50 protein-coding genes and 1 other RNA gene are annotated in these 57,671 nt (G+C 46.7%); 9 read left to right on the forward strand and 42 right to left on the reverse strand.

The genetic code is table 11. The features are described 5' to 3' along the window. Nucleotides 1–321: hypothetical protein (locus DWZ61_RS19895; RefSeq protein WP_207664168.1), on the forward strand; the 321-nt coding region annotated here is incomplete at its 5' end. Between the two features lie 504 nt (nt 322–825). On the opposite strand, the gene DWZ61_RS01950 is transcribed toward DWZ61_RS19895, so the two are convergent. The 4 genes from DWZ61_RS01950 to DWZ61_RS01965 all read right to left on the reverse strand — a co-directional run bounded on the left by DWZ61_RS01950 (nt 826) and on the right by DWZ61_RS01965 (nt 3,397). Continuing rightward, nucleotides 826–1,137 carry a hypothetical protein gene (locus DWZ61_RS01950; protein ID WP_118537255.1) on the reverse strand — a complete coding sequence of 104 codons (312 nt, stop codon included), beginning with the start codon at nt 1,135–1,137 and terminating at the stop codon, nt 826–828. 75 nt (nt 1,138–1,212) lie between these two features. Further along, the gene (locus DWZ61_RS01955) at nt 1,213–1,545 is read right to left on the reverse strand and encodes a type II toxin-antitoxin system RelE/ParE family toxin (protein WP_118537256.1); all 333 of its coding nucleotides are present in this window, start codon (nt 1,543–1,545) and stop codon (nt 1,213–1,215) included. Further along, nucleotides 1,542–1,805: a type II toxin-antitoxin system prevent-host-death family antitoxin gene (locus DWZ61_RS01960; protein ID WP_022313293.1), complete on the reverse strand. Its 264-nt coding sequence runs from the start codon at nt 1,803–1,805 to the stop codon at nt 1,542–1,544. Before DWZ61_RS01960 ends, DWZ61_RS01955 begins: the two co-directional genes overlap by 4 nt. Before the next feature lie 401 nt (nt 1,806–2,206). Further along, nucleotides 2,207–3,397 (reverse strand): SH3 domain-containing protein, encoded by a 1,191-nt coding sequence (locus DWZ61_RS01965; RefSeq protein WP_118537257.1) that lies wholly within the window; start codon nt 3,395–3,397, stop codon nt 2,207–2,209. A 231-nt stretch (nt 3,398–3,628) separates the two neighbouring features. Here DWZ61_RS01965 and DWZ61_RS01970 point away from each other — a divergent pair, with 231 nt between their 5' ends. Further along, on the forward strand, nt 3,629–3,832 hold the full coding sequence (locus tag DWZ61_RS01970) for a helix-turn-helix domain-containing protein (RefSeq protein ID WP_118537258.1): 204 nt from the start codon (nt 3,629–3,631) through the stop codon (nt 3,830–3,832). 49 nt (nt 3,833–3,881) lie between these two features. Here the strand turns inward: DWZ61_RS01970 and DWZ61_RS01975 are convergent, their stop codons facing one another. Next, nucleotides 3,882–4,772 (reverse strand): hypothetical protein, encoded by an 891-nt coding sequence (locus tag DWZ61_RS01975; protein WP_118537259.1) that lies wholly within the window; start codon nt 4,770–4,772, stop codon nt 3,882–3,884. A gap of 126 nt (nt 4,773–4,898) precedes the next feature. After that, complete coding sequence (locus DWZ61_RS01980; protein WP_147354662.1) at nt 4,899–5,375, reverse strand: DUF5688 family protein; 477 nt, start codon at nt 5,373–5,375, stop codon at nt 4,899–4,901. A 12-nt stretch (nt 5,376–5,387) separates the two neighbouring features. Here DWZ61_RS01980 and DWZ61_RS01985 point away from each other — a divergent pair, with 12 nt between their 5' ends. The 4 genes from DWZ61_RS01985 (at nt 5,388) to DWZ61_RS20350 (ending at nt 8,016) form a co-directional block, all read left to right on the forward strand. Further along, nucleotides 5,388–5,768 (forward strand): hypothetical protein, encoded by a 381-nt coding sequence (locus DWZ61_RS01985; protein WP_118537261.1) that lies wholly within the window; start codon nt 5,388–5,390, stop codon nt 5,766–5,768. Next, entirely contained in the window at nt 5,761–6,117 is a 357-nt protein-coding gene (tnpB, locus tag DWZ61_RS01990) for an IS66 family insertion sequence element accessory protein TnpB (protein ID WP_118537262.1), read from the forward strand. Before DWZ61_RS01985 ends, tnpB begins: the two co-directional genes overlap by 8 nt. Before the next feature lie 271 nt (nt 6,118–6,388). Further along, nucleotides 6,389–7,477: a transposase gene (locus DWZ61_RS01995; RefSeq protein ID WP_279220464.1), complete on the forward strand. Its 1,089-nt coding sequence runs from the start codon at nt 6,389–6,391 to the stop codon at nt 7,475–7,477. Between the two features lie 50 nt (nt 7,478–7,527). Next, a complete protein-coding gene (locus DWZ61_RS20350; RefSeq protein WP_279220467.1) occupies nt 7,528–8,016 on the forward strand; it encodes a transposase in 489 nt (162 codons plus the stop codon). A 208-nt stretch (nt 8,017–8,224) separates the two neighbouring features. Here the strand turns inward: DWZ61_RS20350 and DWZ61_RS02000 are convergent, their stop codons facing one another. Both DWZ61_RS02000 and DWZ61_RS02005 read right to left on the reverse strand, forming a co-directional pair. Further along, nucleotides 8,225–8,800, reverse strand: coding sequence for a hypothetical protein (locus DWZ61_RS02000; protein WP_118537263.1), 576 nt, complete (start codon nt 8,798–8,800; stop codon nt 8,225–8,227). A 14-nt stretch (nt 8,801–8,814) separates the two neighbouring features. After that, nucleotides 8,815–9,663, reverse strand: coding sequence for a DUF6731 family protein (locus DWZ61_RS02005; protein ID WP_118537264.1), 849 nt, complete (start codon nt 9,661–9,663; stop codon nt 8,815–8,817). A gap of 217 nt (nt 9,664–9,880) precedes the next feature. Here DWZ61_RS02005 and DWZ61_RS02010 point away from each other — a divergent pair, with 217 nt between their 5' ends. Further along, on the forward strand, nt 9,881–10,657 hold the full coding sequence (locus DWZ61_RS02010) for a DUF4393 domain-containing protein (protein WP_182426965.1): 777 nt from the start codon (nt 9,881–9,883) through the stop codon (nt 10,655–10,657). Nucleotides 10,658–10,869: 212 nt separating this feature from the next. Here the strand turns inward: DWZ61_RS02010 and DWZ61_RS02015 are convergent, their stop codons facing one another. The 13 genes from DWZ61_RS02015 to gpmI all read right to left on the reverse strand — a co-directional run bounded on the left by DWZ61_RS02015 (nt 10,870) and on the right by gpmI (nt 26,044). Beyond that, on the reverse strand, nt 10,870–11,172 hold the full coding sequence (locus DWZ61_RS02015) for a hypothetical protein (protein WP_118537266.1): 303 nt from the start codon (nt 11,170–11,172) through the stop codon (nt 10,870–10,872). A 723-nt stretch (nt 11,173–11,895) separates the two neighbouring features. Continuing rightward, nucleotides 11,896–12,236: a transfer-messenger RNA gene (ssrA, locus tag DWZ61_RS02020) on the reverse strand. A gap of 87 nt (nt 12,237–12,323) precedes the next feature. Then, nucleotides 12,324–12,794 carry an SsrA-binding protein SmpB gene (gene smpB / locus DWZ61_RS02025; RefSeq protein ID WP_022152980.1) on the reverse strand — a complete coding sequence of 157 codons (471 nt, stop codon included), beginning with the start codon at nt 12,792–12,794 and terminating at the stop codon, nt 12,324–12,326. 128 nt (nt 12,795–12,922) lie between these two features. Next, a complete protein-coding gene (gene rnr, locus DWZ61_RS02030; RefSeq protein ID WP_118537267.1) occupies nt 12,923–15,133 on the reverse strand; it encodes a ribonuclease R in 2,211 nt (736 codons plus the stop codon). Between the two features lie 129 nt (nt 15,134–15,262). Then, a complete protein-coding gene (secG, locus tag DWZ61_RS02035) occupies nt 15,263–15,502 on the reverse strand; it encodes a preprotein translocase subunit SecG (protein ID WP_118537268.1) in 240 nt (79 codons plus the stop codon). Between the two features lie 169 nt (nt 15,503–15,671). Beyond that, nucleotides 15,672–17,354, reverse strand: a complete 1,683-nt coding sequence (locus tag DWZ61_RS02040; protein WP_118537269.1) for a peptide ABC transporter substrate-binding protein — start codon at nt 17,352–17,354, stop codon at nt 15,672–15,674. Between the two features lie 94 nt (nt 17,355–17,448). Continuing rightward, a complete protein-coding gene (locus DWZ61_RS02045; protein ID WP_118537270.1) occupies nt 17,449–18,441 on the reverse strand; it encodes an ABC transporter ATP-binding protein in 993 nt (330 codons plus the stop codon). After that, nucleotides 18,434–19,438, reverse strand: coding sequence for an ABC transporter ATP-binding protein (locus tag DWZ61_RS02050; RefSeq protein ID WP_118505070.1), 1,005 nt, complete (start codon nt 19,436–19,438; stop codon nt 18,434–18,436). The genes DWZ61_RS02045 and DWZ61_RS02050 overlap by 8 nt, the downstream gene beginning before the upstream one ends. 17 nt (nt 19,439–19,455) lie before the next feature. After that, nucleotides 19,456–20,505 carry an ABC transporter permease gene (locus DWZ61_RS02055; RefSeq protein ID WP_117466945.1) on the reverse strand — a complete coding sequence of 350 codons (1,050 nt, stop codon included), beginning with the start codon at nt 20,503–20,505 and terminating at the stop codon, nt 19,456–19,458. Nucleotides 20,506–20,528: 23 nt separating this feature from the next. Further along, nucleotides 20,529–21,446 carry an ABC transporter permease gene (locus DWZ61_RS02060; RefSeq protein ID WP_117466943.1) on the reverse strand — a complete coding sequence of 306 codons (918 nt, stop codon included), beginning with the start codon at nt 21,444–21,446 and terminating at the stop codon, nt 20,529–20,531. Nucleotides 21,447–21,920: 474 nt separating this feature from the next. Next, nucleotides 21,921–23,240, reverse strand: a complete 1,320-nt coding sequence (gene eno / locus DWZ61_RS02065) for a phosphopyruvate hydratase (RefSeq protein ID WP_118537271.1) — start codon at nt 23,238–23,240, stop codon at nt 21,921–21,923. An 87-nt stretch (nt 23,241–23,327) separates the two neighbouring features. Next, the gene (locus DWZ61_RS02070) at nt 23,328–24,362 is read right to left on the reverse strand and encodes an aldo/keto reductase (RefSeq protein ID WP_118537356.1); all 1,035 of its coding nucleotides are present in this window, start codon (nt 24,360–24,362) and stop codon (nt 23,328–23,330) included. Nucleotides 24,363–24,502: 140 nt separating this feature from the next. Continuing rightward, a complete protein-coding gene (gpmI, locus tag DWZ61_RS02075) occupies nt 24,503–26,044 on the reverse strand; it encodes a 2,3-bisphosphoglycerate-independent phosphoglycerate mutase (protein ID WP_118537272.1) in 1,542 nt (513 codons plus the stop codon). 267 nt (nt 26,045–26,311) lie between these two features. Between gpmI and DWZ61_RS02080 the strand changes: the two genes are divergently transcribed. Continuing rightward, nucleotides 26,312–27,481, forward strand: a complete 1,170-nt coding sequence (locus tag DWZ61_RS02080; protein ID WP_022313411.1) for a cation diffusion facilitator family transporter — start codon at nt 26,312–26,314, stop codon at nt 27,479–27,481. 412 nt (nt 27,482–27,893) lie between these two features. Here the strand turns inward: DWZ61_RS02080 and leuD are convergent, their stop codons facing one another. The 5 genes from leuD to DWZ61_RS02110 form a co-directional block, all read right to left on the reverse strand. Further along, nucleotides 27,894–28,385, reverse strand: coding sequence for a 3-isopropylmalate dehydratase small subunit (leuD, locus tag DWZ61_RS02085; protein ID WP_118537273.1), 492 nt, complete (start codon nt 28,383–28,385; stop codon nt 27,894–27,896). Between the two features lie 134 nt (nt 28,386–28,519). After that, a complete protein-coding gene (leuC, locus tag DWZ61_RS02090; RefSeq protein WP_117466937.1) occupies nt 28,520–29,791 on the reverse strand; it encodes a 3-isopropylmalate dehydratase large subunit in 1,272 nt (423 codons plus the stop codon). A 210-nt stretch (nt 29,792–30,001) separates the two neighbouring features. Beyond that, on the reverse strand, nt 30,002–32,512 hold the full coding sequence (locus tag DWZ61_RS02095) for a HAMP domain-containing sensor histidine kinase (RefSeq protein WP_117466935.1): 2,511 nt from the start codon (nt 32,510–32,512) through the stop codon (nt 30,002–30,004). 62 nt (nt 32,513–32,574) lie between these two features. Next, nucleotides 32,575–33,291 (reverse strand): response regulator transcription factor, encoded by a 717-nt coding sequence (locus DWZ61_RS02100; protein WP_117466933.1) that lies wholly within the window; start codon nt 33,289–33,291, stop codon nt 32,575–32,577. 199 nt (nt 33,292–33,490) lie between these two features. Then, a complete protein-coding gene (locus DWZ61_RS02110; RefSeq protein WP_117466930.1) occupies nt 33,491–34,147 on the reverse strand; it encodes a thiamine diphosphokinase in 657 nt (218 codons plus the stop codon). A gap of 240 nt (nt 34,148–34,387) precedes the next feature. On the opposite strand from DWZ61_RS02110, the gene DWZ61_RS02115 reads away from it, so the two are divergent. After that, complete coding sequence (locus tag DWZ61_RS02115) at nt 34,388–34,819, forward strand: M48 family metallopeptidase (protein ID WP_118731340.1); 432 nt, start codon at nt 34,388–34,390, stop codon at nt 34,817–34,819. Between the two features lie 82 nt (nt 34,820–34,901). On the opposite strand, the gene DWZ61_RS02120 is transcribed toward DWZ61_RS02115, so the two are convergent. The 16 genes from DWZ61_RS02120 to DWZ61_RS02195 form a co-directional block, all read right to left on the reverse strand. Next, nucleotides 34,902–37,406: an extracellular solute-binding protein gene (locus tag DWZ61_RS02120; RefSeq protein ID WP_117466928.1), complete on the reverse strand. Its 2,505-nt coding sequence runs from the start codon at nt 37,404–37,406 to the stop codon at nt 34,902–34,904. 34 nt (nt 37,407–37,440) lie between these two features. After that, nucleotides 37,441–38,721, reverse strand: coding sequence for an ABC transporter permease (locus DWZ61_RS02125; RefSeq protein WP_117466926.1), 1,281 nt, complete (start codon nt 38,719–38,721; stop codon nt 37,441–37,443). Nucleotides 38,722–38,771: 50 nt separating this feature from the next. Then, complete coding sequence (locus DWZ61_RS02130; protein ID WP_117466924.1) at nt 38,772–40,490, reverse strand: HlyD family efflux transporter periplasmic adaptor subunit; 1,719 nt, start codon at nt 40,488–40,490, stop codon at nt 38,772–38,774. Between the two features lie 83 nt (nt 40,491–40,573). After that, on the reverse strand, nt 40,574–41,551 hold the full coding sequence (locus DWZ61_RS02135; RefSeq protein WP_117466922.1) for a carbohydrate ABC transporter permease: 978 nt from the start codon (nt 41,549–41,551) through the stop codon (nt 40,574–40,576). Continuing rightward, nucleotides 41,551–42,285, reverse strand: a complete 735-nt coding sequence (locus DWZ61_RS02140) for a sugar ABC transporter permease (RefSeq protein WP_243001503.1) — start codon at nt 42,283–42,285, stop codon at nt 41,551–41,553. Before DWZ61_RS02140 ends, DWZ61_RS02135 begins: the two co-directional genes overlap by 1 nt. A 196-nt stretch (nt 42,286–42,481) precedes the next feature. After that, a complete protein-coding gene (locus DWZ61_RS02145; RefSeq protein ID WP_117466920.1) occupies nt 42,482–44,782 on the reverse strand; it encodes an extracellular solute-binding protein in 2,301 nt (766 codons plus the stop codon). 374 nt (nt 44,783–45,156) lie between these two features. Beyond that, nucleotides 45,157–45,930, reverse strand: coding sequence for a CehA/McbA family metallohydrolase (locus DWZ61_RS02150; RefSeq protein WP_117466918.1), 774 nt, complete (start codon nt 45,928–45,930; stop codon nt 45,157–45,159). Nucleotides 45,931–46,161: 231 nt separating this feature from the next. Then, nucleotides 46,162–47,325, reverse strand: coding sequence for a phosphoglycerate dehydrogenase (locus tag DWZ61_RS02155; protein ID WP_117466916.1), 1,164 nt, complete (start codon nt 47,323–47,325; stop codon nt 46,162–46,164). A gap of 11 nt (nt 47,326–47,336) precedes the next feature. Continuing rightward, nucleotides 47,337–48,419: a 3-phosphoserine/phosphohydroxythreonine transaminase gene (gene serC, locus DWZ61_RS02160; protein ID WP_022153863.1), complete on the reverse strand. Its 1,083-nt coding sequence runs from the start codon at nt 48,417–48,419 to the stop codon at nt 47,337–47,339. Nucleotides 48,420–48,568: 149 nt separating this feature from the next. Continuing rightward, nucleotides 48,569–49,978: a L,D-transpeptidase family protein gene (locus DWZ61_RS02165; protein WP_117466914.1), complete on the reverse strand. Its 1,410-nt coding sequence runs from the start codon at nt 49,976–49,978 to the stop codon at nt 48,569–48,571. Next, nucleotides 49,978–51,657 (reverse strand): biosynthetic-type acetolactate synthase large subunit, encoded by a 1,680-nt coding sequence (ilvB, locus tag DWZ61_RS02170; RefSeq protein ID WP_022312208.1) that lies wholly within the window; start codon nt 51,655–51,657, stop codon nt 49,978–49,980. The genes DWZ61_RS02165 and ilvB overlap by 1 nt, the downstream gene beginning before the upstream one ends. 31 nt (nt 51,658–51,688) lie before the next feature. Further along, nucleotides 51,689–53,365, reverse strand: coding sequence for a dihydroxy-acid dehydratase (ilvD, locus tag DWZ61_RS02175; protein ID WP_117466912.1), 1,677 nt, complete (start codon nt 53,363–53,365; stop codon nt 51,689–51,691). Nucleotides 53,366–53,418: 53 nt separating this feature from the next. Further along, nucleotides 53,419–54,501, reverse strand: a complete 1,083-nt coding sequence (gene leuB, locus DWZ61_RS02180) for a 3-isopropylmalate dehydrogenase (protein ID WP_117466910.1) — start codon at nt 54,499–54,501, stop codon at nt 53,419–53,421. 208 nt (nt 54,502–54,709) lie between these two features. After that, a complete protein-coding gene (gene yajC, locus DWZ61_RS02185) occupies nt 54,710–55,033 on the reverse strand; it encodes a preprotein translocase subunit YajC (RefSeq protein WP_172594732.1) in 324 nt (107 codons plus the stop codon). Nucleotides 55,034–55,167: 134 nt separating this feature from the next. Next, a complete protein-coding gene (gene tgt, locus DWZ61_RS02190) occupies nt 55,168–56,301 on the reverse strand; it encodes a tRNA guanosine(34) transglycosylase Tgt (RefSeq protein WP_117466908.1) in 1,134 nt (377 codons plus the stop codon). Next, entirely contained in the window at nt 56,285–57,382 is a 1,098-nt protein-coding gene (locus DWZ61_RS02195; protein ID WP_117466906.1) for a M15 family metallopeptidase, read from the reverse strand. The genes tgt and DWZ61_RS02195 overlap by 17 nt, the downstream gene beginning before the upstream one ends. Between the last annotated feature and the right edge of the window lie 289 nt (nt 57,383–57,671).

The raw sequence follows: 57,671 nt of genomic DNA on the forward strand, positions 1-57,671 counted from the left end.
GGTGCTTTCTTTCTTTTTTCTATTAACTTTTCCTACAAAAACTTTACCCTACGTCCTACAACCACTCGTTGGTACAACTGTTTTTTATCGAGCATTTCTTCTCTGCTTATCTTTTTGGAAAATGATTTTATGAAAAATAAATCTTCCGTAAGGTGTAGCTTCTCTTATTTTTTAGGTCTCTTTTCAAAAGCATTTTTCATTTATTTACATCGCAGATGTGACAAGCTCTACTTATGCCCTTTTTGCTTTCCGGAGCCTTTAGCGGAGAAAGCAATGAGATTTCTGCGAAAACCCCGTAACTATGCGGGTTTGAGCCTGTAAACGAGCCGTCAGAATATTGGCACTTTTCTGTAAACATTGTTTACAACTGTAAACGAGAGTGCCAGAACGCCCGTAAAATGGGCATTTTTTAAGTGAACTTGTTTACAAGCCGTAAGGGTCTGTGACGACGTGTAAACGGGACGTTATTTGCAAAATTTGTAAACAATGTTTACAAGAAAGTTCTTTACGCAGACCTTAGACTGCACCGTAAGGTTCTGCGCAGCTTGCCCCAAAAAATAAGTTCCCTTACGGGAACCTTCTGAAAACATGTGACCGCTGCCGGTCGTTCTGTGCATCGTGCCATACCTTTTTCTTTCAAAAGTGAACCATTCCATGTACCGGTTTCCGCCCAGATGTGGGTCAATCTTGGGCGCATATTGGTACACAAATGTAGGGAATGCCTGTTCTTTCCTTTTTGGTACAATCCGTGGTTCATTCTGCTCCCAAAGATGGTACATTATCTGGCTAAAAAAATGGGCGGCCTTTCGGCTGCCCGTAGATTCTCTAGTTTATTCTGAAATTATATGCCTTTTGTCGTGAACGCTTTCTGAGTCTTGCCGTCATATATATGATCTGAAATTCTGCGTTCCACTTCTTGATATTTGTCGCCACAAAGACTGTCATCACAACGGTAAGGATTGTCATGCTAAGGCTTGTGCAGAACAGACACTCCACATACTTTGCTGTCAGTACTCCCGCAAGAACCATTCTGACCGGAACGGGTACTGCAAGAAGAATCTGTAATAACCTTCTCTCCACCAAACAGAACAGGACAATCCATAAGTCTCTGATACCTGAAACCACTCTCTTCCTCATATTTGCCACACTCCTTCCAAGTCTCCCACCGGCAGTCCGGCGGACTGCAAAAAGGAACCTGCAAAAGCAGGTTCCTTAAATGAGTGAAAATCCTTGTCGAAGAATGGTGTTCCAGTTGCTTTTTTGATAAAGAAAACGTACAATGATTACCACCTTCTTGTCTTCAGCTATGGTATAAAACGCAAGATAATTGTTTACCATAATAAATCGAATTCCCCAACCAGCCAAAACGGGATCATCCACCAGCTGTAGTTTCTCCGGCATCTGGGTCAGTTCACCGATTTTTTCCGTTGCAACATCTAGCAGATGGTCTGCTGCCTGTGGGTTCTTCAAGACAAATTCGATGTAATCTGCTGCTTTCGCAATGTCATGCTCCGCAGTTTTGGTGATGTGTACCTGATAATTCATCTTCTGCGGCGGCTCCGAATATCAGCCATGGCTTCTTGAAACGGTCTGGTATTGCCAGCGGCAATATCGTCCATTCCTTCCTTAATCTGGCTATATAGTTCAAAGCGGCTGGTTAATTCCTCGTATGCCTCAATGCTCATTACAGCAAGGTCACCTTTTCCATTCTTCGTAATAAAAACAGGTTCCGGGTAATTATGACAGTAGGTCGATATTTCATTATAATTGTTCCGCAAGTCAGCACTTGATTTAATGGTCGGCATAAAAGCACCTCCTTCTGTGATAGTAAAATTATACACAAATTTTGTTATGCGGTCAATGGAGTATGCTATTATTCTTTGCGGTATGCTTTTCCTTATTCCTCTGTCAGCAATCCTCCCTTGCACACACGGTCTCAATGTCAGCACTCAAAATATCGAAATGGCAGTCCTCACATTGCAGTAAGATATTTTCGGGGTTATCTTCCGCACCCTCGAACGTGATTTTCACATTATGCCCCATGCGCTTCTGTAGAGCATTCCATAAGTCCATATCTCGATCCATAATTCTTTACCATTCTGTCAAGCGACAGCCTTTCTTTTTCGTATTGCGCCCGGTCTGTACAGCAGACCTTCCGTAAAATAGGAAAAGCGGACGCATCAGCGTCCGCCTTATTACTTGCTATTTAATTTCCGAACGACACTTCCACATCAGGGTTCTGCTCCTGCCACTTCTTCAAGCCGTCTTCCTGCGTGGGTGGGGTCATTGACCAGCCTACGTTCGAGGATGACGTGTCAGTGTTCTCATCGGCAGTCTTAGGAGCTGCTGCTACGGAGTCGTCCTGTGCAGGAGTGTTGATGGTTACAGAGCTGTTTGCAGCAGTGTTGTTCAGGTCAAATACCTCGTATGCGATGTGGTACGGTTCTAACTGTATTCCACCGAGGGTGTTTGATATTAACCGAACAGCTACAGCACCGTATGTGTATTCAGCACGCATGTAGGTGTTGCGGTGTCCTTCGCTGTCGTGCCACTTCTGATGGATTGCAGCAGCGTCGCTACCGTCACCAGTTGTGTAGTTCTCGATGGTGCCTGCTCTTACACCTGCGTGAACATCGTCTTCATAACACCTCTGTACGGCAATGTTGTACATGTCTTCTGACCAGGTGAGTGCAGGGATGCCTGCGGCAGTTCTTTCTGCATTGACCAATGCGAAGATTTGCTCTGCAGCTGCACGGTCGAAGTAATCATTTGTGGTTGATGTGTTTCCTGTAGTTGTATTTCCAGTACCGCCGTTACCGTGAGTTTTCATGAAGTTCTCGATAACAGCATCAGAGATACCGAATTCATCAGTTCCTGTATTACTTGCATACTGGTTTCCAGCAGTATTGCTGCTGTTGTTTGCACTTGCAACGGTATTCACAGCAGGTTTTTCGGATACGATGTACTTGTCACTTACATAACCAATGGTGTTATTCCAGTCAAAGCGATACCAGCCTGTCTGGTCGCACTTACCCGTAACGACAATTTCCTGGCTGGCTTTCAGGCTGCCAATTTTCTTACCATCGGTGCTTGGCAGGTCTCTGACATTTACTGCGGACTTTGCATACATGGTCTGGTTTAATTCCGAATAAGTATACCCTGTGCTTACAGCAGTGGGTTCTACAGGTGCTGTTGTGGGTTCCACGGCAGGTGCGGGAGATTCTGCAGGGGTCTCGGCAGGAGCTGCTTCTGATTCCGTGGGAATCTCAGCAGGCTTTGCCGTGGGTTCTGCTACGGCTGCTTCTGTGGCTGTCATTTCAGTGGATTCTACAGAGGTGGTCTCTGTGCTGGCAGTTTCGTTACTGGTTGTCTCTTTGCTGCCACATGCGGTCAGCATCAGTGCTGCGCAAAGGATTGTTGCTACGGCTTTCGCAGCGAGCTTGTGTTCTGTGTTTCATAGTTGGTTTTCCTCACTTTCGTTGAGAGAATTTATTTCGAGAGATTAACTTTCGTTTTCATGTGATCGTTCTCTATCGTTCTTACATTATAGTCAATATATTAGGTATAGTCAAGAAATTAAGTATGATACTCTTTTTATAATATGTGATAGGAGGTTCAATCTAATAACATGATATCATACAAACCTTTTTTTGACACCCTACTTCGCAAAAATGTGACAGAATACGAACTGATTTTTAAGCACGGTGTTTCCGCCAATACCATCCACCGCATGAAAAAGGGAGAAGCAATCACTACAAAGACACTCGATGTGCTCTGCTACATCCTCGATTGTCCTGTTTCTGACATTATCGAACATGATAAGACAAAGTAAAATCGACAGGAGCTCTAACGCCCCTGCCGATTTTTTAATTTTATGAAAATCATTCAAAAACTACATCTTCATCTACAGAAATGCCATCTGCACCGATTTCATCAAATGTAACTGCCATGTCATGATTCATTCTCATCAAGAAATATTTTCCATCACTTACAAAGAACCCACTGTAGTGCGAGTCATAGACATCACCCGATTTAATATCATTTGTAGTGGAAATCTCTTTCCGCCCACTCCTTTCTAAAATCAATGCCTCCTTATCCACATTATTTCCGGATGCATCTGTATAAATAGAGAAACCGTAGCGAGGTTTCGCAATACCACCCTGCTCTGCCAATTTCGTATTTATTTCATTTATAATGTAATCCTTTGCAGCATTTACCTGATCCTGCACACTATTTAGGTAATCTGGGTCTAATTCCTCTCCACCTTCTGATGTAGTTCCACTAATTTCCCTATATGCATCATCAAGTGCTATCATTGCAATTGTATCACTATCTGTTGAATCGGATATGGAATTCTCTGCATCTTGTCTAAGTTCATCTTTATGTTGATGATAATACATCAAAACTTCATTTCTGTTGTTCCAATCCTCCTCTACCCATGAAGCGATCTCTTCATCGGTCATTTTCGATAACTCTGCAAATGTCTTGCTCTTTTTCCCCTCCATATTAAGATAAGTTCCATCTCCATACACCACATAAACGTCCGGTGTTGCTTCCTTATCAATCGCATCACATAAATACCAGACGCTTACTTCATTGTTTGTAAACAACTGGCTAAATGTGCCAACGTTTTCATTCTTTGTGTCAGCTTCTTTTTCTGTGTTTGTTCTTGCACTGCCATTACTGCTGCTTGTAGTATCTTTGCTGCCGCAGGCAAACAAACTCAGAGAGAGAATCGCCATCATACTTACCATCATTAGTTTTCTTTTCATTTTATTTCTCCTCTTAAATAAGATTTTTGTAGCTTCCTATATTATAGTCAATCTATTGAGTATAGCCAAGAAATTAAGTATATAAAACAACCACCTACAGCAATCAATTACTGTAGGTGGTCTTTATTACTCTGCTTCTACAAACGCATTCAGGGTGTTTTTCTCACGATTATAGTAATACACGTTGTCTGTCAGGAAATCATCCACACTTACTTCTGTACGATTGACATTACAAACCATCTGGTACAGTTCTTCTGCGCTTGTGTTACTGCTTTCGGGAACTATCAAAACTTCATGGACAGAACTGGGAAGGATGTAGAGGTTCGCATTTAATTTTTCTGCTACGATTTTCAACACATCCTGATAGAGCACATTTACCGCACCGTAGTAATTCTGCTTATTGGTCATTATATACATCTGCCAGTCTGGATCCTGTACAATCTCCATCATCAGCTCCTCTGTACTCGCTGCCCGCCGTCTTGCATCCCTGTCTTCTTTCGTCTCAAATAAGATTCTTTGCAAAGGTATCACGGTAACATGAAGCAGACTTTTCGTGTTATGTTTGGCATATCTGTTTAATTCCTCTTCATCTACACCCCACAAAGCCACAAGCTCATGGATCAATTAACTCACACTGTCCGCAGGTCGAACTGGATAAACATCATTCGACAGTGCCAGGACAGACCGGCAGGCACTACGGCAAAGCAGTGGCTTGCTGAAAACGATATTTCTGAAAAATCTTACTATTACTGGCTCCGAAAGATCCGCCGGGAAGTCTGTGAACAGGAGGGACTCCAGGAAGTCACCAACCCGTCTGCCCTCTCTTTTGTAGAAATCCCGGTAAAAACTGCTCTGGACACAACACCGGTGCCAACCGTCCCGGCAGCAATGACTCCGGTTGCAGTGATCGGATCAGGCCGCCTGACGCTGGAATTATCAAACGATATTTCAGAGTCCCTGCTTTGCAGGCTGTTGCAGGAGGTGCTTCATGCTTGAAGATGCTGCCGGTATCCGCAGAGTCGTGATTGCCTGCGGATATGTGGATCTGCGCAAAGGGATCGATGGGCTGTCCATGATCATCGGAGACAGATACCATCAGAATCCTTTTGAAAAGGGAACTTTATTCCTGTTCTGTGGCAGACGGTCCGACCGCATCAAGGGACTTCTATGGATGGGAGACGGTTTTCTTCAGCTCTACAAACGGCTGGAGGCAGGTTCCCTGTCCTGGCCGGGAACCAGCGAAGAGGCCGCAGACCTTACAGAGGAACAGTTCCGTTATCTTATGATGGGGCTGAATCCCCTGAACCCCAAAGTCAGGGAAGTAACACCGCAAAAGCCCACCTGATCTTTGTGCAAAACATAGATTTTTTATGCCTGCTATCCGGTCAGATCCATTCCCGGTGTTACAGCCTCTCTGAACGCTGTTTCCTGGTCTGTGACGTATCCACAGGAGGATCCGGATAAAATTTCAGCACCTTGAAAACTTTATATTTCCCTGGCTCTATGACCATCACACCGCCATACAGGCATAGGCAGAATGACGAAACCTGCGGAGGTGCCGGTTCGCAATCCTTTGTGTTTTCTGGTATAATGAAAACAGTTTAAGGAGCGGGACAATGGCAGACAGACATACACTGGAAGAACTGAATAACTGCAGCAGGGAAGAACTGATCACCATCGTTCTTATGATGCAGGGACAGCTGGATACCCTGAATGAGAACATCGAGCGGCTGATCGAACAGGTACGCATAGCGAACAGCTATCGTTTCGGAAAACACACAGAAACGCTGGATTCCATAGATGGTCAGCTGTCCTTCTTTGATGAGGCAGAAAGCTGGTGCGATCTGTCTGTCCCGGAACCTGCTGCGGAGGAAGTACTTCCATCCCGACGTAGCCATAAGAAAAAAGGGCAGCGGGAAACGTATCTGAAAGATTTCCCGGAAGAGATCCTTCCTCCTTATCAGGTATCCACAGAAGAACTGGATGCGTTTTATGGTGCAGGCAACTGGCGCAGAATGAAGGATGAAACCTACAAAAGACTGCGCCATGAGCCGGAATCCTGGACGGTGGAAATCCATACCGTGGAAGTCTATACAGGCACTGGCGGAGATCATCAGGACGAATTCTTACGTGGAAAGCGCCCCAAGGACCTTCTGCGTGGAAGCATCGTTACTCCTTCCCTGCTTGCATCCATTCTGAATGTAAAATATGTGAACTCCTCTGCACTGCACAGAGTCGAGCAGGAGTTTCAACGCAATGGTGTAAATATCTCCAGACAGACCATGTCGAACTGGATCATCCGGTGTGCTGAGAAATATTTCGCACCGTTTGTGGATCGTATGAAGCAGGAACTGCTGTCCCTGCCGGTGACACAGTCAGACGAAACGCCGACACAGGTGATCGGTGACAGTGACCGCCCGAACAGTAAATGCTACATGTGGGTACACCGTTCCGGGGAGTTCTATAAGGAACGTCCTGTGGTGATCTACGAATACCAGAAAGGCAGGGATCATGAAAAGCCGCTGGAGTTTTACCGGAACTACAAAGGAGTTCTGGTCACGGACAGTCTGGAGCAGTATCATCTGCTGGACAAAAAACTGCCGGGAGTGACAAATGCAAACTGTTGGGCACATGCAAGAAGAGCCTTTGCAGATGCCGTAAAGGCAGCGGATAAAAAGGATCCCCTGTCAGCAAAAATTCCGTAGCATACCAGGCATTACAAAAGATCGCAGAATTCTACCGGATCGATACCGAACTGAAAGAACTTCCGGCAACGGATCGCCTTACACAACGGCAGACAAGGATAAAGCCGCTGGTTGAGGATTTCTTTGCGTGGGCAAAACAACAGGCTGCAGAATGTGCGGTGCCTCCGAAATCCAGGACCGGACAGGGACTAAATTTCGTCATCCATCAGGAAAACTATTTAAAGGTATTTCTGACCGATGGGGATATCCCAATCGATAACTCCGCTTCCGAGCGGGCTATCCGGACTTTCTGTATCGGCAAAAAGAACTGGATGTTCCATAACACAGCAAAAGGTGCCGGAGCCAGCGCTCTTGTTTACAGTATTTCAGAAACAGCAAAGCTGAACAATCTGCGCCCATACTACTACTTTAGGTATATCCTCACGGAGCTGCCTAAGTATTGTGACGAAAAAGGAAATATAGATCCGGCAAAACTAGATCAGCTGATGCCCTGGGCTGAGGAGCTTCCCGAGGAATGTAGGAAACCACGCCGCTCATAAAAGCGGCGTTAAATTTAAGGGTAGGCGTAGGATTTGACGTTTACCTTCATCCACTGTGTAATTTCCAATCTTTAAGAGCCATCCACTGTAAGCCATGATCTCCACCTCTAATTGTTCCGGTTGGCGGCTGCCATCTAGTCGACAGTCGGTATTTTGGGTATAAGAAAAGCACCTACCCGAAGGTAAGTGCTTCAGACCTAATTGTTATTTATATTCCTTTTTGCAATCGTTCATCTAATTCTTTTACAGCCTCTTCTGACAATTTTTCATCTTCTATTTTTGCATAAACTTTTCTATCTTTTAAGAATAGCATCAATAAAATATTTGTAAACCGATATGTCAATGTTGTAAATCGAACTAACGTAAATATCCCAATACATACATATATTACAATCTCACATTCAGACATTATGTCATACATAAAAAGAATAGCCGAAATAATCACCGTAAGTAGACCATGTAATATCAACCTTTTAATAGAGGACGCAAATACCTCCTTGTCCGCTGTGTCCAAGAAATAATTGATAAGCTCTGATTTTTCTTTTGCTGAAATCAGTATAGTAAGTAATACTCCAAAAAAGCTTATTATTATTGACACAAAGGTAACCATTGAAGTAAGCGTGTCTGGGAAATTCTTACTCTCCCATATCTTAATCTCCCATATTTTATAGCAAATAAAGTATGCTACAACCGAAAAAATAGGCAAAACAATGCAGTATATCCCTCTCCAACTATTAAGAGTCTTTTTAAATACCTCATTTTTTCTAATTGGATTGCCAATCATATTACAACATCCCCTTATTTATTAACATATTGATAATATATATTTCCTGCAATCTGCATAAAGTCTAACTCGCCCCTTTCGGGCACGGTTAAATCAAATTTTCCAGTACGTACATTATCAAATAAATCATACAAATCTGCGTCTTTATCATCTGCTAAAGTTATTTTTGCCTTTGATAAACATCCTCTATTACGAAGCAATGTGTTTACCGCAGAATATATTCCTTGGTTACTTAACTGCCTATTTTTTCCTCTGCCAATTCCTATTTCAATGTAAAATGTGTAACCACCCAATTCATCACAGGATTCAATAATGTTCTCAAAAGCTTTTGAACCATCAGTGTCAAATTGATTGACTGCTGAACAGCCGACATAAATCTTTTTAATTATTCCCTTTTTACACCTTGCTGTGTCAAAAATATCAAGGACTGGTCTAAAATAACAACATTTTCCGCCATTTGTAGCGTTAATGTAGTTTTGTATTGCATTTGCAGAATATGATCCTCTGTTATTTTGTATTAGAATAATATGGTTTGCTTCATCATATAAAGCAACTGTATTTCTTCCTAAGTATTCATCATTTTCTAAATCTATATGTTCAGCTTTTTCGTTTTCCTTTGCTTTGTATGCATCACTTGCTTCATCCAGTCGCATAAAATTCAATGCATAATATCCTTTTTCTATTACCTGCGCAGTTTCTAGTCTTCCCTGCACATCTCCTATTCTTTTTATTCTATCTGCAATTTCATTTTTGCTAATAGTGTCTAACCACTTCCTTAAATCATAAAGACTCTCCTTACCATCATCGTCCTGTGTTACCACATCATAATAAGTAAATTTGATATGTTTTTTCTTTCCTACCATGCCTTTATCCCCTGTACTTTCCCCGCATTCACGGTTTTATTATGTTACCATTGTCCTACAGAATCCGTATTTTTTCAATAGCTCCAGCATTTCGATTTATCGAAGTAGATATGCCATTATATAGAAATATATCCTATGCTTTTTATCATTGAAATCTAATTTATCACTCATTATAATGATAATATACACAAGACAAAGGAAAGTGAGGTACACCTATATGACTGACATCAATATTAATGCAAATCTTCCTGAATCCGTAGACAATGCAATTAAAAATGTAACTGATTTACCAACTCAAGGCATTGGACAAACGTTGTCGGATTGTTGGTTTCTCGCTTTTGGTGGGATTTCTCAGTTAGCTGAAAAACGCCGTATTAAGTATACCAAAGATCTTGAAAAATTCAAAAAAGAACTAGAAGACTCCTTGGAAACCGTCCCCGAACAACGTCGTAAAGAGCCTACCACACAAATAGTTCTTAAAACTCTTGATGAGGCAAAATATTGTGTTGAGGAAGATGATCTTCGTCAGCTTTTCGTTGCTTTGCTTACTTCAGCAACTGACTCTGGGAAAAATGTTCATCCTTCTTTTGCTCAAATTATCGGTCAAATGAGTTCTAATGATGCAAAATTATTACAATGTTTCAAATCAAGTAGTGAGCAGCCCATCTGTAATATCAGATGCTACTTGAACAAAGAAAAAACATCTTATGATGTAGTCGTAAGAAATATTTTTCTTAGTGGCTCTTCTGAAATGATGCCTAATGAAAAAAGTATTTCCATTTCATCACTTCAACGCTTAGGGCTTATTGAAATGTCATGGACAGAATATTTTTCTAACGAAGACACTTACACCCCATTTCTTAACAGCAATATATTTCTTTCTGCTAAAAGAAAATACTCAATGTATGAAATAACATTAGAAAAGGGAATTGCAAAATTATCTCCTTTAGGAGAATTATTTGTATCCTGTTGTATTCCTAAAGTTATCAAATAAGCCTTTAATATAGGAATCAATCACCTCAAAGTATTTGTAAGCGAAAAATTTCAGCATCAGTATGGAGACTACTGCCGAAACAATAATAGAGATCACTATGCACAATACTATTTCCATTTTGCATCCTCCTTGCATTCAAAAAGAGCAGCTTCAATGCTGCTCTTTCTATGTCATTGCTGTCAGAAAAGGACTCCGCACATGAGCCCATTGTATTATCCGAATATATTACCGCAGTCGTCACATACAAACTTTGATACATTCCTCGTAACCGGCTGCCTTACAACCTTTTCTTTTTTATTAACCAGGGTGAAAGGCTTAAGCGGATTCAGATTCGCAGAATATGTCGTTTTCACCTTTCCTTGGCTGATTACTTCCTGTTCGACAAAAGCATGGAACCGTTTGCTACCGCAGTTGGGACAACAGTCAAAATGTTTCGGCTTTTTATCTTTCGTCAACAGTGAATCTAGCACAACAACTCCTACTATTATTGCAAGTAATGTCAACATGGCCGCCATAATAAATACCTCCCTACACAATATATTTGCCTTCCGCAGACCTCAACACATAGCTTTCGGAAGTTCGCCGGGCAGCAGATCTATAAGAATTCCGGCCATGATATTGTAGCGGTTAAAGAATTTTACCAGCACGCCAGTGTTACGACAACACAAGAATATCTTGCCCAGTCCTCGGAGAAGCTGGCGCAGGCTATAAATAAAAGTGTTCACTTACCAGTTGAAACGGATTGACACAAGGGAATCGACCGCGTAAAGTCCATTTTAAGGCAATTATGCGGTCTATACGTGAGTTTTCTACACCTGAGCTACTTCTGTCCAAATTTGAGCCAGTCAGAGCAGCAGGCGGGGCATATTATAAGTTTGTGGAGTGTACCCCCAGAACTGGGGAAGAATAATCAGGGATACTATATCCAAAATCAGATCACATTTTTCAGCACAAATCTGTGTGAAATCTGCACCAAATTTTGAAAAAATTCAATTTCGATTTTTCAACTAAAAATGAGGGGGTAGGGGGGGTATCAAAATCATTTACCAAGATTTTTTTGAAAACTTCTCCTATTTTTGCGCAAAAAAATAAACCGATCTATGGTCGATTTATCTTTAGTATGAAGAAAGGCACTTGTACAACTCTCCTTTCTCTAATTATTCTGATATTGATTTGAGTACCTAGTTGAGTACCTAATCAATACCACCCTGTGAAAACCCGCATAAATGCTAAGTTTATGATGGAGTAGACGGGAGTCGAACCCGTGTCCAAAAGCCTATTCCCTGTCCTTCTACGAGTGTAGTTTATTCTTTGACATTCCCTCCGCGCCCCGGGAATAAACACCCTGAGCATTTCAGTAGCTTCATGTTACGCCCATATGCGCAAAGCTTTGCATATGTCGTTTCTCACATGTTTGAAGCCGGGATCCTAAGGTGTGAGTGCCCTAGGGCCGACTGCTGCCATTAGGCAGCGTATGCTAAATTATCGTTAGCGTTTAATTTTAATTTGGCCATTTAACGCATTACCATGCGACTCGCTTCTCCAGCTGCAAAACCCCTGTCGAAACCTTTACTACCCCTTATTCAATTGTCAGACCAAGTATACTTGATGGCACACACACTGTCAAGCACTTGCAGTAAAGCATTGCAGGATCAGAGCCTGTGGATCACAGATTGCGGACCTTGAATTCCTTCTCTGCCTCTCTGCGCTGATCCTTTTTGGCAATGGCTTCTCTCTTGTCATAGAGCTTCTTACCACGTGCCAGCCCGATCTCTACCTTTACCTTACCGTCTTTAAAGTATACCTGCAAAGGGACTAATGTATACCCTTTTTCCTTGATCTTGCCCAGCAGTTTGTTGATCTCGTACTTATGCAGCAGCAGTTTTTTCACACGAAGAGGATCTTTATTGAAAATATTCCCCTTCTCATAAGGACTTACATGCATTCCGTAGACGAATACTTCTCCGTCTTCAATGCGGACGAACGCCTCCTTGATACTGCACTTGCCCATACGCATGGACTTTACTTCCGTACCGTGCAAGGCAATGCCGCACTCATAGGTCTCATCAATGAAAAAATCATGATATGCTTTTTTATTGTTCGCGATCAGCTTCTGGGACTCTTTTCCTTTTGCCATGGCTACCTCTTCAAAACCTTGTAACTATTCAGAACCCCATTGCAGAACACTCCTGCGGAACTTATTTTTAACGACTCTGAATAGTTACAGTTTACTATATTTTCTGTAATTGTCAATGAACTAACAGTTCATTTATCCACCAGCCGGAAATTGATGGTGCGCATAAAACGGTCACAGTCCTCCACTTCGATCCGCACCGGCATTCCCAGTTTGAAGCAACGTCCGGTAGCTTCTCCCACCATCTCACAGGCTGCCTCATTGTAGTGATAATAGTCGCCCGGGATCGTGGAAATATGGATCAGCCCTTCCACGGTATTGGGCAGTTCCACATACAGTCCCCAGCCGGTGACACCGGAGATCACACCCTCGTATTCCTCTCCGATGTGTTGTTCCATATATTCTACCTTCTTCAGCTTATCCGTCTCCCGCTCTGCCTCATCGGCACGGCGCTCCATTTCAGAAGAATGTTTCGCCACCTCCGGCAGAATATCCCGGTAGTGCTCCACTCTCTCTTCCTTCAGGCGTCCCCGCAGCTGTTCCTTGATAATACGATGGATCTGCAGATCCGGATAACGGCGGATCGGCGAAGTAAAATGACAGTAATACTGACATGCCAGTCCAAAATGTCCGGTACACTCCGTGCTGTATTTTGCCTGTTTCATGCTGCGCAGGGTCAGTCTGGCGATCATAGGCTCTTCGGGAGTTCCCTCAATCTTCTGTAACAGCTTCTGGATCTCCTTGGGATGGATTTCCTCCGTGGAGACCTTGCTGTTCCTGCGCCCCAGCGCCTTCATGTAATAGCCATAATTGCTGATGAACGTAGACAGCTTCTGGATCCGCTCCGGATCCGGTACATCATGGACGCGGTAGACGAAGGGCAGCTCCTGCCAGTAAAAATGCTGTGCCACTGTCTCATTCGCTGCGAGCATAAAATCCTCGATCAGCATAGTCGCTACATTCCGCTCGTAAGGCTTAATATCCAGTGGATGTCCTTCCTTATCTAACAGGATCTTGCACTCCGGAAAATCGAAATCAATGGATCCCCGCTTCTGTCTCTTCTTCCTCAGTTTGTCCGCGAGCTCAGCCATTTGTTGGAACATAGGGAGCAGTTCCCTGTACTGTGAATAGTCTGTTGAGATTTCTATGCCTTCCCCGGAGGTTCCGTCCGGCATATCGGCGTTATGCTCTACACACTCTGGCTCCTCCAGCAGCTTTTTCACCACGGTATAAGACATCCGCTTATTGACCCGGATCACAGATTCGCAGATCTCATAGTCCACGATCTCGCCCTCTTCATCCACCTTCATCAGGCAGCTTAATGCCAGACGGTCCACGCCCTCATTCAGGGAACAGATACCGTTACTCAATGCATGGGGCAGCATAGGGATCACACGGTCCACCAGATAGACACTGGTGCCTCGTTTTAATGCCTCTCTGTCCAGTGCGGAATTCTCCTGCACGTAGTTCGTCACGTCTGCAATGTGTACTCCTAAGTGGTAATATGTCCCATCAAAGGATACACTGACAGCATCATCCAGATCCTTGGCATCCTCTCCGTCGATGGTCACCATGGTCACATCCCGCAGATCCCTGCGTCCGGCACAATCCGCCTCGGATACCTCCTGGGATACCCTCTCCACCTGGCTCATGATCTTCTCGCCGAATTCCACCGGCAGATCAAAGCCACGTACGATAGACATGATATCTACACCGGGATCGTTGATATGTCCCAGGATCTCCACGACTTTGCCCTCAGGACTCTTCGTATTCGTGCCGTATCCGGTAATCTCCACCACGACCTTATGTCCGGTCATGGCCCCCTTCGACCACTCCTTCGGCACGAAAATATCCTGTGCTATCTTCGTGTTATCCGGAATGACAAAGCCAAAATTACTCTTGGACTGCTCATAGGTTCCCACCACCTGAGTCATACCCCTGGCAATGATGCGGATAACCTGCGCTTCCTGGCGTTTGCCGGTCTTCGCAGGCAGAAGTGCCACTTCCACGGTATCCTTATGGAATGCTCCACCCTGCTTGTCCTCCGGAATGAACAGATCCTCGTCCCTTCCTTCCACTTCCACAAATCCAAAGCCTTTGGCATTGCTGATAAAAGTTCCCGTCAGAACCTTACCGTTGGACTTCATATATTTACCCTTAACGGTCAGGGTAAGTTTTCCTTCCGCTAAAAGTTCCCGTAAAATCTCACGAAACTCTTCCCGGTCTTCTTTTGCGACCTGAAGAAACATTGCCAGTTCCTTTTCCTTCATCGGAACGTAAAAATCATCCTTCACCAGATCACAAATTACTTTTTTTCTCTTCTCTCTGATTTCGTTTATCATGTAACCTCTCTCAAACAGTAACTATCCAGAACTCCATTCGCAAAACCGCCTCTACGAGGCTCTGAATAGTTACATATAACAAAACACTCTTGTATGCCATGCACACAAGAGTGTCATCCTTCGTAATGATTAAAATACGTTCAGATTCAGTACGACTGCAAGTAACATGAAGAATACTGCAAGGATCTTCGTGATCTTCACCAGCATACCTTCCATGGAACGTCCTTTATTTCTGCCCCAGTAGGTCTCAGCTGCACCGCTGATAGAGCCCAGTCCTGCGGACTTACCTTCCTGCATCAATACTAACACCGTCAGTGCTACGCATACTAATATAAAAATTATGTTGATTACTACTCTTAATGCTTCCATTTCACACCTCCTAATGTCAAGCAGATTTTATATTACCATATATTGTACACAATTGCAACAACATTTTACAATACAGCACCGAAAAGGCGACACAAAAAAGAACCCCCGGAAATCTTTACGATCTCACGGGGATCCTTTGTTTTTTATTCTGAATGATCAGATCCGCAGCTTACTCTGCGATGTCACCATACATGAAGTACCAGAAACCATAAGCGGAATGCCAGATACCGGTGATCTTCTCACTCTGCAGCCAGAAGTCATTGTAGTAAGCAACAGGGATGCATCCTACCTGCTCCATCAGAACATCCTCAGCCTGATGAAGAGCTGCGGAACGCTCAGCGGTATCCATGGTGGAAGCTGCCTTCTCCATAGCTGCATCGAAGTCAGCGTTGGAGAACTTACCATCGTTGTTACCGTTGCCGGTGCAGAACAAGTCTAACATATTGGAAGGATCGCTGTAGTCTCCTACCCATCCGTTACGTGCTACCATGTACTCACCGTTACGTCTCATCGGAGTGAAGCTGGACCACTCAACGATATTTACTTCTACGTTAATACCAAGCTCGCCCCATGCCTGCTGTAAGTACTCAGCAACAACCTTGTGGTAACCTGCATCGTTGGTAGTATAGGTGATGGTAGGAAGTCCTTCACCGTTAGGGTAGCCGGCATCAGCTAAGAGCTGCTTAGCTTCCTCAAGGTTAGCATCGAAATCCTCGGAGATATAGCTCTGACCACCGTTAGCATTTGCATTGAAGGAGCTGCCGTCGGTATCTACCCAGCCCTCACCTACGAGGTTGTATGCGGGAGAGTAGGTTCCCTGCATCAGGGTATTTGCTACATAATCACGATCAATTGCCAGGCTCAGAGCCTTACGAACATTTACATCTGCGAATGCAGGATCTTCCAGGTTCATGGACAGATAGTAAGTTCCCAGGTTAGGCTCTACATGGAACTCGGGGTTACCCTGTAAGCTGGGGATCTCCTGGGTAGGAACATCCTTGATGAACAGTACATCACCGGACTGGTATGCAGTATAAGCTGCGTTGGAATCCTCCATCAGTACGAATTTGATGCTGCCAAGCTTGATCGCATCTGCATTCCAGTAGTTAGGGTTCTTGGACATAGTAATGTGAGAACCGGGTACCCACTCGGTAATGTAGAAAGGTCCGTTGGAGATATAGGTCTCAGCTGCGGTAGCCCATGCATCGCCGTTAGCCTCTACGGTTGCCTGCTGAACAGGGCTCAGGGTAGCGAATGCTGCCAGAGACTCGAAGTAAGGGCAGGGATTGGAAAGCTCTACAACGAAGTTCTTAGCATCGGGAGCGGATACTGCCAGAGCATCCAGATCACCTGCCTGTGCCTCGTCAAAGCCCTTAACCATACCCAGAACAGTCTCAGCATAAGGAGCTGCTACTACGGGATCGCATACACGCTTCCAGCTGTATACGAAATCGTCTGCGGTCAGATCACTGCCGTCAGACCACTTTAATCCATCACGAAGATGGAAGGTCCAGGTAAGACCATCTTCAGATACTTCCCAGGTCTCAGCCTGTCCGGGAGCGATCTTACCATCCTGGTCAATTGTCAGAAGACACTCAAAAGAGTGAAGCAGCATATTACCGCCATCTACTGCACTGTTCAGTGCGGGATCAATGGTCTCGGGATCGGGACCGATCTGAACGGTAAGCTGTTTGCCTTCGGTACTAACTTCGGTTGCTGCTGCATCGGTCTTGGTGCTGTCAGTTGCACTGGCACTGCCGGTTGCAGAAGAACCATTGTCGCTGCTGCCGCATGCTGCCAGAGAACCTACCAGCATTGCTGCGGTGAGCAGCATAGCTAACTTCTTTTTCATAAAGTTATCCTCCTCTTTCTTTTCATACAAAAGCACTATGCTTTGTATAGCTTTATATTAAACAGCTAAATTGCTCAGCTGTCAATACCTAATTTCAGGCATTGATCTTCTCCACATGGTGGCAAGCCACGTAGTGACCCTTTTCCACTTCTCTCCATTCGGGTTCCTTCTGTGCACAGCACTCATCCGCATAAGGACATCTGGTGCGGAAACGACATCCGGTAGGAGGATTTAAGGGGCTGGGTACATCTCCCTGCAGAACAATACGTTTGCTTGCTCTTGCCTTGATGGGATCTGCAATGGGGATCGCAGAGATCAGGCTCTTGGTATAAGGATGCAGGCTTCGTGCTACCAGCTCGTAGCTGTCTGCCAGCTCTACCATTTTGCCCAGGTACATAACGCCGATACGGTCGGAGATATGTTTTACGACAGAGAGGTCATGTGCGATGAACAGATAGGTCAGTCCCATCTGCTCCTGCAGCTCCTCGAACATATTCACCACCTGTGCCTGGATTGATACATCCAGTGCGGAGATCGGCTCATCGCAGACGATGAACTGCGGGTTCACTGCCAGTGCTCTCGCAATGCCGACACGCTGACGCTGTCCGCCGGAGAATTCATGAGGATATCTGTTCGCATGCTCAGAGTTCAGTCCAACCTTCTCCAGCATGGAAATGATCATATCATGACGTTCCTTCTTATTGGCAGCCAGCTTATGAATATCTATGGCTTCCCCTACGATATCTCCTACGGTCATTCTGGGATCCAGACTTGCATAAGGATCCTGGAATACCATCTGCATCTTCTGACGGTAAGGCAGCATATCTACCTTTACTTTATTTTCAACGTCCAGGATCACCTTGCCGTCAAATGTGATCTTGCCGCCGGTGGGCTCATATAATCGTAAGATAGAACGTCCGGTGGTGGTCTTACCACAGCCGCTCTCTCCTACCAGTCCGAGAGTCTCACCTTTATTCACAAAAAAGCTGACATCATCCACGGCCTTCACGAACTTACGGTTTTTACCCATGCCGCCTGCGGGGAAGTATTGCTTCAAATGTTCAACCTGAAGTAACTTATCACTCATTGGTATTTCCTCCCTCCATCTCAGCTTTCTGGTTCATAAAGCAGTGTGCATAATGCGTCTCGCTAAAATCCGTCTTGGGCGGATTCTCTCTCAGGCAGATCTTCATGCAGTTCTTACAGCGGGGTGCGAATGCACATCCCTCGGGAGGATTCAGAAGATCCACCGGGTTACCCTCGATGGGGATCAGCTTCTCATGCTTCGTGCTGTCCAGACGGGGGATACTCTCCAGAAGACCCTTGGTATATTCATGCTTCGGATGGTAGAAGATCTCGTCACAGGTACCAGTCTCCACGATACGACCGGCATACATGACTGCAATACGGTCACACATGCTCGCCACGATACCCAGGTCATGGGTGATCATGATGATCGCCATGCCCAACTTGTCCTTCAGCTCCATCATCAGCTCCAGGATCTGCGCCTGAATGGTAACGTCCAGTGCGGTAGTAGGCTCATCGGCGATCAGAAGCTTCGGTTCACATGCCAGCGCGATCGCGATCATGACACGCTGTCTCATACCACCGGACAGCTCGTGGGGATACTGCTTCATACGCTTCTCCGGTTCATTGATACCTACCAGAGACAAAAGCTCCACTGCTCTTGCATATGCCTTTTTCTTGTCCGCATCGGTATGCAGACGGATCACTTCCATAATCTGATTACCAATGGTATATACGGGATTTAAGCTGGTCAGAGGATCCTGGAAAATAATGGAGACCTCTTTACCACGCATCTTGGAAAAATCTTTTTCGGTCATTTTCTCCACTTCGTGTCCATTGAAGTGAAGTTCTCCGCCGATCAGCTTACCGGGATAAGCGGTCAGTCCCATCAGACTGTATGCGGTTACGGATTTACCGGAACCACTCTCTCCTACGATGCCCAATACTTCCCCTTCCTTCAGGTGAATGGAGACATCGTTCAGTGCCTTTACTTCTCCGGCAGGAGTAAAGAAAGAGAGACGTTCATGCTGTATATCTACCAGATAATTGTTATCCATCTTCACTACTCCTTCCATTAATTCTTAAGCTTCGGGTCAAATGCGTCACGAAGTCCGTCACCAAACAGGTTAAAGCTTAAGATGATCAGACTGATCAGCAGACAGGGTGCAAACAGCAGGTACGGGAATGTGATCATTCCGTTAATGGCATCACTTGCAAGGCTTCCCAGGGAAGGCAGGGGAACTGCCACACCCATACCTAAGAAGCTCAGATAGCTCTCGGTAAAAATAGAGGAAGGGATCTGCAGTGTGGTGGTAACGATCAGCGTACCGATACAGTTGGTCAGCAGATGCTTTTTAATGATACGGCCATCCTTGGCTCCCAGAGCCTTGGCTGCCATGACATAATCATTTTCCTTCAGGGTCAGGATCTGGCTTCGTACCATACGTGCCATTCCTACCCAGTACAGCAATGCGAATACGATGAAGATACTGATCAGGTTAGATCCTACGATCTGCATCCATCCGAATCCGGGAAGCTGTGCCAGATTCGCCAGAGGGTCCTTTAACGCAAAGGACAGCAGCACGATCAGCAGGAAATCCGGTATCGTATAGATAATATCCACAATACGCATAATGATCAGATCCACCCATCCACCGAAGAAGGCAGAGATGGAACCGATCAGGGAACCGATCACGAAAATGATGGCAGTAGCGATCAGACCAACCAACAGGGAGATACGGCTTCCCATCATAACACGGATGGCATAATCACGGCCCATTTTATCTGTACCGAGCACATGGGGGAATACCTTCTCTCCCGCATCCATACGCTCTATCTCTTTCTCGGAATACTGCATGGGGTGCAGATTCTCGCTTCCTTTGATCTGTGTCTTGTAATCATAGGGATAAAATGCAGGCACGATAAAGGAAAAGATCATAACTACAATAATAACGAAGAGGCTGACCATGGCAACCTTATTCTTACGAAGTCTGCGGAAGCCATCCTGCCAGAAGCCCACGCTCTCGCGCATGATGACCTGACTCTGCTTCTCTTCTTCGTTCGCCGGCATAAAATCTTCCGGTTTATATTTTACATGAAAGCTCATAGCATTCGGTTCTTTCATCGGTATCTTCCTTCCTGTTAATCTTACTTCAACTTGATTCTGGGGTCGACGAGCTTATACACGATATCCACCAGCACATTCATGACAACCATCAGTGTTGCGAGGAAAATGGTGGTACCCATGATCATGGTGTAGTCACGGTTAATGATCGAGCTGACAAATTCATTGCCCAGACCGGGGATCGTGAAAATCTTCTCTACTACGAAGCTTCCTGTCATAGTATAAGCCATCATAGGACCTACATAGGTGATAACGGGGAGCAGTGCATTTCTCAGTGCATGCTTGAACAGACGGAAGAAAGGTTTTACTCCCTTCGCCGTAGCGGTTCTCATATAATCCTGCCCCAGAACATCCAGCATGGAAGAACGCATCAGTCTCATAATATAAGCAGTTGGGTACAATGCCAATGCGATCACGGGCATCACATAATGCTTCCAGGTACCGATTCCGTAGGTGGGCAGTATCTTTACCTTACTTCCCAGGAAATACAGAAGCAGAGTACATATAACGAAGCTTGGTACCGCAATACCACAAGTGGAGATCACGGAGATCACGCTGTCCAGCGTCTTGCCACGATGGGTAGCTGCCAGACATCCCAGAGGGATACCTACCAACAGCGCTACGATAACGGAAAGTCCACCTACTCTTGCAGATACAGGGAACTTGGATACTATAATAGAAGTAACGGTTCTTCCTCTCTGCTTCAGACTCTCTCCGAAATCACCGTGCAAAGCATCTTTCATATACGTCAGATACTGCTGGGACAAAGGCTTGTCCAGTCCATATTTTGCCTCCAGGGCTGCCTGTGCAGCAGGGCTTACTGCTTTCTCCGAGAGGAACGGACCACCGGGGACCATGTTCATCAGGAAAAAGGTGAGTGTTGCTACTGTAAAAATCGTGATCAGCGCCAGACCGATACGTTTTGCAATATATTTAAGCATCTCTTCAACTCCTTGCTTTTCTTTTGCCTACGGACATTCATAAAATACACTTTTCGTATTTGTATGCAAGTATACACGTACGTAAAATGTACTTTACTTTTCCGACAACGACTTTTGTTATATTACAACACTTTTTCAAGGCTGTCAACTGAATTACATATGAAGCATCTGCCAGTTTCCGTGACTCTGCCTCTTTTGCTGTCTCCTTCCGCTGTGCGTGTAGCGCGCACATTTGTCTGTATATTTATGAAAAAGTTTTTCAATAAAAATAGTCTCTGTTTTCAATTCCTGTATATAGTGTATATTTTCCAGTATATGATGTATATTTACACATTGTATTTTTGTTCTTTTTTCTTTCTCCCATGTATGTCTCTATAGTTTTCCTCAAAAAAAAAGAAGAATTTTTGGTGCAGAAAATTCTTCTTTTTTATACATTTTTTATTTTTTGTAGTTTACATTTTGTTGCGCAACCACTCAGATCTTGTGGAACGGCTCCATATATGCCGCGGCATCCTTTAACTCCTCTTCAATGGCAAGCAGCCGGTTGTACTTCGCCACACGATCGCTGCGACAGGGCGCTCCGGTCTTGATCTGTCCGGCATTCAGTGCCACCGCTATGTCCGCTATGGTGGTATCCTCCGTCTCGCCGGATCTGTGGGAGATCACTGCCTTGTAACCATTCTTGTGTGCCATCTCCACCGCTTCGAAGGCTTCGGACAGAGTTCCGATCTGATTGACTTTAACCAGAATGGCATTACCACAATGAAGTTTGATCCCGGCATCCAGCCGTTTTGTATTTGTGACAAACAGATCATCTCCCACTAACTGGATCTTCTCTCCCAGCCGTTTCGTCAGCTCCTGCCATCCGTCCCAGTCATTTTCATCCAGTCCGTCCTCAATAGAGATAATGGGATAGTTCTCTACGAGCCGTTCATAATACGAGATCATTTCTCCGGTATCCCGCAGGACTTCCTCTCCCTTCAGCTTACTCTCTCCGGGGAAATGGTACATTCCCGTTTTTTCATTATATAGTTCGCTGCTGGCGGCATCCATGGCGATCCGGATATCCTGCCCCGGCACATATCCGGAAGCTTCGATTGCCTCCACGAGGAGATCCAGCACACTCTCTGCATCCGGCAGATTGGGGGCAAAGCCGCCCTCATCCCCGACTCCGGTGGACAAGCCTTTCTCCTCCAGCAGTTTTTTCAGATTATGATAAATTTCCGCACAGATCCGTAACCCCTCCGCAAAGTTCTCCGCCTGCGCGGGCATGATCATGAACTCCTGGAAATCCACGGTGTTCGCCGCATGCTTTCCGCCGTTTAAGATATTCATCATAGGTACCGGCAGAAGTCTCGGAGAGATTCCTCCGAAGTAACGATACAGGGGAAGACCCAGTGCCTCCGCCGCTGCTCTTGCCACCGCCATGGACACTGCCAGCATGGCATTGGCTCCCAGGTTACTCTTATTGTCCGTGCCGTCCGTCTCCCGCAGGATCCGGTCGATACGGATCTGCTCCAATGCATTCTCTCCCACCAAAACACTTGCAATCTTTTCATCCACGTTTTTGACGGCATGCTGCACACCCAGTCCGAAATATCTGGTTTCTCCATCCCTGAGTTCCACAGCCTCGAACTGTCCGGTACTGGCTCCGGAGGGCACCGCTGCCATCCCCTGAAAACATCTGCCGTTCTCTCTGTCCTTCACCGTGACAGTGGCAGACACCGTGGGATTTCCTCTGGAATCCAGAATCTCCCTTCCATGTACTTCGACGATCTCCAGATATTTTTCCATAAAAAACCTCCTTACAGGCATCCTTAACTTACTTTTTCTTAGGTAAGTATGTCCCATAAGGAGGTTATTATTCAGATCTGCTATGTGTTAATACGCTTTTCCGGCAAGGATCTCACAGTAATCCTTATAATTTTTCTCAAGTAGTGCCGGAGTATCCAGTCCATAGGGACACTTGGATTTACATCTGCCACAATGCAGGCAATCCTCGATCTTACGCATTTTTGCCTGCATCTCGTCTGTCAGCTGTGCTGCTGAAGGTGCTCTGCGGATCATCAGGCTCATGCGGGCACAGTTGTTGATCTCGATCCCTGCCGGACAGGGCATGCAATAGCCGCAGCCTCTGCAGAACTCTCCCTGCAGTTCTTCTCTGTCACGATCGATCACCGCCTGTAATTCCGGTGTCAGTGTGGGAGGATTGTCGATATAGGATAAGAATTCATCCAGCTCATTCTCCCGCTGCACACCCCAGATGGGAAGCACATTGTCGAACTGTGCCAGATACGCATAGGCTGCTGCGGAATTATTGATCAGTCCGCCGGACAGTGCCTTCATGGCAATGAATCCCATGCCTGCCTTTTTGCAATCCTGTACCAGTTCCAGATCCTTGTCGGTAGCCAGATAGCAGAACGGAAACTGCAGTGTCTCATACAGTCCGCTTTCAATGGCTTCATGGGCAACATTCAGGCGGTGATTGGTAATACCAATGTGACGGATCATGCCTTTTTCTTTGGCTTCCAGCATGGCCTCATACAATCCCGTGCCATCTCCCGGCTTCGGGCAGAATGCCGGATTGTGGAACTGGTAGATGTCGATATAATCTGTTTTTAATTTTTCCAGGGAAGTGTGCAGCTCCTTCCAGAAGCCTTCTGCTGTGGTGGCTCCGGTCTTGGTAGCGATATATATTTTGTCACGCATACCCTCAAAGGCAGCGCCCACTTTCTCTTCGCTGTCAGTATAGTATCTGGCAGTGTCATAAAAGGTCACGCCTGCAGCATAGGCTTTGCGAAGCAGTCCAATGGCTGCTTCCTTGGAGATCCGCTGGATGGGCAGCGCTCCGAAGGAGTTTTTCTCTACGGTGATCCCGGTGCTGCCCAGAGTTACCAGATTTTTCTTCTGTTCCATATAATATAATTCTTCCTCCTGCTGATAAGAAGATATCATGTAAAAATCAGTTACAAAATCCTCAGGCACCGTGCAAAGTGCCTGAGGAATCTTCATCTGCTTTTATGGTTTCTGCGATCTTACCGAAAATATTCCGGTGATTACTTTTTAATTAACAGAGACTTTCCTGTCATTTCTGCCGGCTGCTCCATACCCATCACGTTGATCAGGGTAGGTACGATATCTGCCAGGCATCCGCCCTTTTTCAGCGTATAAGCAGGATCGTAGTTTACCAGGATGAACGGAACCGGATTGGTGGTATGTGCGGTATGAGGCTGACCGGTGGTGTAATCGATCATCTGCTCTGCGTTACCGTGGTCTGCACAGATGAACAGAACACCGTCTACATCCTTCACTGCCTGTACTGCCTTGCCTACGCACTCATCTACGGTCTCAATCGCCTTGATGGCTGCAGAGATCACACCGGTATGACCTACCATATCGGGGTTTGCGAAGTTGATCACGATCACATCATATTTTTCAGAGCGGATCGCATCAAGCAGTTTCCCGCAGACCTGAGGAGCACTCATCTCCGGCTTCAGATCATAGGTTGCCACATCCTTGGGAGAATTTACCAGGATACGATCCTCTCCCTCGTTGGGCTGCTCTACGCCGCCGTTGAAGAAGAAGGTTACATGTGCATACTTCTCAGTCTCGGCGATACGTGCCTGCTTCATGTCATGGGCTGCCAGCCACTCACCGAAGGTATTGGTAATGGCGATCTTGTGGAATGCCACTTCTTTATTAGGAATGGTAGGATCGTAATCGGAGAAGCATACAAAAGTAATATCCTTTCTCACACGGTCAAATCCCTTGAAGTCATCATCACAGAAGGCTCTGGTGATCTCTCTTGCACGGTCGGGACGGAAGTTGAAGAAGATCACGGAATCCTTGTCCTGCACCAGTCCGACTGCCTTGCCATCTTCTACAACAACAGTAGGTTTTACAAACTCATCGGTCTCTTCTCTGTCGTAAGACTCCTGGATACCACAGATACCGCAGGCAGCGGTCAGACCTTTGCCCTCGGTCATGGCGTCGTAAGCCAGCTGTACACGGTCATAATTGTTATCACGATCCATAGCATAATAACGGCCCATTACAGAAGCGATCTTACCTACACCGATTTTCTTCATTTCTTCATTTAACTGCTCTGCATAGCTCTTACCGCTGGCGGGAGGGGTATCACGTCCATCTAAGAAGCAGTGGACATATACCTTTTCCAGTCCCTGCTGCTTCGCCAACTCCAGCAGGCCGTACAGATGGGTGATGTGGCTGTGTACACCACCGTCAGATAACAGTCCCATCAGATGCAGGGCACTGTTGTTCTTCTTACAGTTATCAATAGCCTTCAACAGGGCTTCATTTTTAAAGAAGTCACCATCCTGGATTTCCTTGGTGATACGGGTCAGCTCCTGATATACGATACGGCCGGCACCCATATTCATATGACCTACCTCGGAGTTACCCATCTGGCCCTCGGGAAGTCCTACTGCCATACCGCTGGCATTGCCGTGTACAAAAGGATACTCCTTCATCAGGGAATCCATTACAGGGGTATTGGCCTGTGCTACGGCATTGCCCTCTACCTTATCATTCAATCCATAACCATCCAGGATCATTAATACAACCGGTTTCTTTCTCATCGATCGTTCCTCCATTTTTACTTTTGATTATTATAAATTACCAGTACGGCTCCGGAAAATGGTCTGCGTCCCGGATCCGTTCTGAAAGCTTACATTACGTCCACCGAGATTATACACTGAAAACGACGGATGCGCAATAGCAACCGCAGATTTCTTGATCTGCATCTTTGGGCGTTTTTTCTGCAAATCATCCGGATTTACTTGTATTTTTCCTGCATATGCGCTACAATATCCTTTAAAATCTCATTTGGGAAAAGGGGATATCTTATGGTTACATTATTGGCAAAATTATTTATCAGGGATCATGAAAACGTCACGGATTCCGGCGTTCGCCAGGCATATGGAATGCTCTGCGGTATCGTCGGGATTTTTTTCAACCTGATCCTGTTCACTGCCAAGGCTCTGGCAGGCTTTTTCAGTCATTCCATCGCCATCACGGCGGATGCATTCAACAACCTGTCGGATGCAGCATCCTCCATCATTACGCTGGCAGGCTTCAAAATGGCGGGACAGAAGCCGGACTCTGACCATCCCTTCGGACACGGACGGATCGAATATATCTCCGGGCTGTTAGTCTCTATTTTAATCGTGCTCATGGGCTTCGAACTGGTAAAAAGCTCTGTAAGTAAGATTTTCCATCCGGAAGTTCCTGACTACTCCCCTGTCATTATCGGCATCCTGGTATTTTCGATCCTGGTAAAGTGCTATATGGCTCTATATAACCGCAGCATCGGTTCCCGGATCGGTTCTGTGGCAATGAAGGCTACCGCCATTGACAGTTTGAGCGATATGATAGCAACCACCGTGGTTCTCATCGGCACTATCGTCTCCGCCGCCTCGGGCATCATTATCGACGGTTACTGTGGTGTGCTGGTGGGTATGTTCATCCTGTACTCCGGATTTGTCGCAGCCAAAGACACGATCAGTCCCCTGCTTGGGCAGCCCCCCGAGCCTGAACTGGTACAGCAGATTAACGACATCGTTCTCTCTTATGATGATGTCACCGGGATTCACGATCTGATCGTGCATAATTACGGCCCCGGAAGGACTCTGATCTCTCTGCATGCGGAGGTTCCTGCCGACGGTAATATTCTGACCCTGCACGATACGATCGATACCATAGAGCATGAACTGCGCAGCAAATTAAACTGTAACGCTGTGATCCACATGGATCCCGTCAGCACCAATGACCCCGAGACACTGTCCCTGAAAGCAGAGGTAAAAGCTTATCTGGATCAGATCGATCCAAAACTCAGCATGCATGATTTCCGCATCGTCAAGGGACTGACCCACACGAACCTCATTTTTGACATCGTAGTCCCCTATGATTATCCCGTTTCCGATCAGGATGTTGTTGACTCCGTCACGAAACGGATCCAGATGAACCACCCGGATTTCTACGCAGTGATTGATGTGGATAAGGCAGTGGTACAATAAAGTTTGTATTAAAAACGCCTTTTTTTGCATAAAAAATACAAAAACAGGAGATTTTGGCCTTTTATAAGAGCTTATTTTCGCTAAAATGGGAAAAATAATAAAATCAGTACAAAAAATGTTTGATTTAGAAGATTTTTTGTACTGATTTTGCTATTTTGATGCGATTTTCACCAAAACAATAGAAATGGCTGTAGGCAGAAATGCCTATGACGTACAGATATTATGAGAAAATGTAGAACCCCTGCAGCGGATGGAATGTCCTTCCGGGAATGTTTGTCGGACGATGGTGATATTTTGTCACTTTTCGTCAGGAAACTCCCTCCGGGAGACCTGACACCCGGAAGGATGTTCCATCCGATGCGGGCGTTCGTGGGGGTTATGGCAACCCTACGTTACGAGCCATGCACTCAATTTATTCCTGACTGTTGATGTAGTTGATCAGTCCCTCTGCGGCGATAATCTTCTGCATGAACTCGGGGAACGCCTGTCCCTGGAAGCTCTCGCCGGTGGTGAGGTCTTTGATCACTCCGGTATTAAAGTCGATCTCGACTTCATCGCCGTTTTGAATCTTCCGGGATGCCTCGGGACACTCAATGATGGGCAGTCCGATGTTAATGGCATTGCGGTAGAAGATTCTGGCGAAGGTCTCTGCGATGACACAGCTGACACCTGCAGCCTTGATGGCGATGGGGGCATGCTCTCTGGAGGAGCCGCAGCCGAAGTTCTTCTCCGCTACGATAATGTCACCTTTTTTCACATTTTTTATAAAATCCTTATCAATGTCCTCCATGCAGTGGGTAGCCAGTTCTGCGGGATCGGAGGAATTCAGATATCTTGCGGGAATGATAACGTCAGTATCCACGTTATCTCCGAATTTGAAAACTATTCCTTTTGCGTTGTTCATTTTCCGTTACCTTTCTATTACAAATGTTTCAAATATTTTTCCTGTTCCAATATATCTCTTACTTTTCCATGCAGGCAGCCACAGGATTCCACAATCCCTTACTTGCCTGCCCGCATCTTGCTTTTTCCTGCAGCTTACTCCAGTTCGCAGGGACAGGAAATCTTGCCGGTGATGGCGCTGGCTGCCGCTACTGCAGGACTTGCCAGATAGATCTCGGATTTTACATGTCCCATACGTCCCACGAAATTACGATTGGTCGTGGAGACACATCTCTCGCCTTCTGCCAGGATACCCATGTATCCACCAAGGCAGGGTCCACAGGTAGGAGTGCTTACGACTGCTCCCGCTTCAATAAAGGTCTTCAGAAGTCCCTCTTCCATGGCCTGCATATAGATGGACTGGGTGGCAGGAATTACGATGCAGCGCATGCCTTTCGCCACATGTCTGCCCTTGAGTACCTTTGCTGCGGTGCGCAGATCGTCAATACGTCCGTTGGTGCAGGAACCGATGACTACCTGGTCGATGGCAATGGCGTCCATCTCGTGGATCTCATCGATGGTATGTGTATTCTCCGGCAGATGAGGGAAGGCCACGGTAGGCCGTAAAGTGCTTAAGTCAATGGTATACTCCGCATCATACTGTGCATCCGGGTCTGCTTCGAATACTTTATAGGGACGCTTGGAGTGTTCTTCCATATAAGCAATAGCTTTCTCATCCACAGGGAAAATGCCATTCTTGCCACCGGCCTCAATGGCCATATTGGCAATGGTGAAACGGTCATCCATGGACAGATTGGCGATACCATCCCCTACAAATTCCATAGACTTGTACAGTGCACCGTCCACACCGATCATGCCGATGATATGTAAGATCACATCCTTACCACTGACCCATTCTGCGGGTTTGCCGGTCAGATTGAATTTGATTGCCGCAGGTACTTTGAACCATGCCTTACCGGTAGCCATACCGGCTGCCATATCCGTGCTTCCCACACCGGTGGAAAATGCTCCCAAAGCACCGTAAGTACAGGTATGGGAATCTGCACCGATGATCACATCTCCAGCTACAGTAAGTCCTTTCTCCGGAAGCAGGGCATGCTCGATCCCCATCTCTCCCACTTCGAAATAATTGGTGATCTCATTGCGTCTTGCGAACTCGCGGACACATTTGCAGTGCTCCGCGGATTTAATATCCTTATTGGGAACAAAATGATCCGGTACCAGTGCGATCTTATCCTTATCAAACACTCCCTGCACCTTCATTTTATCCATTTCCTTGATTGCCACCGGACTGGTAATATCGTTGCCCAGCACCAGATCCAGCTGTGCCTCGATCAGCTGGCCTGCCTGTACCTGCGCAAGGCCCGCTGCCTGTGCAAGTATCTTCTGTGTCATTGTCATTCCCATTGTCTACTGCTCCTTTTTCTCTTCATACAGCTTGTGCGTTCTGCACAGCTGTTCCACACTTCAGATCCGTAATACTTCTCTTTGAAGTTTTCATTATTGTAGCACACTCATTTGCAATTGAAAACATCCACATTTAACATATTTCTACGTAAATGTGGATGTTTTAGTATTAAAACATTGATTTATTTTATTATTATCATGCAACAGATTTTATGATAAGCAGTCACTGTTTTCGTTCTTTTCTGCCGTCTCAGACTCTCTGGGAACCATATTTTGACCATTCTGTGACTTTACTTTCCAGATCAGCACCACCTTAAACAGATCTCCGTCCAACTCGATCCGGAACTTTCCACCCTGTAATTCTGTGAAGCTTTTGGCGATGGCCAGCCCCAGTCCGCTGCCCTCGGTATTACGGGAGGTGTCTCCTCTGACGAACCGTTCCGTCAGTTCCTCTCCGGATACGGACAGCTCCTGTGCCGTGATATTTTTTAAGATGATCGTCACATCCTCTTTTGCCGTGAAACCGTTGACATAGACTCTGGTGCCGGGTAACGCGTACTTGGCAATATTGCCAAACAGATTTTCAAAAATACGGAAGGTCTTCTGACTGTCCAACGGCACGATGACCTTCTCTTCGGGCAGGTTCATCCGCACATCCAGTCCGGCATCCGCGAGCTTATCTTCCATCTCGAATTCGACCTGTTTTACCATGCTTACGATATCCACATCGCGGATATCGAGCGTGATATTCTGGGAATTTGCCTTGCTGACTTCGAACAGATCCTCGATCAGTGCCTTCAGGCGCAGCGATTTACGATCCAGCGTCTCTAAGTACTCCTTCCTCTGTTCTTCTGTCACTCCCGGCTCCTGCAGCAGCTTTACATAAGTAATGATAGCTGTCAGTGGCGTCTTCAGATCGTGGGATACATTCGTGATCAGTTCCGACTTCATCCGCTGACTCTTCACTTCCTCCGCCACCGCATTACGGAAGCCTTCCTCGATCCGGTAGATCTGCGGTTTAAAGGGTTCAAACACGCCCAGATCTTCCTCTATGGTCACGTTCAGATTACCCTGAGCGATCTCATTGGTGGCCTTTAACAGCAATCCGTACTTTTTCTGCAATTTGCTGACATAACGCCGCAGTACAAAATACAGTACCACAGAGTAAATGACTGCGATCGTCACTCCTCCCAGAGGAAGGCTGCATACGATCACCAGAATCAGGGCATTCCACAGCACAATCCGCAGGATCAGCTTTTTGGCATCCTTCGTCACATCAAAATGCTCTGCATCATGATAGACATCCACCACCTTATCCCTGCCAATGGAGAATCCCTTCTTCATTCCTCTCCACAGTTTTTTCCAGAAAGGCACTAACAGATAGCACAAGCTGTGCTGTCTCAAATACGCTCTGGCTCCCTGAACCCGCATTGCCCGCAGGGATACACCGCTGCACCAGGCAATGAAAAACAAGGCTGCCACTTCCAGAACATTTAATGCATAGGTCAGTATTGTGGTCGACATCTGTATCTGCGCACTGTTTCCCTGTAAAACCGTGTTCAGCGCATGACCGCTCCTTACCCAGGATACCAGTCCTACCACCTGTTCACTTCCAATGCCGGCGATCACCACAAGGATCACAATAACCGCCTCTACAGGCAGCTTTAACAGCGCCACCTTCTCCCAGGCTCTCTCTTCCTCAAGTCCCGGTAATACAAGCGCCAGCAGGAAGATCAACAGACACAGGATCAGAAACATCTGCTGGCATCCGGACAGATAGTAGGATGTATACTGGTCTCCCATGGAAAAGTAAACACTGACATTGTTCATGTCCTGATCATAATAAATATACTGACCGTTCTGTCCCAGACTCTGTGCCGCCTGTCTGGAGATGCAGTAGGTGATCTCACAATTTTTCGGCATTTCCAGCCGGAACATGGTATTATGACCGGCAGAGATTTCGCTGCCCATATTGGCATCCACCATTCGCGTAAGACCACAATTACGGATCACTTCCGCCGCCGTCTTGCGAAGGGTTGTCGTATCCGATCCGATCACCGTATTCCCTAAGGTGGCATCATTTCCATAGTCGTCAAATACAAAAGTCAGATAAAAGCTCTGGTCCTCCGCCACAATATCCGTATCCGCCAGATTACTTAGGATCTCTCCGGTCTTAGTATCCCGGATCCTATAATCATACAAATTATTCAGCTGACCAAAGGAGCTTTCCAGGGTATTGAAGTGCTCTTCCAGGTATTCCCTGGTCTGTACTGCAAAGCTTCCCTGGGCTACATAGTCTTCGGGATCTTCTCCTTCCGGTATGGTGAGGTCCTCCGTATCTCCGTCCGCCATTTCTGCCCGCTTCTGGTCATCATTGAGCCATTCATTCCCCTCCGTGGACTGCATATATAATTCTCCATAGCTTAAGGAAGTCTGATGCTCTTTGTTGTACAGATCGCGGTAGAGCAGATAGCAGTTCTGATACAGATAAGTAATCGTATTCGACGTCTCCAGCGGATCCGCAATGTATTGTTCATTTCTCCAGCTCTCCGCCCTGCGCTCGAAGATTCCGTAGCAGGCGGTAAAAATGCCGGAAGCTGCCAGACTGACAATCATTCCGATGATCAGCCATTTGACTGCAGGCTTTCTGTGTTCTCTGTTTTCTCTGTTTTCCCGTTTTCCTGTTGTCTCTGCTTTCACAACCTCTGTTACCTGTTCCATTCTTACACCTCTCCGGTCATTTCCCTCTGCCTGCCGAAACGATTTGTTTCCCACATCCGCATTTATTGTTTGTCGATCTTATATCCTACACCCCATACCACTTTCAGATACTTGGGATTTCGCGGATCTATCTCGATTTTTTCGCGGATATTCCTCACATGTACCATAATGGTATCGGTGTTGACCGCTTTCTCGTTCCAGATACGCTCGTAGATCTCATCCGCGGAAAATACTCTGCCCGGATTCTTGATCAAAAGCTGTACGATCTTGAATTCCATAGGAGTCAGCTTCACTGCTTCTCCGTCCACCGTCACTTCCACGGTTTCTTCGTTAAGTTCCAGTCCACCGATGGTATACACATGGGATTTTTCCTGTTCTTCCCCACTGACCGCCGTCAGATATTTGGAATATCTGCGCAGATGGGAATTCACCCTCGCCAACAGTTCCAACGGCGTAAAGGGTTTGGTCACATAATCATCCGCTCCCATATTTAATCCCATGATCTTGTCCACTTCCTCGGACTTGGCGGACAGCATGATTACCGGGAACTCGTGATTCTGCTCCCGCAGCTTCATTAACATTGTCACACCGTCCATCACCGGCATCATAATATCCAGGATAGCCAGATGAATCTCTTCCCGTGTTACGATCTCCAGTCCTTCCTTACCGTTGGCAGCTTTCCATACCTGATACCCCTGATTTTTCAGATAGATTTCCACACCATCCCGGATTTCCTTATCATCCTCCACGATGAGAATATGATATTTATTGTTCTCCATGACTCCCTCTCATTCTGCCACATGCGGCAAGGGGATCCTCTCCCCTGTCTGTTTCTGATTCTAATTTATAATTTCTAATTTCACCTACTGAAAAAACGAAAGATTTTCTAAAGATTTTTTTCGCAAAAACACCAAGGAGGTGGACATTCGGTGCCACCTCCTTGATCATCTTCGAAGCGTACATTTCCGGCTGCCATGGTTATACTTCATCCTCATAATACCGGATCATGCATACCAGTTCACCGTCCTCTACGGACACCTCCGCTTCCTCTCCCAGGAATTCATTGCTGATCCCGATGGGGAAATCGTTGGTGATCACGGCATTTTCCAAAGGATATTTCATGCCGCGGATATTCACGCCTTTTACCTCCTTCGTCAGGGCAAACAGTGACATGGTGCCCTCCAGCTCCTTCCGGAAATGCACGGCTTCGTTCTGCAGTACCAGCACCATTCCCGTACCGTCTACCAGGTACCCCACCGCGCCGTGATTTTTGAGATACAGCAGACACTGGATATTCGCCAGAGTATGATCAAATCTCCCGCCGGTGGCCGCATAAATACGGAAATCGGTATAGCCCAGCTCCAGCCCCCGCTTGATAGCTGCCAGCATGTCTGTGTCATCCTTGCACTCCGGCAGGCGGCAGATCTTCTCCGGAACGGTCTGTTGTAGCTGTTCCACAGCAAGCTTCTCCTGTTCGCTCATCGAGTCAAAATCTCCGATGATCAGATCCGGCTCCACATTCAGGAGCCCACAGTAGCTTAAGCCGCCGTCCACTGCGATCACATAATCTTCCTCCGTCACAGACAGCTCTCCCATCGTGAGATCTCCTGCGCCGATCAAAATACATTTACCCATAGAATTTACTGTTTTCCTTTCCTGTAACGGTTCCACCTTGTCATTCCCAAAGTCACATGTATGCGCCTGCACCGCTTTGTGACCGTCCTGTTTCCGAAACAGACGTTTCGTCTGCGAGCCGTTACGCAATATTCTACAATTTCTGCGTTTACTTTTCAAGCCATACGCAGTATATTTAATCTGTTCAAACTTACAACGATACTCAGAGGATCAACATCCCTGTATGTGAAAGGCACTCTCATGAATCTATATGACAATCAGCCGCTGACCGTTGCGGAGCTCCGCAGGCTGCAGGCTTTGGAAAACCGATATCGGAATGCTGCCAGAGAAGTGTTCACGAACCGTGTGGAATACTACCACAGGTTCACCGGTGGGCACTACACTTCTATCACCATCCGTGACCAGAAGACCCGCTGGGGAAGCTGTTCCTCGAGAGGAACTTTATCCTTCAATTACCGCCTGATCTACGGTCCCGCCGGTCCTCTGGATTATGTGGTAGTCCACGAGCTCTGCCACCTGACTCATATGAACCATTCGAAGGACTTCTGGAACATGGTCGAGCGCATCATGCCGGATTACCGGATCTATAAGCAGTGGTTAAGGGAGCACGGACAGGAGCTTACCCTGACGACACATCTGAAAAAGCAGGGCATTCCCATCCGCCTTGGCTAAGGCGCCATGCTATAAATGGCGGCCTGTTTTTCAACAGACCGCCATCTTTTACTATTCTGCTCTACGCAGTGCTATCTTCCGTTTATCTGTTCTCGTTTACATAGACCTGTACACGGCTCTGAATGACACCTGCCACATCTCTCGCACTCTTCTGTCCTGAGAAGTATGCTCCGGCTTCTTCCGAAATGATATTGGAGATTGCCTCATTATAGTATCCTCTCTTGTTCACGCTTTCCACAAAGCTTACGATCCTGTCCACCTGCTCCTGTGTCAGCTGCGGCAGCAGTATTTCCTCCCCATTGATGTAATAGGTCTCATCGTATTCCACTTTGTTGCCGTTCTCATCCATATAGTACGGCTTCTTCGTAGCATCCTGCACATTCTTCTCAAAGGTGCTGCGAAGTACCGGAAGATTGTATTCCTGTTCCTGTATCTTATCCTGATATTCCTGTGTCAGATAGTAGCGCAGGAATTCCCATGCACCATCCAGATTCTTGGATTTTGCAGACAGGGCATACATCCAGTTACCTGCCCATAATACAGATCCCATATCTCCATCGGTCGGGAAGCCTACAAAGGAGATATCCTCACCGAAGACACCGTTGATCGTACCGTTCAGGTCACGGATGTTGCTGATGGAAATGGTATCCAGCAGGGTTCTGTCCTCGCGGTACTGGGATTCATAATTATTCCAGTAATCCTCTCCCCAGTAATCCTCTCCATATTCTACCGGCAGCTCGCCTGCATAGGCCAGCATTGCCACGAAATTATCCGTATCAAATGCACATTTTCCTGTGGATACATCCACGAAATCACTGCCGCAATAGTTCATCATGGTATACAGGAAGCTGTCTCTGGTAATATCACTGAAGAGTGCGGTTCCTTCCGGCATGGAATCCCGGATCGTCTGCAGCTCTTCCATAGTAATGGAGGTGCGGTCACCGAAAATAGATTCTTTTCCTACCATAGTAGAGATATAGAAGGAAGGAATCACATAGTACAGTTTACCGTCCACACGGTACGCATCCCAGACATTCTGCAGATAGTCGTTTTTCGATAATTCCTCATCCCCCGCAATGAGATCATCCACATTTGCCACCAGTCCCTTGGCAATATAGCTGTCCATTGACATATTGCTGTCCACGACCAGAATATCCGGCATTCCTCCGGAGATGATATCATTATTTAACTGCTTCACACCGAGAGTATAATCCTCTGAAGTATTGTAGGTATTGTATTCCTTGACTACAATACGGTAAGTGTCACCGGACTTATTATACTCTACTACTTTTCTCTTCAGATCATAGTCGATATAGTTACCGGCCAGTGTAAGGACGATCCGGTCCTTGATATCCTCCGGCTTCACGTGGGTGAACAGACCTCCGCACATTTTACCTTCGGTGTTATCATAGTAAAAGCCCAGGAACTGTTCCTCGTCCAGTACCAGGAAATTGTTCAGGCTGCCGGCAGCCAGATCCGAATTGATATAACTCATGATCTGCTTCGATTCCTGTGTCTGCACATTATAACTGAACAGGCCGTTACTATCGGCATAGTACAGGATGTCACCGTCTCCGGGCACCATATTATAATAACCGCCGTTGGTCAGTGTCGAGGAAAACTTTATTCCTTCTGATACCGCATCTGTTGCAGGATCATAGGTTGCGATATACATATCCGTGTAATTGCTCTCATCATAATAGATGATCTGCACCTTGCCATCCGGCGTAATGATATTCGAGCTTGCATTGTTGAAAAGTGTTGCGACTGCCTCCGGCAGATCCTTCCGGTCTGTGATACCCTCTTGCGTCACAGTGCATTTCTCTATTTTATCACCGCTTAACAGCAGTGTCAGGGTTCCATCCTCATTGGGGATGATACTATATACCCAGGAATAGCTTTCTTCTGTATTCATATCATTCAGATCAGCTTCCCATACGATGGTCCCATCTGCGCTCCAGCAGATCAAGGCATAATCATTCGTACTGCTGTAATCGTCTTCGGAATATGTCTCACTATAGTAATTGCGTATTCCGTAAACATTCCCATCCGAACCGACCGTACAATTGTTAAGCGATGTGTATGTATAACTGCTGTTCCCTGCCGGTGCATCTACCACATCCATATCCGCTGCCGCAATATCCTGTGTGCTGACCTCCTGCTCCGTAAGAGGCACTGCTTCATTTCCGTCCCCGGAAGTCTCACCGCCCTGTGCAGGTGCCGGAGTCGCCGGAGCCTCTCCTTCCTTCCACATAGGCAGTTCTACGGTGTCGATGACGGTACCGTCCGGTTTCATTGTAGTAAGATGCAGCAGACTCTGATTACCATTCTCGAAATATTCATAGGTCTCAAACAGAAGGTAAACCGTATCTCCTTTTCTGGTCAACAGATCAATATTCATATTGTCTGAATCCATATTAAGATCCAGCGCCTGTTCCTTAAATACATACTGTTTTGCAAGGCTGGAATCGGCCGCACTGCTGCCACTGTTTCCGTTCCCGCCGTTACCCTTTCCACAGGCAGTCAGACCTGCGATCATTGCCACGGTCAACGCGATACTGATCCGTTTTTTCCCTTTCTTTTTCATTCTCCCTCTCCTTTTCTTGTCTGTGTCTGTTGTTTTACGACTGCTGTTCCTCTTTTGTCTCCTCAGGTGTCTGCGTTTCCTCTGTCTGCATGTTCATTGTCTGCGCTTTCTCCGGCTCTTCCGAAGCTGCATCCGCAGGCTCTGCTCCCTCCGCCGGTTCATCCGTCAGCCAGGAGAATTCACTGTCTGCATAAGGGTCTTCCTCCAGCTCCCGTTCCAGTTCCTCCAGGACATCCCTCTCCTTGTGGGAGTGCTTTTTCTCCCTGCGGCGTTCCACAGCCCGCTCTGCCTGATCCTTACCGGTATGCCATACATCCTTCAAAGTCCAGCCCTTATGACGCCACCAGTGTACAAAGCACCAGATAACGGTCACTACCGGATATAATGACAGAAGCAGCATAAATACTGTCAGTAATGCAATAATGTCTTCATAGCCTCTCGCCAGATTCTCCCAGTAGGGGTAGATGATGGCTTTGCCGTTCATGGAACGCGTTCCGAAGGCAAGGATTGTTTTGATCCGGTTGGGCAGGGAATAACGTCTGCTGTTTTCCACGATCTCAACGTTTTTCTCGTCTATGCCGATTCCTTCTTTTACTTTGCTGTAGGCGAACTCATCCACAGGGTTCGGCATCACGATCTCGTAATGGTTGATTCCGTTATTCGTACCATAAGCAGACAGTGTCTCATAAGACACATAGACCACCGTGGAATTCAGTCCCGCTGCTTTATCCATTCTGCTGTCCGGGCGCTGTACCACACCGGTGACGATATGGGGAACATTGCCGATATATACCGTCATTCCCACCACATCATTGGAGCCGAACAGCTGCCAGGCCGCATCCTGATCGATGATACAATAGTCCTGCATCAGATCGTTACCGGAAAAATAGGAGCCTGTGATCAGTTTTAACGGATGGAACATAAAAAAGTCTCCGCCGATACCGATGGCATTGGCATCCAGCGTATTTTTCCCGTTGACCAGGGTGATCTTACCGTCTGCGCTATAGGCATCCACCCAGAGTCTGGCACTTGGATTCTCGGAGGTCTCTGTAATCGAGGCCTCCTGCAGCACATTTTTCAATGAATATTCAAAGCTTTGAATGGTATCCTCCGTCACTTCTGCTTTGGAGGAGAAAAAGCAGCTGATCTGTGCCACATCCTTTTTTTCACTCCATCGTCCGGCCATCTGCTGGGCATCCTGGGTATTTGCCAGATGGTTGGTCCATCCCAGCAAAAGCAGGAACAGAAGAAAGGATACTACTGCACTGCAGTACCATATGCATTTCTTTTTATTCTGTATTCGAATCCGAAACATCTGATCTGTTTCTTCCTTCCTGTTAAATTATTTTCCGTCTGAAAGACCTTTTATGAATTATTTGCCAGTCTGACCAGCTTTCCTGCCTCTACCGGCTGGGTAGATGTCGTAATGACAAATTCATAGCCATATAAAGCTCCGCTCACTGCGGACTGGGTGTCATCACTTGCCAGTACCTCCACATCCACACGGGTCGCCACATAACGGTTACCTAAGGGGCTGCTCTTGGATTCCACGATCAGGATAAACTTACCGTTACTGTCCTCACGGATGGCACTGTTGGGTACGATCAGATCGTAATTGGCACTCTTCTGTCCCACGGATACATTTAAGGACTGTCCGGGTGTCACTTCATCTCCGGTGATATCAAAGGTCAGCAGCTTCTTCTGTCCGGGATCTGTGGTATCCGGCTTGATGCTGGCCAGTGTAATATCCATATTACTGTATCTCCAGGAGTTCACCAGGTCTGCCTTATCTCCTACGGAAAGTCTCTTCGCCTGATCATTGGTCACGGAAAAGCTCATGGTAAAGCCCTTACCCTCCGGCTGCATGGTCACCAGTGCAGTATCCGGCTGTGCCTCGTCTCCTGCCTTGACAGTTACACTGGTAATGGTACCCGAAATAGGGGCATCGATGCTGGCGCCTACCGCATTCTCCTGCAATTTTGCGATCTCATCACGCTGTTTTTGCAAATCGTCTAATTTATAATCCAAATTCAGTTCATTAGAAATATCTGTCAAAAGCTGGTCTCTGGTTGCTGTCGCCACATCCAACTGAGCTTTACGCTTAGTCAATTCTGCTGCCCAGTTATTTTTTTGTACTTCCAATGAATTAGAACTATTTTCTTTACTATTACCCTTATCCGAAAGTGCTTTTTGGGCATCCGATAAAGCTTTCACCTTATCTTCATACGCTTTTACTTTATCCGGATTGTTATTGATAAATGCCTGTTTTTCATTAATTAATTCCTGATATCTGGCACTATTTGCTGTAGCGACATCAAATTCTTCCTGCGATACTACTCCAATAACCTCGTTTCCCGATACCGTTTCCGTAATTCCTTCATGCCATTTTTTAATAATCGCATCACAAGCAGCCTTTTCATTTTGCCACCTAGTAATATCGTCTTTAGCAATCTTGATTTCATCACTGTCCAATGTTGCCTGTGCTGTATTCACCTTTGCCTGCTCCGAACTGGTATCTGGATCTCCACTCGCTTTCACATTAGCCTGTGCTGTATTTAGTTGATCGATAGCATTCTGTGCTTCATCCACCAGTTTTTGCCATTTATTAATTTCTGCTTCCGCTGCTACGATTCTGCTCTGATATGTTGCCATGGAAGAAACATTACCGCTCTGCACATTATTATAAACGCTATTTGTAATATCTTTTCCCAACATTGCAAGTTCAAACTGAAGTCTTGCTTCATCCAGGGCCTTCTGTGCATCCGTCAGTTCTTTACTTTCTTTATCTTCCAATAGCAGCAGGGGAGCTCCCTTCTCTACCTTATCCCCGGTCTTCACCAGGACACTGGAGATGGTACGGGTTTCCGTTATCTTCACATTATAGGGATCTCCACTCTCCACCGTGCCGGTTCCGCGGATCTTCGCCGTGATGGTGCCGGACTGTACATATTGTGCCGCAACCTCCGGAAGGGAATAGTTCATAAATGTATTGGAAAAAAATGTCAGCACCAACATTACAGACAAGAATATAATGGCTGCATTTTTAACCCATTCTCTTCTCTTTTTTCCACCGTTCTCGTTCATCTTGATTCTCCTCTATACTTCACTTTCTATCTGTATTCCGGCAGTCGGATCCATGCCGGTATATCCTCAAAAAATCAGTGATCCTAGCCTTTGACACCGCCCTGGTAGGTAATTCCGTCTACCAGATATTCTTCTCCGTAGAGAAATACCAGAAGACTGGGCACCATGTAGATCGTAGCCACGGCGAATGCCAGTCCGATCTCTCCGGAATTGATCTTGCTCAAGAACACGGACAAGGGATGCATCTCCGCATCGGATAACAAGATCAGCGGCTGCTCCACCATATTCCAGTAATCGATAAATACAAGGATGGCTGCGGAACACAGCGCACCTTTGCACAATGGCATACAGATCAGCCGATAGATCTGCCACTCTCCGGCACCGTCAATCTGTGCCGCCTCCATGACCCCCACAGGAATTCTCTTCATGAACTTCGTCAGCAGATAGACTGCAAAGGGTGAAAAGATCCCGGGCAGCCAGATGGCCCAGTACGTATTTAATATATTCAGCTTTTCCGCCACCAGATAATTGGGTACCAGCGTTACCTGATACGGCATCAGCATCAATATCACATAGGAAAAAAATACCAATGACCTCAGCTTCCCCGAGTACCTGGCGAATCCATAAGACGCCAGCGATGCCACGATCAGCTGAAACAGTACGATCGGTCCCACCAGGATCACGGAATTCCAGAATTTCAGCAGATATTCCGGGCTTTTCAAAAGTACCGTAGTATACTGGCTGAAGGATACAATATCCGGAATAAATTTCAAATTCACTTTTTCGGAAATATAGACCTTGCCGCCCTTATCATTCGTGGCAAATACCGAACCATAATTCGCTGATATCTCCGAAGATGACATGAAAGAATTGGTGATCGTCAGAACGATCGGCATCAGGAACAGTATGGCAAAAAAGGCTGCGATCACTGTTGCTATGCTGATGCGGATATTTTCAAATAGTTTTTTTCTGCGTTTATACCTGGCCGCCCTCTTCGTCTCCTGCGAAGCAGGTCTTCTGGATGGGGCTTTTGCCGGTGTACCTGTGTTGTTCTGCTCCATCAGCCTTCCACATCCTTTCCGAAATGATTTTCCACTGCGAACAGAAGTCCGATGATCACAATCATGACTAAGGACATCAATATGGCCGCTGCAGACAGCGTCTGATAATCCAGACTCTTGAACTTATTGTTCATGAAATGCTGCAGCATATAGATGGAGTCATAAGGGTAATCCGTGGTCAGCAGATAGATCTCACGGAAGATCTTAAATGAGCTGATCAGGGACATGATCGTCACAAACAAAAAAGTCGAGGACAGATACCGGATCTTGATGTAAAAAAAGGTCTGCAGCGGTGTTGCGCTCTCCAACCTCGCCACCTCCAGCAGCTCATTGGGAATGCTGGCCAGGGCTGCCATGAACAGGATCATATTATATCCAAGATTCTTCCACAAAAACAGGATTACGATAACAATGATGGAATAGCTGGACTTCAGCCAGTCAATCTTCTCTATGCCGAAGACTCCCAGCAGATCATTGACTGCACCGTTATAATGAAACAATACCTGCCAGATCAACACGATGGAGGCTACCGGTACCATCATGGGGCTTAAGAAAAACGTACGGAACTGGCTCCGGAACGGAAGTTTGGATTCCAATACAATGGCAAGCAGCAGGGACAATACCACTGCCAGCGGTACGGCAATGGCCGAGAACACAGCAGTATTATGTACCGCTGTACGGAAAGCGGCATTCTGCACTACATTTCTAAAGTTGTCTAAAAAGACAAAATTCATACTGATGGGATTGTCCACCAGGGAATAAAAGATCACAACCAGAAAGGGTAGAAAAAAGAACGCAAGAACTCCAAGGAAGCTGGGGGCTATAAAAAGCCCCGAGCTCCTCTTGAGTTTTCGCATTCTTCTATCTAATTTGTGATGCTTATGCGTATGTTTCACATGCTGTCTGCTCACGATATTTTAAGCCTTTCCTTTATCTGTTTTCATTCACATAGACCTGTACACGGCTCTGAATGACACCTGCCACATCCGCTACGGACTTCTGACCTTTGAAGAATGCTTCCGCTTCCTCCGTGATGATATTGGTGATCTCATCATTACCGGTTGCACTGGAAGGTTCAGCCACACTGATCAGCTCCTTCAGAATATTGATTTCTTCCTCGGTAGGAGTGTGATAGGTGTACTCCCAGTCTCCGTAACTGATGCCGGAAGTACCGTCCTCCGGAATCGGATTCCCGTTCTCATCCAGGATCTGCTCACCGTTTTCATCTGTCATATATGTCACATTCAGTGCCTTCTCCACCATATCATCCAGTGCAGACTTTCTGGCGGGAAGTCCATAGGAATATAGATCATCAAACGGCTGATTCAGGTAGTTCTCAATAAATGCCCATGCGCCGTCCTTGTTGGAGGATTTGGCGGTAATCGCATACAGCTCACTGGCCTGCATATAAGTACCGCTGCCACCGCCGGAGGTAGGATATCCGATATAGGTTACCGGCTCACCGAACATAGCTTCCTCCTCCTGAATACTGTTCAGCTGATAGATGCCTGTCATATTCAACAGTACTTCACCGGACTGGATCTTCGCCGGTGTAGATCTGTCATCATTCTGCCAATCATACTCTTCAGGGAAGGTATTGACAAATTCCAGTACTTTCTGGAAATCTTCCGAATCAAAGCTGCACTTTCCCGTCTCCCAGTCAATATAGCTGTCCAGATCATAGGCTAACAGTGTGTACAGCATACCGCTCTTGGTCATGCCCTCAAACAGGGAAGCACCTTCGTGCTGGCCTGCATAGGCTATAATATCGTCAATGGTCCAGCCCTTCTTATCACCTACTTCGGAGGTCTTGCCGACGATCGTGTTTAAGGTGAAGCTCTTCGGAATTCCCACCAGTTTTCCGTCAAAGGTATAACTGTCTACAATATTTTCAAAGAAATCGTCCTTGCTTAATACACTGCTCTTCTCCAGATAAGGTGTCATATCCTCGAATACACCCTTGGAAGCCAGTTCCTTGACATCCAGGTTGGACAGATCCAAGATATCCGGGCACCCGGCTCCGGAGGTAATATCATTGTTCATGGCTGTAATGCCATCCGCCCAGGAAGTTTCGGTCCAGTTATTATCATCGATATATGTTTTAATATTGACATGATATTCATTACTCTGCTTGTTGAAGGCTACGGCTGCTGCCTGAAGGCTCTGGGAGGTATACAGGGTTCCGATCGTGATCTGGGACTTCTGTGCCACCTCACTGGCCTTGGTTCTGGTCAGCTTCACCAGGTCAGTTTCCCCTGTGTTCCAGTCATTGACTACTGCCAGGATCTTACCATCTGCGGTGGCTGCGGCATAGGTAACATAACTGCCGTTAATATCACTGTCCAGCCAGCTCAGTATTTCGGTAGTCTTCTGGTCTGCGAGACTATAATCATACAGGGCAGTATCCGTATTCACCAGAAGATCATTTTCTATTCCGGCACACAAGCCTCCGTTGCCGTTCGTGTTCGGGAAGTTATCATATGTCTGTCCCAATGCTTTGCCGTCAAAGTCGATCTGGGATAGCTTCACGTTGCCGGATTGGTCATAATAAGCCAGGTATACCTTGCCGTCTTTTGCTTTTCCCATGCCCTGGATCCACTGGCTGTCCGTCTGCACAGCTCCCTGAAATTGTCCGTCACTGCCAAACAGCCGGATCAGTGAATCAGAGCTGATATAAAATCTGCCCTGGTCGTCCAGGCACATGCTGCCCACATAAGAATTGTTCTCATCCTGCTGCATGATGTCCGTGATATCCTGTGCCATCAGTTCCGTACCGGATGCATCGTACTTGTGCAATACCGTCGTCTGCTGTGTATAAGCGTCATCACCTTCTGTGGCATTCCACTCAAATTCCGCAGTATAAATATTACCTTCTGCGTCTGCCTGCATGGAATAGATCCCACCGCCGTCAGCATTAATGGTGATCGGCAGGTCCTCCCTGGAACCGTCTGTCAGCGAATAAGCTCCAAGCACGACCTTGCTCTCACCGGAAGCTTCATCCCATTGGTAATTTGTATAATACAGCTTATCTCCCTGTACTGTCATGTTACTGTAGCTGGAATTCGTATTATCATCCAACTCCAGGTATTCGGGAACATATACATATTCCTTCTGTTCTGTCTGTCCCACCTGATTCGATCCATCCTGCCTGCCGCAGGCTGCAAGCGACATTGCCATAACGGATGCCAGTGCGATCGCGGTTGCTTTTCTGCCCCTTAAATTTTTTCTCATATATTTCTCTCCTCTTAATTACAGGTAGCGCCTTACGCTCTTCCCCTGAAAGCAAGTTCTACGGAACAATCCATATTTCTTACTTATCTATGCACATTATACCCTATTTCTATAGTAAAAGCATCTTAAGAATTTATGAACTCAGATTACGATGTGTATAAAATTGTATAAAAAAGGTAACTATTCAGAACCCCATTCGCAAAACCGCCTCTGCGAGGCTTTTCTGAATAACATGCTTGCATGTTATTTGCTCATAGTGGTTACTTCGCCCTATAAAGATTATCAATTGCTCTTACGAATGCAAGCATTCGACGCTCATTTGATAATCTTTACATGGCTCTGAATAGTTACAAAAAAGTATAGGCCCAGGGGACCTATACCATCTTATGCATTTCCGTTTTTCTTCTGTGATGCCGGTACAGGCTTCCCAGTCTGTTATAGAACCAGAAGGACTGTACCAGAATATTATTGGCTTTTCCGATCTTCTCTTTGGTAGTACCCCGGTAATAGGATCCTCCGCATTTGATCCCTTCTCCCAGCTTCACTGCCCGGATCAGATCGGATTCACAATGAATCTGCTCCGGGATGTCAGTATACGCCATACCGACACAGTCCGTTTTGTGAGCATCGCTTCCACCGAAGGCTGGCAGTGCGTACATTTCCGCCAGTACCTTTGCACAATGGTTGCTCTCTACGCTCTCACAGGCATTGAAGCCTTCCAGAAAATCAAACTGATTCATCACCGCCATCTGATTCCGCTTCTTCAGGGTATTGGTAAAGCTTAAATATTTCTCACCGCAGGGATGTGCCGGCCCTAATATTCCACCGTTCTTATGCACGATATCGATCAGGATCTGCACCGGCAATCCACGAAGCTCCAGAATTTTCAGCTTAATGGTCTCCGGCATGATCACCAGAATATGTCCTGCATCAATGGTATCGTATTCAATCCCCTTCAATACCACAAAATCTTTAAATTTTTGATCTTTTATATTTCGTTTCCACGTGCGGTAACCATTATAAGAATTATGATCACTGACCAGCATACCGTTAAAACCCTTGCGGATCAATTCCGCAATAAAATCGTCAATAGGAACCTTTCCATCCATAGATCCTTCTTTTGTATGACAATGCATATCAAATTTCATCTGTTTTGTTCCTTCTTTCTCTTGTGGCTTACGTCTTTGGTCCATGCCAAGTATAACAGATTCCCTCATATCATACAACGCTTTTACGAAAAAATGTCTGTAAGTTTCTGACATTTTACACTGATTTTACCACTATTTCCGCTGTTTTTGGCATTACACCGGAAACGTAAAGCAGGCACCGGCCTTTTATAGCCGATGCCTGCATATTTTTCTGCTATTCAGACAAATGTCTTACTTTACCACACGTACGCGGAAGACACCGTCGATCTTCTGTAAGGATTCTACCAGATCCTGTGTTGCCGCATTTTCAATATCCAGCATGGTATATGCCACTTCACCGCGGGATTTATTGGTCATATCGGAGATATTGATGTTCTTCTCACCGATCACTGCGGTAAACTGATTCAACATATTGGCAATATTTTTATGGAAAATTGCAATTCTTCCGGCCTGACTGCATACGCCCATATCGCAGGCAGGATAATTTACGCTGTTGCGAATATTGCCGTTCTCCAGATAATCCATCAGTTCTTCCACAGCCATCTTCGCACAGTTATCCTCGGATTCCTCGGTGCTTGCGCCCAGATGAGGGATCACGATACAGCTGGGCTGTCCTGCTGTCGTAGGATTCGGGAAATCAGATACATAACGGGCTACCTTGCCACTCTTTAATGCCTCCAGAACATCTGCCTCATTTGCCAGCAGATCCCTTGCAAAGTTTAACAGGACCACGCCATCTTTCATTTTGCTGATAGCTTCCTTGTTGATCATACCCTTTGTGGAATCCAGAAGCGGTACATGTATCGTAATGTAATCACAATCTGCATAAATTTCTTCCACATTCGTCACATGCTTGACAGAACGGCTTAAGTTCCATGCAGCATTGACAGATACATAAGGATCATAGCCATAGACCTCCATACCGAGGCTTACTGCTGTATTGGCCACCTTAACGCCGATAGCGCCCAGACCGATGACACCTAACTTTTTGCCCATTACTTCCGTACCGGCGAATTTCTTCTTTTCTTTTTCTGCGGCTTTGGCAATGTCAGCGTTGTCTTTGGATGCCTTGACCCATTCGATACCGCCTACTACATCACGGGCAGCTAACAGCATACCAGCGATCACCAGTTCCTTTACACCATTGGCGTTGGCACCGGGAGTATTGAATACTACGATACCCTTTTGGGCACATTTATCCAGAGGAATGTTGTTGACTCCGGCACCGGCTCTCGCTACTGCCAGCAGATTTTCCGGCAGATCCAGCTCATGCATGGAAGCACTGCGGACCAGAACGCCCTCTGCGTCATTCATATTATCGATTACTTTATAGTCTGCTGTCAGACGATCCAGTCCCACTTTGGAAATGGGATTCAGGCAATTGATCTGAAACATTTTTCTCCCCCTTAAGCGTTCTCCGCTTCAAACTTCTTCATGAACTCTACCAGCTTCTCCACACCTTCGATGGGCATCGCATTGTAGATACTTGCTCTCATGCCGCCTACGGTTCTGTGACCTTTCAGGTTCTCGAAGCCTGCCTCCTTCGCCTCTTTGACGAATTTGGCATCTAACTCCTCATTACCGGTAATGAACGGAACATTCATCAGGGATCTGTCTTCCTTGCGGACGGTTCCCTTGAACAGCTTGCTTTCATCCAGGTAGTCATACAGGATCTTCGCCTTTTTCTCATTGCGCTCCTTCATTGCTTCCAGACCGCCCATCTTCTTCAGCCATTTAAATACCTTGCCGCAGATGTAGATGCCATATGCGGGAGGCGTATTGTACAGAGAATCCGCATCTGCATGGATCTTATAACGAAGCATGGTCGGTGTACCGGGAAGCACATCCTCAGTGATCAGGTCCTCACGGATGATCACGATAACCACACCTGCAGGTCCGATATTTTTCTGTACGCCGCCATAGATCACACCGTATTTTGTCACATCTACCGGCTCGGATAAAAAGCAGCTGGATACATCTGCAACCAGAGGCTTACCCTTGGTATTGGGCAGGGTCTTGAATTTCGTACCGTAGATGGTATTATTCTCGCATATGTACACGTAATCGGCATCCTCGCTGATGGGCAGATCGGAGCAATCGGGAATATAAGAGAAGGTCTTATCCTCAGAAGAAGCGATCTTATTTGCCTTGCCGTACAGGGAAGCCTCCTGATATGCCTTCTTCGCCCACTGACCGGTTACGATGTAGTCTGCCACACGGTTCTTCATCAGGTTCATGGGGATCATGGCAAACTGCTGGCTCGCACCGCCCTGCAAAAACAGTACCTTATAGTTGTCCGGGATATTCATCAGTTCTCTGAGATCAGCTTCCGCTTCCTTAATGATCGTATCATAGGCTTTAGATCGATGGCTCATCTCCATTACGGACATGCCGGTTCCTCTATAATCCAGCATTTCATCGGCTGCTTCCTGCAATACCTCCTCAGGGAGTACTGCAGGGCCTGCGGAAAAGTTATACACTCTTGCCATTTTCAAAGACCTCCTCGATATTTTCTAAATTTTTTATAAAAAGCATAGGTATAGAATAAGCTTTTCATTTGCTTTAGTCAACTACATTGTTAAATTATTTTCAAAATGTTCGCATCCCGCACACATTTTGTCAGAAAATGTCTGTTTTATTAATAAAACATTACGACAGGGGTACCGATCTGTACCATGTCGTACAATTCTTCCATTTTGTCCTTCGGTGTATTGATACAGCCATGGGAACCGGCAGTCTGGTAGATGTCCCCGCCGAACTCTTTTCTCCAGCTGGCATCGTGGATACCGATGCTGCCCTTTACAGGTACCCAGAATTTCACAGGGGAGGCATAGCCCGGTCCCCGCAGTACTCTGTCCTTCTGCTTGTTATAGACGAAATTCACCCCCTCCGGTGTTCCCATACGTCTGCGCATGTTGCCGGTCACCACATCCGTCTCCAGCCGCAGTTCCCCCTTTTCATAATAGTACATTTTCTGTTGTGTCATATCCACTTCGATATAGGTATCTCCGATGTCATCCCTGCCATAGCAGAAAGCTTCTCTCTCGTAAGTGGGAACATGGGACTGCTGTGTCCCCGTATGTACACCGGCATCCAGCAGATGCTCCATCAGGTATGCAGTCTCTTTTTTCTGATCCAGCTTGCTTCCATAGGTGCCGCCCTCGATGGTGATCACATCTCCTCTGGTACTGTGGAATTGTCTGGTACGGCCATAACCGTCATACTTTTCGGCCAGCTGCCCTACATACGCCGTCACGGCTTCTTCATCCAGTACAAAGTTACCGGTCTGATCCGTCACCGGCAGACCATTCTCCGTCACCAGAAAAGAGGCACAGTCCGCTGCCGTCACCGGATGTCTCTCCTGTCCAAAGCAATAGACAATATCACAGCTCTGATAACGTTCAATCTCCTTCCAGAGATTCCGCAGAGTTTTCTGGTTCTCATTTGGAGTGATGTCATAATAACAGCCACTATCTGACAGGTTTAACGTCTCCTGCCCGTTTTCTACTGTGTTCTCCAACGCCAAAAAAGCCTTCTCCAAGTCAATGCGTCCCGCAAGTCCATCCGTGAAGACGTACTCGCCCGACGTATCCCGGGCAAGGCTGTAATCCTTGTTCTTCTGTTGTTCGGCCCGTACAAATTCCAGAGAATCATAAGCTCTCCGAAGCCCATCCACATCCACGGTCACTGTGGGAGAAAGTTCCCTCCGGGAGTGAAACAGAACATTGTCCACCCACAGGAACGGATTCTGTTCCTGCCGGTAATGTTCCAGTACGTTACTGTAATCTGCCTGATAATCTGCTTCCGCAAGAGAGATTGTATACTCTGTCCCCTCTCTGTCCACGATGACAATATTCGGAGCCTCTGTACGCAACAGAAGCTCCGAATTCACTTCCTCCACCGTTTTTCCGGTACAGTAGACACCGTTGATCCAGGTATTTACAGAGAAGCCTTCTCTGTAATAAAATGCCAGAATAAAATATCCGGTCAGTAATAACAGCAAAAATAAAAGTACTGCCAAAACTAATCTTTTCGTCGTCTTTTTCATCAGGACTGCCTTTTCAAATCATCTCCGTCAAACACTTCGCTGATGGGGGCTCCTGCCGGAACCATGGGGAATACCTTATCATCCTCCGGGATCATGCACTCGATCAGTACCGGTGCTTTCAGGGCAATGGCCTTCTCGATGGCCGGTGCCACTTCTTCCTTTTTGGTCACGCGGATGGCGGTACAGCCCAGTCCTTCTGCCACCTTGCAGAAATCCACCTTATCCTTCAGTACTGTCTGGGAATAGCGTTTTCCATAGAACAGTGTCTGCCACTGTCTTACCATGCCCAGCACCTGGTTGTTAATGACCACCTGGATGATGGGAATGTTGTAACGGCTGGCAGTAGCCAGTTCGTTCATGTTCATGCGGAAACATCCGTCGCCTGCAATGTTGATGCAGACCTTATCCGGCTGTCCGATCTGCGCACCGATGCAGGCTCCCAGACCGTAACCCATGGTACCTAATCCTCCGGAAGACAGGAAGGTACGGGGCTTCGTATAATGATAATACTGTGCCGCCCACATCTGATGCTGTCCCACGTCTGTGGTGATGATGGCTTCTCCGTTCGTTACACGGTCAATCTCCTGCATGATATAAGGACAGGACAGATTTTCGTCATCGTATTTCAGGGGATATTTTTCCTTCAGTTCCATTATATGCGCCATCCACTCCGGATGTTCCTGTTTCGACAGGCAGGCATTCAATTCGGTCAGAGTCTTCTTCAGATCTCCTACCAGAGATGCATCCACACGGATATTCTTGTTGATCTCCGCAGCATCCACATCCAGTTGGATGATTCTTGCGTTCTCTGCGAACTTCTTCGGGTTACCCGTCACACGGTCTGAGAATCTGGCTCCCAGTGCTACTAACAGGTCACACTCACTGACGCCCAGATTGGAAGTCTTGGTGCCGTGCATACCGATCATTCCTGTATAGCGCTCGCTTCTGCCGTCAAAAGCGCCTTTTCCCATCAGGGTATCGCATACCGGTGCATCGATAAGTTCTGCGAACTCTGCCACCTCCGCACTTGCTCCGGAGATAATAGCACCGCCGCCCAGATAGATATACGGCTTCTTTGCCTTATGTATCATTTCCGCTACCAGCATCAGTTCTTCTCTGGTGTAGCGGGTCACTCTTTCCTCCGGCTGAATGGTCACAGGTGTATACTCGCAGGTTGCCGCAGTCACATCCTTCGTAATATCGATCAGCACAGGGCCCGGTCTGCCGCTTCTGGCAATATGGAATGCCTTGCGGATGGTATCTGCCAGGATCTCCACATTTTTCACAATATAGCCATGCTTCGTAATAGGCATGGTCACGCCGGCGATATCCACCTCCTGGAAGCTGTCCTTACCGAGTAAAGGCAAGGTAACGTTGGCGGTGATCGCTACCATCGGTACAGAATCCATGTAAGCCGTAGCAATACCAGTGACTAGATTCGTGGCGCCGGGACCGCTGGTAGCCATGCAGACACCTACTTTTCCCGTAGCTCTCGCATAGCCGTCCGCCGCATGTGCCGCCCCCTGTTCATGGGAAGTCAGAATATGTTTGATCTCCCCACTGTGCTTATAAAGTGCGTCATAAATATTAAGGATTGCTCCGCCGGGGTAACCGAATACGGTATCTACCCCCTGCTCCTTCAGACATTCTACCAGAATTTCCGATCCCGTTAACTGCATTTCAAAATCCCTCCGGTTATTTAATGATTGCTTAGTTCTTCTGAGAAGGTGCTTCCAGTACCGCACCACGGTTGCCGCTGGTCACCAGTTCATGATATCTTGCCAGATAGCCTGTGGTGATCTTGGGTTCTCTGGGCTGCCATTTTGCTCTTCTCGCTGCCAGTTCTTCGTCAGATACCAGTACATCCAGCTTGTTCTCCGGGATATTGATACGGATGATGTCTCCCTCTTCCACCAGTGCGATCGGGCCGCCCACTGCTGCCTCAGGGGATACATGTCCGATGGATGCTCCTCTGGATGCTCCTGAAAAACGTCCATCCGTGATCAGTGCCACGCTGGAACCCAGTCCCATTCCTGCGATGGCAGAAGTAGGATTCAGCATCTCACGCATGCCGGGGCCTCCCTTGGGGCCTTCGTAACGGATTACCACTACGTCACCTGCCACGATTCTGCCGGACTTAATGGCATCAATAGCATCCTCTTCACAGTCGAATACTCTGGCAGGGCCCTCGTGTACCAACATCTCCGGTGCCACGGCAGATCTCTTGACCACGCCGCTGTCCGGTGCCAGATTCCCCTTCAGTACAGCGATACCTCCGGTCTGGGAGTAAGGATTTTCCACAGGACGGATGACTTCCGGATTCTTGTTTACACAATTCTTAATATTCTCGCCTACGGTAGTGCCGTTTGCTGTCAGACAATCGAGATTCAAAAGTCCCCTCTTGGACAATTCGTTCATTACCGCATAGACACCGCCTGCTTCATTCAGATCTTCCATATAAGTAGGGCCCGCCGGTGCCAGGTGGCACAGGTTCGGAGTCTTGGCGGAGATCTCGTTGGCGATCTCCAGATTCAGTTCCACGCCGGCTTCTCTTGCAATAGCGGGCAGATGCAGCATAGTATTCGTGGAGCAGCCCAGCGCCATATCTACCGTCAGTGCATTCTGGAATGCTTCCGGTGTCATAATGTCTCTGGGACGGATATTTTTCTCTACCAGTTCCATGATCTTCATGCCGGCATGTTTTGCCAGACGGATACGCTCGGAATATACGGCAGGAATGGTGCCGTTGCCTCTCAGTCCCATACCGATAGCCTCGGTCAGGCAGTTCATGGAGTTCGCGGTGTACATACCGGAGCAGGAACCGCAGGTAGGACATACCTTTTCCTCGAATTCAGCCAGTTCATCCATAGTCATGGTACCGGCTGCCACACTTCCCACTGCCTCGAACATAGAGGATAAGCTTCTCTTCTGTCCGTGTACATGTCCGGCTAACATGGGACCGCCGGATACGAAGATCGTAGGAATATTCACTCTGGCTGCCGCCATCAAAAGTCCGGGAACGTTCTTGTCACAGTTGGGAATACACACCAGACCGTCAAATCCGTGTGCCATAGCCATGCACTCGGTGCTGTCGGCAATCAGATCCCTGGTCACAAGGGAATATTTCATTCCCACATGTCCCATGGCAATACCGTCGCATACAGCGATGGCGGGGAATACTACCGGCATACCACCTGCCATGGCTACGCCCATTTTTACAGCTTCGGTGATCTTATCCAGATTCATATGTCCGGGTACGATCTCATTGAAGGAGCTGACGATACCGATCATGGGGCGTCTTCTCTCTTCTTCGGTAAATCCCAGGGCATTGAACAGACTTCTGTGGGGTGCCTGGGCAGTTCCTGTCTTTACAGAATCACTTCTCATATCTTTGTCTCTCTTTCTCTTCTCTATTCGCAAATGTAACCGCTTAATTGTTGTCAGATTCTTTCTGCCAGAAGGTCGCCCATCTCGGTACAGCCTACCCGCGTGCAGCCCTCAGACATGATATCGCCGGTGCGGAAGCCGTCCTGCAATACTTTCTTCACCGCTGCCTCGATGGCATCTGCTTCTTCATCCAGGTCAAAGCTGTAACGAAGCATCATAGCCGCGCTTAAAACAGTGGCGATAGGGTTTGCAATATCTTTACCGGCAATGTCCGGAGCGGAACCGTGGCTGGGCTCGTAGAGACCGAACTTTGTATCGTTCAAGCTGGCACTGGCTAACATTCCGATGGAACCGGTCACCATACTTGCCTCATCGGACAGGATATCTCCGAACATATTCTCTGTCAGGATCACATCAAACTGTGCGGGATCCTTCACCAGCTGCATGGCACAATTGTCTACCAGCATATGTTCCAAAGTAACGTCAGGATAATCCTTCGCGACCTCTTCCACGACCTTTCTCCACAATCTGGAGGAATCCAGGACATTGGCTTTATCCACGCTGGTAACTTTCTTTTTCCGCTTTCTGGCAATATCAAAACCTTTGATAGCAATTCGACGGATCTCGTTCTCATCGTAGGTCAGGGTATCAATAGCTTTTCTCACACCGTTCTCTTCGATAGTCTTACGCTCACCGAAGTAAAGTCCGCCGGTCAGCTCTCTCATGATCAGCATGTCAAATCCGGCTTTGCTGATCTCCTCTTTCAGAGGGCACGCTGCTGCCAGTTCATCGTAAAGTACTGCGGGTCTTAAATTAGCAAACAGATTCAATGCTTTACGCAGTGCCAGCAGTCCCGCCTCGGGACGCTTCTCGGGAGGAAGCTTGTACCAGGGAGAGGTAGTAGTGTTGCCGCCAATGGATCCCATCAGCACCGCATCTGCCGCTTTGGCATACGCAATCGCTTCCTCGGTCAGAGGTACACCGTGGACATCAATAGAGGCTCCACCCATTAAAATATCCTTATAGATCATTTTATGACCATATTTATGCGCAACTTTGTCTAAAACTTTTTTCGTCTCCCTGACGATCTCCGGTCCGATGCCATCGCCGGGAATACAGGTAATATGTAACTCCATAGTGTTATTTTCCTCGTTTCCTGTGATATTTCCTGTATTTTTACGTAAAATACTTATTTCATAATAACTGATACAGTACTAAATTTCAACATTGAAAATTAACATAAATGCAAATTCATACATTAAAATAGATCAACTTTGTTTGGATTTCATAGATATAAAAAAGAAGCAACACCATCTTCTGGCATTGCTCCTTTTTCACTTTTTCTTAGTTCTCGCCGGGCTTCTCTACCTTGCTGATGGCAGATTTTTCCATAGGGATACGGCAGTTCTTGTTGTTACCGAATTCTACGATCACAGTATCATCGGTAATATCGATCACGATACCATAGAAACCGGAAGTGGTCAGAACGCAGTCACCTGTCTCTAAGTTGGACAGCATTGCAGCTACTCTCTTCTGTTCCTTCTTCTGCGGTCTCATGAAGAAAAACCACATTGCACCGATCAATACTGCATATACAAGAAGCATAACGATCATGCTGGTTCCGGAACCTGCTGCAGCAGCCTCTGACTCAGTTAATAAAATACCCATTTGTTCCTCCATTCCGGCGTGTTACGCCTGTAAAACTTTCTGTACAAGTAAGTATGATACACAAAAATAGCTTAAGGGGCAAGTATTTTTGTATAAAATTGTATGAAATTCCTCTAAACTCCGACAGTTGCAGCTTATTCCAACGGTGTTGCCATGGAATCCAGCTTCTGTTTTTTATATTCTGCAAAACGGCCTGCATCCAAGGCATCACGGATCTCCGTCATCATAGTATTATAAAAATACAGATTGTGGAGTACACAAAGACGCATACCCAGCATCTCTTTCGCCTTTAACAGATGACGGATATAAGCTCTGGAGTATCTCTGGCAGGCAGGACAGTTGCAGCCCTCTTCGATGGGTCTGCCATCCAGTTCGTATTTGGCATTAAACAGATTAATCTTTCCATGGTTGGTATATAAATGTCCATGGCGTCCGTTTCTCGTCGGATATACACAGTCGAAGAAATCAACACCACGTTCTACACCCTCCAGAATATTAGCCGGGGTACCTACACCCATAAGGTAGGTTGGCTTTTTCACCGGGAGATAAGGTACCACCTCATCCAGAATGTGGTACATTTCCTCATGGGTCTCTCCAACTGCCAGACCGCCGACTGCATAACCGTCCAGATCCATCTCAGCGATCCGCTTGGCATGCTCGATACGGATATCTTCATAGATAGCACCCTGATTGATGCCGAATAACAGCTGGTGTGGGTTCACCGTATCCTCTAAACTGTTCAGGCGCTTCATCTCCGCCTGACATCTCTGCAGCCATCTGGTGGTACGTTCCACGGAATTTTGTACATACATCCGATCTGCCTTACTGGGGGCACACTCGTCAAAAGCCATGGCAATGGTAGATCCCAGATTGGACTGGATCTGCATGCTCTCCTCCGGACCCATGAAAATCTTGTGTCCGTCGATATGAGAGCGGAAAGTTACGCCCTCTTCCTTGATTTTGCGCAGCCCCGCCAGAGAAAATACCTGAAATCCACCGGAATCCGTCAGGATCGGTTTGTTCCAGGACATAAATTTATGAAGGCCGCCCATCTGCTTGATGATCTGGTCTCCCGGTCTTACGTGTAAATGATAGGTATTGGACAGTTCCACCTGGGTCCCGATCTGCTCTAAGTCTGCTGTGGACACAGCGCCCTTGATGGCAGCCACAGTTCCCACATTCATAAATACAGGTGTCTGGATCACGCCGTGTACAGTGGTAAATTCGCCTCTCTTGGCACGTCCTTCCTGTTTAATCAATCGATACATCTTCTACATATTCCTCCCAGAATTCTTCTAACGAGATTCCCTGTTCCATGATCACCGTTGCTGCGGCCTTGCCCACATAACGAAAATGCCAGGGTTCATATTCGATTCCCGTGATGTTTTCCTTGCCTTCAGGGTATCGTAAAATAAAGCCAAAACGACAGCTGTTGGTTGCCAGCCATTTTCCTGCTTTCGTATCTCCAAAGCCTTCGTCCAGCGACATATAGTCGTTGCAGACAATGTCCAGTGCCAGACCGATCTGATGCTCACTGGCTCCCGGTACGGTCACCGCCTGACTGGACAGCTGATACGCCTCCATATAGGACATACCACGCTTCATATACCGCTCGATCTTGCGGTTAAACAACATCTGCTGATATTCCAGATCCCGGTATGGAGAGCAGATGGTCAGATTCACACCGTCCTCTTCCGCCGCTTCCAGCATAGCCAGCAGGTCTTCCAGAATTCTCTTGTCGCACTGCATCTTTCCTTTGATGGTACCTAGCTGGAACGTATAATCATCCGGAATGGAATTCTGTTTGTTGATCAGAACCAGACGCCAGTCATCGGAACGGAATTCCTCCTGCTCTGCGTTATCGTCTTCTGTCACACTGCCGTCTTCTCCGGTCTTCTCAGCATCCGCATTCTCGCTCACAATAGCCTCGGACGCCTGCAGAATATCGGAAGCGTCATACTTATCCACCAGTGCATACCCATGGGAAGTGCTGTTGTAATCCGACTGTTCCAACACATCCTCATCCTCCAAAAGTTCCAGACCTGCCATATCCGGTTCCTTTTCCTCTGCCAGAGAGATGTTCTGGGTGTCGGTATTTTTCAGTTCATAATCCGTTCCGGTATCCTCGGTGATAAAAGCCGGAAAAGAAAAGCTGCTATAAACCGCAAACAGGAAAAAGGTACCGAGCATCACTGCAAAACGCTTTCCGTTGTTGTGACAATAATTCCGGATATGAAAAAAAGACATCACAAAAAACAGCAGCGGCACTGCTACCGCTCTGTTCCATTTGTTCTTTCTGCCAAATTTCAGAAGTTTCGCTCTGGCTTTTTCTTCCGTAGTTTTTTCCATTCCCGTGTCGACCTTTTACTTCCCGTTAGTACTTATGTCATATGATAGCATATTTTGTTTTGTGTTGCATCCTTTTTCTATAAAAAAGTTGCGATTTTTTCAGTAATTGCGTATAATTTATGATAAAAAGTAACTATTCTGACCTCTAAGGATCGTTAAAACTGATATGTCATGCTTGCATGTAAATAGCAGTTTTATGGTTCGTAGGGTGACTCGAATAGAGTCACCGCTCCATAAATGAGCAAAATTAACTGTGCAGCAACCAGAACGCACAATTCATCGTGCGCTT

The organism is Clostridium sp. AF34-10BH (assembly GCF_003478095.1).
In the GTDB taxonomy this organism is placed as follows: Bacteria; Bacillota; Clostridia; order Lachnospirales; family Lachnospiraceae; genus Acetatifactor; species Acetatifactor acetigignens.

Bases quoted from the DNA above. Each gene is read 5' to 3' on its own strand.
- DWZ61_RS01950 (WP_118537255.1), bottom strand. From the start codon at position 1,137: ATGAGGAAGAGAGTGGTTTCAGGTATCAGAGACTTATGGATTGTCCTG.
- DWZ61_RS01955 (WP_118537256.1), bottom strand. From the start codon at position 1,545: ATGAATTATCAGGTACACATCACCAAAACTGCGGAGCATGACATTGCG.
- DWZ61_RS01960 (WP_022313293.1), bottom strand. From the start codon at position 1,805: ATGCCGACCATTAAATCAAGTGCTGACTTGCGGAACAATTATAATGAA.
- DWZ61_RS01965 (WP_118537257.1), bottom strand. From the start codon at position 3,397: ATGCTGACCGCATGTGGCAGCAAAGAGACAACCAGTAACGAAACTGCC.
- DWZ61_RS01970 (WP_118537258.1), top strand. From the start codon at position 3,629: ATGATATCATACAAACCTTTTTTTGACACCCTACTTCGCAAAAATGTG.
- DWZ61_RS01975 (WP_118537259.1), bottom strand. From the start codon at position 4,772: ATGAAAAGAAAACTAATGATGGTAAGTATGATGGCGATTCTCTCTCTG.
- DWZ61_RS01985 (WP_118537261.1), top strand. From the start codon at position 5,388: ATGGATCAATTAACTCACACTGTCCGCAGGTCGAACTGGATAAACATC.
- tnpB (WP_118537262.1), top strand. From the start codon at position 5,761: ATGCTTGAAGATGCTGCCGGTATCCGCAGAGTCGTGATTGCCTGCGGA.
- DWZ61_RS01995 (WP_279220464.1), top strand. From the start codon at position 6,389: ATGGCAGACAGACATACACTGGAAGAACTGAATAACTGCAGCAGGGAA.
- DWZ61_RS02000 (WP_118537263.1), bottom strand. From the start codon at position 8,800: ATGATTGGCAATCCAATTAGAAAAAATGAGGTATTTAAAAAGACTCTT.
- DWZ61_RS02005 (WP_118537264.1), bottom strand. From the start codon at position 9,663: ATGGTAGGAAAGAAAAAACATATCAAATTTACTTATTATGATGTGGTA.
- DWZ61_RS02010 (WP_182426965.1), top strand. From the start codon at position 9,881: ATGACTGACATCAATATTAATGCAAATCTTCCTGAATCCGTAGACAAT.
- DWZ61_RS02015 (WP_118537266.1), bottom strand. From the start codon at position 11,172: ATGGCGGCCATGTTGACATTACTTGCAATAATAGTAGGAGTTGTTGTG.
- smpB (WP_022152980.1), bottom strand. From the start codon at position 12,794: ATGGCAAAAGGAAAAGAGTCCCAGAAGCTGATCGCGAACAATAAAAAA.
- rnr (WP_118537267.1), bottom strand. From the start codon at position 15,133: ATGATAAACGAAATCAGAGAGAAGAGAAAAAAAGTAATTTGTGATCTG.
- secG (WP_118537268.1), bottom strand. From the start codon at position 15,502: ATGGAAGCATTAAGAGTAGTAATCAACATAATTTTTATATTAGTATGC.
- DWZ61_RS02040 (WP_118537269.1), bottom strand. From the start codon at position 17,354: ATGAAAAAGAAGTTAGCTATGCTGCTCACCGCAGCAATGCTGGTAGGT.
- DWZ61_RS02045 (WP_118537270.1), bottom strand. From the start codon at position 18,441: ATGAGTGATAAGTTACTTCAGGTTGAACATTTGAAGCAATACTTCCCC.
- DWZ61_RS02050 (WP_118505070.1), bottom strand. From the start codon at position 19,438: ATGGATAACAATTATCTGGTAGATATACAGCATGAACGTCTCTCTTTC.
- DWZ61_RS02055 (WP_117466945.1), bottom strand. From the start codon at position 20,505: ATGAAAGAACCGAATGCTATGAGCTTTCATGTAAAATATAAACCGGAA.
- DWZ61_RS02060 (WP_117466943.1), bottom strand. From the start codon at position 21,446: ATGCTTAAATATATTGCAAAACGTATCGGTCTGGCGCTGATCACGATT.
- eno (WP_118537271.1), bottom strand. From the start codon at position 23,240: ATGGAAAAATATCTGGAGATCGTCGAAGTACATGGAAGGGAGATTCTG.
- DWZ61_RS02070 (WP_118537356.1), bottom strand. From the start codon at position 24,362: ATGGAACAGAAGAAAAATCTGGTAACTCTGGGCAGCACCGGGATCACC.
- gpmI (WP_118537272.1), bottom strand. From the start codon at position 26,044: ATGAGAAAGAAACCGGTTGTATTAATGATCCTGGATGGTTATGGATTG.
- DWZ61_RS02080 (WP_022313411.1), top strand. From the start codon at position 26,312: ATGGTTACATTATTGGCAAAATTATTTATCAGGGATCATGAAAACGTC.
- leuD (WP_118537273.1), bottom strand. From the start codon at position 28,385: ATGAACAACGCAAAAGGAATAGTTTTCAAATTCGGAGATAACGTGGAT.
- leuC (WP_117466937.1), bottom strand. From the start codon at position 29,791: ATGGGAATGACAATGACACAGAAGATACTTGCACAGGCAGCGGGCCTT.
- DWZ61_RS02095 (WP_117466935.1), bottom strand. From the start codon at position 32,512: ATGGAACAGGTAACAGAGGTTGTGAAAGCAGAGACAACAGGAAAACGG.
- DWZ61_RS02100 (WP_117466933.1), bottom strand. From the start codon at position 33,291: ATGGAGAACAATAAATATCATATTCTCATCGTGGAGGATGATAAGGAA.
- DWZ61_RS02110 (WP_117466930.1), bottom strand. From the start codon at position 34,147: ATGGGTAAATGTATTTTGATCGGCGCAGGAGATCTCACGATGGGAGAG.
- DWZ61_RS02115 (WP_118731340.1), top strand. From the start codon at position 34,388: ATGAATCTATATGACAATCAGCCGCTGACCGTTGCGGAGCTCCGCAGG.
- DWZ61_RS02120 (WP_117466928.1), bottom strand. From the start codon at position 37,406: ATGAAAAAGAAAGGGAAAAAACGGATCAGTATCGCGTTGACCGTGGCA.
- DWZ61_RS02125 (WP_117466926.1), bottom strand. From the start codon at position 38,721: ATGTTTCGGATTCGAATACAGAATAAAAAGAAATGCATATGGTACTGC.
- DWZ61_RS02130 (WP_117466924.1), bottom strand. From the start codon at position 40,490: ATGAACGAGAACGGTGGAAAAAAGAGAAGAGAATGGGTTAAAAATGCA.
- DWZ61_RS02135 (WP_117466922.1), bottom strand. From the start codon at position 41,551: ATGGAGCAGAACAACACAGGTACACCGGCAAAAGCCCCATCCAGAAGA.
- DWZ61_RS02140 (WP_243001503.1), bottom strand. From the start codon at position 42,285: ATGAATTTTGTCTTTTTAGACAACTTTAGAAATGTAGTGCAGAATGCC.
- DWZ61_RS02145 (WP_117466920.1), bottom strand. From the start codon at position 44,782: ATGAGAAAAAATTTAAGGGGCAGAAAAGCAACCGCGATCGCACTGGCA.
- DWZ61_RS02150 (WP_117466918.1), bottom strand. From the start codon at position 45,930: ATGAAATTTGATATGCATTGTCATACAAAAGAAGGATCTATGGATGGA.
- DWZ61_RS02155 (WP_117466916.1), bottom strand. From the start codon at position 47,325: ATGTTTCAGATCAATTGCCTGAATCCCATTTCCAAAGTGGGACTGGAT.
- serC (WP_022153863.1), bottom strand. From the start codon at position 48,419: ATGGCAAGAGTGTATAACTTTTCCGCAGGCCCTGCAGTACTCCCTGAG.
- DWZ61_RS02165 (WP_117466914.1), bottom strand. From the start codon at position 49,978: ATGAAAAAGACGACGAAAAGATTAGTTTTGGCAGTACTTTTATTTTTG.
- ilvB (WP_022312208.1), bottom strand. From the start codon at position 51,657: ATGCAGTTAACGGGATCGGAAATTCTGGTAGAATGTCTGAAGGAGCAG.
- ilvD (WP_117466912.1), bottom strand. From the start codon at position 53,365: ATGAGAAGTGATTCTGTAAAGACAGGAACTGCCCAGGCACCCCACAGA.
- leuB (WP_117466910.1), bottom strand. From the start codon at position 54,501: ATGGAGTTACATATTACCTGTATTCCCGGCGATGGCATCGGACCGGAG.
- yajC (WP_172594732.1), bottom strand. From the start codon at position 55,033: ATGGGTATTTTATTAACTGAGTCAGAGGCTGCTGCAGCAGGTTCCGGA.
- tgt (WP_117466908.1), bottom strand. From the start codon at position 56,301: ATGTATCGATTGATTAAACAGGAAGGACGTGCCAAGAGAGGCGAATTT.
- DWZ61_RS02195 (WP_117466906.1), bottom strand. From the start codon at position 57,382: ATGGAAAAAACTACGGAAGAAAAAGCCAGAGCGAAACTTCTGAAATTT.